38 protein-coding genes and 1 pseudogene (1 of these 39 running past the window's edge) are annotated in these 57,671 nt (G+C 43.2%); 16 read left to right on the top strand and 23 right to left on the bottom strand.

The window, feature by feature from the left end; translation table 11 throughout:
* The 8 genes from JZ787_RS06025 to JZ787_RS05990 all read left to right on the top strand — a co-directional run.
* Window positions 1-59, top strand: partial view of a DUF1328 domain-containing protein gene (locus JZ787_RS06025; protein WP_004647174.1) — the 3' end only. The gene continues 100 nt to the left of window position 1, outside the view; the window shows 59 of its 159 coding nt (coding positions 101-159); its start codon lies off the left edge, out of view; it ends in the stop codon at window positions 57-59.
* Between the two features lie 165 nt (window positions 60-224).
* A complete protein-coding gene (locus JZ787_RS06020) occupies window positions 225-965 on the top strand; it encodes a dienelactone hydrolase family protein (RefSeq protein ID WP_234950961.1) in 741 nt (246 codons plus the stop codon).
* Between the two features lie 74 nt (window positions 966-1,039).
* Window positions 1,040-1,402 (top strand): HIT family protein, encoded by a 363-nt coding sequence (locus JZ787_RS06015; protein WP_004691832.1) that lies wholly within the window; start codon window positions 1,040-1,042, stop codon window positions 1,400-1,402.
* Window positions 1,403-1,510: 108 nt separating this feature from the next.
* On the top strand, window positions 1,511-2,545 hold the full coding sequence (mutY, locus tag JZ787_RS06010; RefSeq protein WP_346311931.1) for an A/G-specific adenine glycosylase: 1,035 nt from the start codon (window positions 1,511-1,513) through the stop codon (window positions 2,543-2,545).
* Between the two features lie 84 nt (window positions 2,546-2,629).
* On the top strand, window positions 2,630-3,172 hold the full coding sequence (locus JZ787_RS06005; protein WP_346312065.1) for a M23 family metallopeptidase: 543 nt from the start codon (window positions 2,630-2,632) through the stop codon (window positions 3,170-3,172).
* Between the two features lie 15 nt (window positions 3,173-3,187).
* The gene (locus JZ787_RS06000) at window positions 3,188-3,433 is read left to right on the top strand and encodes a hypothetical protein (RefSeq protein WP_004691836.1); all 246 of its coding nucleotides are present in this window, start codon (window positions 3,188-3,190) and stop codon (window positions 3,431-3,433) included.
* Between the two features lie 19 nt (window positions 3,434-3,452).
* Window positions 3,453-4,007: a DNA-3-methyladenine glycosylase I gene (locus JZ787_RS05995; protein WP_346311930.1), complete on the top strand. Its 555-nt coding sequence runs from the start codon at window positions 3,453-3,455 to the stop codon at window positions 4,005-4,007.
* A 36-nt stretch (window positions 4,008-4,043) separates the two neighbouring features.
* Window positions 4,044-5,066: an NAD(P)-dependent alcohol dehydrogenase gene (locus JZ787_RS05990; RefSeq protein WP_346311929.1), complete on the top strand. Its 1,023-nt coding sequence runs from the start codon at window positions 4,044-4,046 to the stop codon at window positions 5,064-5,066.
* A gap of 28 nt (window positions 5,067-5,094) precedes the next feature.
* Here the strand turns inward: JZ787_RS05990 and JZ787_RS05985 are convergent, their stop codons facing one another.
* The gene (locus JZ787_RS05985; protein ID WP_346311928.1) at window positions 5,095-6,546 is read right to left on the bottom strand and encodes a PLP-dependent aminotransferase family protein; all 1,452 of its coding nucleotides are present in this window, start codon (window positions 6,544-6,546) and stop codon (window positions 5,095-5,097) included.
* Between the two features lie 99 nt (window positions 6,547-6,645).
* On the opposite strand from JZ787_RS05985, the gene JZ787_RS05980 reads away from it, so the two are divergent.
* The gene (locus tag JZ787_RS05980) at window positions 6,646-7,047 is read left to right on the top strand and encodes a hypothetical protein (protein WP_346311927.1); all 402 of its coding nucleotides are present in this window, start codon (window positions 6,646-6,648) and stop codon (window positions 7,045-7,047) included.
* A gap of 49 nt (window positions 7,048-7,096) precedes the next feature.
* Here JZ787_RS05980 and JZ787_RS05975 read toward each other — a convergent pair whose 3' ends face one another.
* Both JZ787_RS05975 and dapB read right to left on the bottom strand, forming a co-directional pair.
* Window positions 7,097-7,744: an START domain-containing protein gene (locus JZ787_RS05975; RefSeq protein ID WP_346311926.1), complete on the bottom strand. Its 648-nt coding sequence runs from the start codon at window positions 7,742-7,744 to the stop codon at window positions 7,097-7,099.
* A 59-nt stretch (window positions 7,745-7,803) separates the two neighbouring features.
* Entirely contained in the window at window positions 7,804-8,625 is an 822-nt protein-coding gene (gene dapB / locus JZ787_RS05970) for a 4-hydroxy-tetrahydrodipicolinate reductase (RefSeq protein ID WP_346311925.1), read from the bottom strand.
* A 197-nt stretch (window positions 8,626-8,822) separates the two neighbouring features.
* On the opposite strand from dapB, the gene JZ787_RS05965 reads away from it, so the two are divergent.
* A complete protein-coding gene (locus tag JZ787_RS05965) occupies window positions 8,823-9,062 on the top strand; it encodes a hypothetical protein (protein WP_218288663.1) in 240 nt (79 codons plus the stop codon).
* A gap of 63 nt (window positions 9,063-9,125) precedes the next feature.
* Here JZ787_RS05965 and dnaJ read toward each other — a convergent pair whose 3' ends face one another.
* The 4 genes from dnaJ to JZ787_RS05945 all read right to left on the bottom strand — a co-directional run bounded on the left by dnaJ (window position 9,126) and on the right by JZ787_RS05945 (window position 15,098).
* Complete coding sequence (gene dnaJ / locus JZ787_RS05960; protein WP_004978425.1) at window positions 9,126-10,244, bottom strand: molecular chaperone DnaJ; 1,119 nt, start codon at window positions 10,242-10,244, stop codon at window positions 9,126-9,128.
* Between the two features lie 104 nt (window positions 10,245-10,348).
* Window positions 10,349-10,726, bottom strand: coding sequence for a hypothetical protein (locus JZ787_RS05955; RefSeq protein ID WP_004691852.1), 378 nt, complete (start codon window positions 10,724-10,726; stop codon window positions 10,349-10,351).
* A 131-nt stretch (window positions 10,727-10,857) separates the two neighbouring features.
* Window positions 10,858-13,995 carry an efflux RND transporter permease subunit gene (locus JZ787_RS05950; RefSeq protein WP_346311924.1) on the bottom strand — a complete coding sequence of 1,046 codons (3,138 nt, stop codon included), beginning with the start codon at window positions 13,993-13,995 and terminating at the stop codon, window positions 10,858-10,860.
* Between the two features lie 2 nt (window positions 13,996-13,997).
* Window positions 13,998-15,098: an efflux RND transporter periplasmic adaptor subunit gene (locus JZ787_RS05945; RefSeq protein WP_346311923.1), complete on the bottom strand. Its 1,101-nt coding sequence runs from the start codon at window positions 15,096-15,098 to the stop codon at window positions 13,998-14,000.
* A 150-nt stretch (window positions 15,099-15,248) separates the two neighbouring features.
* Here JZ787_RS05945 and JZ787_RS05940 point away from each other — a divergent pair, with 150 nt between their 5' ends.
* From JZ787_RS05940 to JZ787_RS05925, 4 genes are all read left to right on the top strand, one after another.
* Window positions 15,249-15,875 (top strand): TetR/AcrR family transcriptional regulator, encoded by a 627-nt coding sequence (locus JZ787_RS05940; RefSeq protein WP_346311922.1) that lies wholly within the window; start codon window positions 15,249-15,251, stop codon window positions 15,873-15,875.
* A gap of 205 nt (window positions 15,876-16,080) precedes the next feature.
* On the top strand, window positions 16,081-18,765 hold the full coding sequence (ppc, locus tag JZ787_RS05935; protein ID WP_317455138.1) for a phosphoenolpyruvate carboxylase: 2,685 nt from the start codon (window positions 16,081-16,083) through the stop codon (window positions 18,763-18,765).
* A 301-nt stretch (window positions 18,766-19,066) separates the two neighbouring features.
* Window positions 19,067-20,368, top strand: coding sequence for a solute carrier family 23 protein (locus JZ787_RS05930; RefSeq protein WP_058951473.1), 1,302 nt, complete (start codon window positions 19,067-19,069; stop codon window positions 20,366-20,368).
* A gap of 160 nt (window positions 20,369-20,528) precedes the next feature.
* Window positions 20,529-21,434 carry a LysR family transcriptional regulator gene (locus JZ787_RS05925; RefSeq protein WP_346311921.1) on the top strand — a complete coding sequence of 302 codons (906 nt, stop codon included), beginning with the start codon at window positions 20,529-20,531 and terminating at the stop codon, window positions 21,432-21,434.
* On the opposite strand, the gene JZ787_RS05920 is transcribed toward JZ787_RS05925, so the two are convergent.
* The 5 genes and pseudogenes from JZ787_RS05920 to ilvD (JZ787_RS05900) all read right to left on the bottom strand — a co-directional run bounded on the left by JZ787_RS05920 (window position 21,431) and on the right by ilvD (JZ787_RS05900) (window position 29,894).
* Window positions 21,431-22,168 (bottom strand): sulfite exporter TauE/SafE family protein, encoded by a 738-nt coding sequence (locus JZ787_RS05920; protein WP_004691863.1) that lies wholly within the window; start codon window positions 22,166-22,168, stop codon window positions 21,431-21,433. The two genes, JZ787_RS05925 and JZ787_RS05920, sit on opposite strands and share 4 nt — an antisense overlap.
* Before the next feature lie 161 nt (window positions 22,169-22,329).
* A pseudogene (locus tag JZ787_RS05915) lies at window positions 22,330-24,437 on the bottom strand (TonB-dependent siderophore receptor).
* 205 nt (window positions 24,438-24,642) lie between these two features.
* Entirely contained in the window at window positions 24,643-25,941 is a 1,299-nt protein-coding gene (locus JZ787_RS05910; RefSeq protein WP_346311920.1) for a hypothetical protein, read from the bottom strand.
* 71 nt (window positions 25,942-26,012) lie between these two features.
* Window positions 26,013-27,698, bottom strand: a complete 1,686-nt coding sequence (gene ilvD / locus JZ787_RS05905; RefSeq protein WP_346311919.1) for a dihydroxy-acid dehydratase — start codon at window positions 27,696-27,698, stop codon at window positions 26,013-26,015.
* A gap of 366 nt (window positions 27,699-28,064) precedes the next feature.
* Window positions 28,065-29,894 carry a dihydroxy-acid dehydratase gene (gene ilvD, locus JZ787_RS05900; protein WP_346311918.1) on the bottom strand — a complete coding sequence of 610 codons (1,830 nt, stop codon included), beginning with the start codon at window positions 29,892-29,894 and terminating at the stop codon, window positions 28,065-28,067.
* A gap of 471 nt (window positions 29,895-30,365) precedes the next feature.
* Between ilvD (JZ787_RS05900) and fmt the strand changes: the two genes are divergently transcribed.
* Both fmt and rsmB read left to right on the top strand, forming a co-directional pair.
* Window positions 30,366-31,325 (top strand): methionyl-tRNA formyltransferase, encoded by a 960-nt coding sequence (gene fmt, locus JZ787_RS05895; RefSeq protein WP_168158778.1) that lies wholly within the window; start codon window positions 30,366-30,368, stop codon window positions 31,323-31,325.
* Window positions 31,325-32,629: a 16S rRNA (cytosine(967)-C(5))-methyltransferase RsmB gene (gene rsmB / locus JZ787_RS05890; protein ID WP_004691874.1), complete on the top strand. Its 1,305-nt coding sequence runs from the start codon at window positions 31,325-31,327 to the stop codon at window positions 32,627-32,629. Before fmt ends, rsmB begins: the two co-directional genes overlap by 1 nt.
* A gap of 86 nt (window positions 32,630-32,715) precedes the next feature.
* Here rsmB and JZ787_RS05885 read toward each other — a convergent pair whose 3' ends face one another.
* From JZ787_RS05885 to JZ787_RS05835, 11 genes are all read right to left on the bottom strand, one after another.
* Window positions 32,716-33,267 (bottom strand): hypothetical protein, encoded by a 552-nt coding sequence (locus JZ787_RS05885; RefSeq protein WP_346311917.1) that lies wholly within the window; start codon window positions 33,265-33,267, stop codon window positions 32,716-32,718.
* A complete protein-coding gene (locus tag JZ787_RS05880; RefSeq protein WP_346311916.1) occupies window positions 33,267-39,281 on the bottom strand; it encodes an SdrD B-like domain-containing protein in 6,015 nt (2,004 codons plus the stop codon). Before JZ787_RS05880 ends, JZ787_RS05885 begins: the two co-directional genes overlap by 1 nt.
* Window positions 39,282-39,373: 92 nt before the next feature.
* A complete protein-coding gene (locus tag JZ787_RS05875) occupies window positions 39,374-42,076 on the bottom strand; it encodes a DUF11 domain-containing protein (protein WP_218288673.1) in 2,703 nt (900 codons plus the stop codon).
* Between the two features lie 46 nt (window positions 42,077-42,122).
* Window positions 42,123-42,617, bottom strand: a complete 495-nt coding sequence (locus JZ787_RS05870) for a hypothetical protein (protein ID WP_004978444.1) — start codon at window positions 42,615-42,617, stop codon at window positions 42,123-42,125.
* Window positions 42,618-43,120: 503 nt separating this feature from the next.
* Entirely contained in the window at window positions 43,121-46,990 is a 3,870-nt protein-coding gene (locus JZ787_RS05865) for a hypothetical protein (RefSeq protein ID WP_346311915.1), read from the bottom strand.
* Entirely contained in the window at window positions 46,977-49,634 is a 2,658-nt protein-coding gene (locus JZ787_RS05860; protein ID WP_346311914.1) for a hypothetical protein, read from the bottom strand. The genes JZ787_RS05865 and JZ787_RS05860 overlap by 14 nt, the downstream gene beginning before the upstream one ends.
* A 15-nt stretch (window positions 49,635-49,649) precedes the next feature.
* Window positions 49,650-52,295, bottom strand: a complete 2,646-nt coding sequence (locus JZ787_RS05855; protein WP_168158783.1) for an isopeptide-forming domain-containing fimbrial protein — start codon at window positions 52,293-52,295, stop codon at window positions 49,650-49,652.
* 315 nt (window positions 52,296-52,610) lie between these two features.
* The gene (locus JZ787_RS05850) at window positions 52,611-52,754 is read right to left on the bottom strand and encodes a methionine/alanine import family NSS transporter small subunit (protein ID WP_004691882.1); all 144 of its coding nucleotides are present in this window, start codon (window positions 52,752-52,754) and stop codon (window positions 52,611-52,613) included.
* 9 nt (window positions 52,755-52,763) lie between these two features.
* On the bottom strand, window positions 52,764-54,242 hold the full coding sequence (locus JZ787_RS05845) for a sodium-dependent transporter (RefSeq protein WP_004691884.1): 1,479 nt from the start codon (window positions 54,240-54,242) through the stop codon (window positions 52,764-52,766).
* A gap of 963 nt (window positions 54,243-55,205) precedes the next feature.
* Window positions 55,206-55,766: a DUF4256 domain-containing protein gene (locus JZ787_RS05840; RefSeq protein ID WP_234951833.1), complete on the bottom strand. Its 561-nt coding sequence runs from the start codon at window positions 55,764-55,766 to the stop codon at window positions 55,206-55,208.
* A gap of 143 nt (window positions 55,767-55,909) precedes the next feature.
* Complete coding sequence (locus tag JZ787_RS05835) at window positions 55,910-57,268, bottom strand: MFS transporter (RefSeq protein WP_004691886.1); 1,359 nt, start codon at window positions 57,266-57,268, stop codon at window positions 55,910-55,912.
* Between the last annotated feature and the right edge of the window lie 403 nt (window positions 57,269-57,671).

Below are 57,671 nucleotides of genomic sequence, written 5' to 3'. Positions count from 1 at the left end.
TATTGGTGATTGCTGTGATTCTTGCGATTGTCGGCTTTTTATCTCGTGGCAAAGTCTAAAGCACACCACTCTTAACGACAAAAAAGAAGGGTTCAGATCCTTCTTTTTTATGTGTGCCTTTAAAAATAATTTCTCACACTTCTCATGTACATCGGAATATTTTTCAAATCCTTATAAAAGTTTTTATGCTTTAATCAGAACAGATCATCTATCAGGATTTGAGCATGACAATCAGTATTCAAACTCGAGAAATTCAATATAACGCCGCCGATGGACAACGCTTAGTTGGTTATTTTGCAGCACCAAGCTCTCAAACACCGCATGCAGGTATCATCGTTGCACCCGAATGGTGGGGCCGAAATGAATATACTGAACAACGTGCTCGCGAACTGGCTGAACACGGTTATGCTGCACTGGCGATTGATATGTACGGCGACAAAAATGTCACCACAGATGCGAAACAAGCCTATGAATGGATGATGCAAACTTTTGCCGATGCAGACACCATCGTCAACCGTGCGCAAGCCGGTTTAGATACGCTTGCAGCCCAGCCTGAAGTGAATCCCACTCAACTGGCGGCGATTGGTTTTTGTTATGGCGGTAAAGTGGTTTTAGACTTAGCTCGCTCAGGTGCACCGCTTAAAGCAGTGGCGACTTTCCACGCGACATTGGCACCGAAAGCCCCCGCGGTCGAAGGTCAAATTCAGGGTGAAATTTTAGTTTTACATGGTGAGTTAGACAGCATGGTCACTTTGGATGATGTTGCCAGCTTCCGTGAAGAAATGCATGCTGCAAAAGTGGACCATGAAGTCATCATTTTTGAAGATGCGAAGCACGGTTTTAGCAACCCATTGGCCGATGAGCGTGCCAAAGCCAATGGCGTAGACTTGGGCTATAACCCAGAAGCAGAAAGACAAGGGCTAGATGCAATGTATGACTTGCTAGAACGCAATCTCAGTGCTTAACTAGAGCTGAAAAATCAAATATTTGATTTTTCAGATCCAACAGGATACATAATTAGATTTTAGAGGAGATAACAATGACTGAGACCCACTGCCAATATTGTAATTTTGATGAATATGACGTGCTTGATAAAAATGACTTTGGGGTAATTTTGCCCGAACCCAATGCATTGTCTAAAGGTCACTGTGTCATTATCCCTCTACGTCATGTGAGCTCATTTTTTGACATTACCGACAAAGAACGTAAAAGTTTAATGTCTTTACTGGAACTGGCACGCAATGAACTCCAATTGCGTCATCAACCTTCAGGCTTTCATATTGGTTTTAATGACGGTGAAATATTTGGGAATGTGTCTGAACACTTACATATTCACATTATTCCACGCTACAAAGACCAAGAGCTCAAACTCGATGCACGTTGGGGCATGACGAAAGACTAAGTTTTTATGGTTTTAAATGGCGCATAAGCGCCATTTTTTATGCGCAAAAACTCGGGCTCAGAAAAGACATTCAGTTATACTAAGCCGAATTTTTTGCTTGTGCCTCAGATGTCTCCTTTCTCTTTTTCAGATGCGTTACTGACTTGGTTCGATGTTCATGGTCGACATGACCTGCCATGGCAAGTAGCCGATGATCCCTACAAAGTCTGGGTGTCTGAAATTATGCTGCAACAGACCCAAGTCAAAACCGTGCTGCAATACTTCGAGCGTTTTATCGAACGCTTCCCAACGGTTGCAGCTTTAGCGACAGCATCATGGGATGAGGTCGCACCCTACTGGGCAGGCCTAGGCTACTATGCCCGTGCACGTAATCTACATAAAGCCGCAGGGGTTGTGGCACGTCAGGGGCACTTTCCTCAAACTTTAGAGGACTGGATTGAACTGCCAGGCATTGGTCCATCTACCGCAGGGGCGCTGATGTCTTTGGGTTTACGTCAGTACGGTGTCATTATGGATGGCAATGTAAAACGCGTGCTCGCGCGTTTTTTTGCCATTGAGGATGATCTAAGCAAACCTGTGCATGAACGCAGCATGTGGCAACTGGCCACTGAACTCTGTCCAACTGAACGTAACCACGACTATACCCAAGCCATCATGGATTTGGGAGCAACCGTCTGTACCCCTAAAAAACCGCTGTGTTTATACTGCCCAATGCAGCAACACTGTAAGGCCCATGCACAAGGTCTAGAAACTGAATTGCCGTTTAAAAAGCCCAAGAAAGCTGTACCTGTAAAGTCTGCCCAAGTTTTGGTGCTGCGTCATCACAATCAATGGCTGTGGCAGCAGCGTCCCAATAGTGGACTGTGGGGCGGTTTATGGTGTTTACCTATTTTTGAAAATCGTGATGAGTTCTCGCAACTGTGCCAAAGTCTAGGACTGAAACAAGTCTCGCAACGCGCTGACATTTCGCATAGTTTCACCCATTTCACTTGGCAACTAGAAGCGCTTTGCTTTGAAGTCGATGCCGACCAGCTCGAACATTTAAGTATAGAATTGGCCAGCACATGGCTAGACATACAAAACGTCACAGAAATGGGCATCCCAACTGCGATGAAAAAATTGATCTCGGCAATTCAACTGTGACATAGTTGGGTGATCCATTGGGTTCACCCTGACACTTTAAAATTAGATCACTGAAATAATAAAGGATTGTTCGTGCGTAATTGTTTGCCCAGCCTTTCTGCGCTTGCCAGTTTAAGTTTTGTGATTCTGTTACTTGCAGCTTGCCGCACCACGCCGCCTGCACCGAGTGGAAGCCATTTCCCTGCCTCACAAGTCCAACAGCTGAAAAACATGCGTTTAGCTCAGCAACTGCCTGTACCCGTTCAAGGTATTAAACGTCATGGACTCACAGATACTTGGGGTGCATCCCGCAGTAGCGGACGGACGCATGAAGGCATCGACATTCTGGCTCCACGTGGAACAAAAGTTTTTTCTGCCACAGAAGGTCTCGTTGCAGACTTACGCAATAACAATTTGGGTGGTAAAGTGGTTTGGATTATGGGGCCAGCAGGCACTTGGCATTACTATGCTCATCTTGATGACCATAAACGCGGCTTAAGTGTCGGCGACTATGTCAAAAAAGGCGACCTGATCGGCTATGTCGGCAATACAGGCAATGCACGGCACACAGCCCCACATTTGCATTATGGACTTTATTTACAAGGTAAAGGCCGTGGTGCAGTAAATCCCTATCCTTATTTACGTTAACTTTAGGAATTTTTCATGTCAGAAGCGTTGATCAACCGTCTGGTCGAATTTGCTGAATCAGGCAATCAACAAAAAATCATCTTGGCTGGACAAAACCACCAAGGTTGGATCATGGAAATTACTGAAGATGCGCTTTTAATCAGTACTGGATTTGCTGAAAAAACAGGAAAAGATGTTTGGATTAACTTTTCCGACCTCGAACACGCCCAATTATTTTATTGGGACAATCAACACGACCAATGGGCACCCTTTACCCTATAAAAAGATCAGGAGCATGTTCATGACCACTCAACGCTGCGGATGGTGCTCCTCAGACCCACTTTACATCGACTACCATGATCATGAGTGGGGTAAACCACTACATGATGAAAGCCAATTATTTGCGATGCTCTGCCTCGAAGGTCAACAAGCGGGGCTGTCATGGATTACCGTTTTGAAAAAGCGTGAACATTATCACCGCCAGTTTTTCCAACATTCCATCGAGCAGATTGCGGCTTTAAGTGATACCGACTTAGCCGAAAAAGTCCAAGATATCGGCTTAATTCGCCATATCGGGAAGCTGACCGCCATTCGTGACAATGCGATTGCATGGCAAGCCCTGAAACAACAAGGCATTAACCCCGTTGAGTGGCTCTGGAACTTTGTCGAGCAACACGCCATCAACAATGATGTCCCTGACTACCGTACAGCACCTGCACAGACATCTCAAAGCCAAAATATGTCTAAAACCCTAAAAAAACAGGGCTTTAAATTTGTCGGACCCACCACCTGCTATGCCTTTATGCAAGCGGTTGGCATGGTCAATGATCACGAAAACAGCTGTCATTTTAAGTAAAAGTACATAAAAAACAGGAAAATAAGGATATAGAATATGACGAATAATACCATTCGTGCCTATGCGGCAATGCAAGCAGGCGCAGCGTTACAACCCTATCAATTCGATGCGGGTGAACTGCAACCACATCAGGTCGAAGTCCAAGTCGAATATTGTGGATTGTGCCATTCCGATGTTTCGGTCATTAACAATGAATGGAACTCTTCGGTCTATCCCGTTGTCGCTGGTCATGAAATTATTGGCACCATCAGTCGCCTAGGCTCCGAAGCCAAAGGGCTTAAACTTGGACAGCGCGTCGGTATTGGCTGGACGGCAGAAAGCTGCCAACACTGTGACCCCTGTGTATCGGGTCAACAAGTACTCTGTACAGGTGGGTCAACAGCAACCATCGTCGGTCATGCAGGTGGCTTTGCCGATAAAGTTCGCGCCGGTTGGCAGTGGATTATTCCTTTACCTGAAGAGCTAGATCCTGAGTCAGCGGGTCCTTTATTGTGTGGCGGTATTACCGTTTTTGATCCAATTTTAAAACACCAAATTCAAGCCATTCACCATGTTGGCGTGATTGGCATCGGTGGTTTAGGGCATATGGCTATTAAGTTACTTCGAGGATGGGGCTGTGAAATTACGGCGTTTACCTCGAACCTCGACAAAACGGAAGAACTCAAGGCCATGGGTGCAGATCATGTGGTGAATAGCCGTGATGTGGATGCGCTTAAAACCCAGCGAGGCAAATTCGATCTATTGCTCAGTACGGTGAATGTCACGCTCAATTGGCCTGCCTATATCAGTACGTTGGCACCGAATGGCACGATCCATCTTCTAGGCTTGCCCCTTGAGCCCATCAAGTTAAATGCAGGTAGTCTAATTGGTGGAGCAAAGTCTATCACGGGTTCACCCACTGGCTCACCTGCGGCATTACGTCAGCTACTCAAATTCGCTGCACGTAAAAACATTGCGCCACAAATTGAACTGTATCCTATGTCGCAGTTGAATGAAGCACTGGAACGGTTACATTCTGGAAAAGCCCGTTATCGTATCGTTCTCAAAGCCGATTTTTAATCCATAAGCGCCTCAAAACAGGCGCTTTTTATACCGCTTGTTTGACCAACGTCGAACTACTGAGTTGCGCTTTCACCCAATCGGCCAACAAGGTGACTGCCGCGCGAATATCTGTTGAAATTTCATGACCTGCATTGAGGCGGATACAGTTTTTATAACGCTGCCCTTCACCAAAGACTTCTCCTGGCACTATATTGATGCCATGCTGCTGAGCAAAATAGTACATATCTAAACCGTCAATACACTCTGGCAGCTGTAACCACAGTGCATAGCCGCCTAAGGGCTGGTTGATACGTAACTCAACTCCGATAAAGGCATGCTGAATCATGTGTCGGTATTGCTCAACTTGCTGTTTCAAAATCGGCTTTAACTGCTGTAGATGCTCCCGATAAGCACGACTATAAATGAGATCGGCCAGTGCCAACTGTAAAGGTGTATTCACTGTAATATTTTGCATCAATAACGTAGCCTTCAAATGCGCTAAGCGCTGCGGAATACAGAACCAACCTACCCGATACGCAGTTGAAAGGGACTTGGAAACTGAACCACAGAAAATCACATAACCCTGCTGATCCCAATATTTAATCGGCAGCGGACGACTCGAGCTGAAACTACATTCACCATAAATATCATCTTCAATCACATAGCACTGATAGCGCGCCGCCAGTTGTGCAATTTTTTCTTTTTCTGCATTACTTAAGCAAAACCCCAATGGATTTTGATAATTGGCCGTGAGTAAGCACGCTTTTGCGCCTGAACTTTGCATGACCTGCTCTAAACGTTCAAGATCAAAGCCTTGAGTATCGGCTGGAATTTCAATAATTTTTCGCTTTAACCCCGCCAGCATTTGCAACTGACCATTAAAATTTGGGGTAGGTACAATTACGCTGTCGCCTTCCTTGCTGAGGTGTTGGATCATCACCGACAACGCAGGCATACAGCCATTGCTGATGTAGATATCATCCTGCGAAATATAGAAGCCATCTTCAGCCCAATGCTCAGACAAAGCCTGCCGCAAGCGAATATGACCTTGCTTATCGCTATATAAAAAATCTTCAGGTTGACTGTGTTTTAAAGCACGTTGAATGGAGCGGCGGAGTGCTTCTACAGGCACATGTTTTGGAGAAAGCTGAATCGCTCCCAAATGGATGAGACGGCTATTAATGGAAGACTGTTGAATTTCCAGCTGTAGCTCTAAGTTAGAAATATCACGGGCTTGAGACTGAAAATCAGGATGCTGCGGTACGGGAATAGATGGACTGGTATTTTTTTGATAACTGACAAAATAGCCCGACTTATTTTTCACATGAATATACCCCTGCGACTCGAGTAGCTCATAACAGCTCTTGGCCGTATTCAAGCTGACCTTTTGTAAGTTGGCAAACTGGCGTAACGACAACAGCTTTTGCCCTGCGGGTAATTCAGCATTTTGAATTTTTTCAAGCAACTGTGCAGCCAAGCTTTGATACTGAAATGCCATTCATCTGTACCTATTTTTTTAACTTTTATGTATCTGTATCCATTATGCCAACAGAATTATGCTTCTGTCATTCGTTCACAACCATAAATAGGCACTTTTATGAAAAAAATAATCATATCTCTCTTTTGCTTATTGAGCTTATCGGCTTGCCAACCGCCACATATTTCGCAGCAGGTACAGCAGCAGAATTTTATTTGTAAAGCACTGATTGAAGGGTTTCTGAAAACGCAAAATTTAACTGATTATCAATTTTTAAGTTTAGCGCCGAGCTTGACTGAAACCTCGACCCAACGAACCTATCAATATCGGTTGAACAATGAACGTGAAATGCAGATGAACTTGCCCCGCCAGAAAAATTTACAGTTTCAATGTGACCAAAGTAGTGCTGAAAACTTCAAGATCTCGCTCGCTGGTGAAGGACATGCCATGCTTAGTTTAATCCAGTTAGACCTGCCTAAGGCTTCAACCTTAGAGCTGCTGAACGCTTATCAACAGCCTTAAGTTTTAAAACATAAAAAAGCCTGCATTACAGGCTTCTTCGTCTTTAAAATTAACGTAAGGCAGCTGGTAAATGGGCAGGAGTATCTTCTTGTTCCAGCAATTGATTTTTCATTTTTTGCAGCATTTGATAGGGTTGTTGTTGGACAAACATATTCACAAACTTCAGTGGTATCGATCCCTCAGGGTTGGCATAACCTGAGGTCGAAACCTTGACTTTATTTGGTCCCAGTTTCTGAAAGGTCCAATCGCCCTCATAATGATTGAGGCGCACATAATCTGGGTTTTTAAGAATGTTTTTATCAATCGCTTTATTTTTAATGCTAATGATGCCCTGATTGTCCTTGGTCATTTTCCCCTGCACCACCAAGTCGCGGTCTTTTAAAGGAAAAGGAAAATCGAGAACCATATACAGTTGAAACTCGCCTTTTTTATCATCGCGCGACAAGACTTTCACACTACCCATATACGGCACCCATTTCACCGCATGGTCAACATCTAAGATCAGTGATACTGCTTTTTCAATCGGCACATCAAACGTGGTTTCTGCCTTATATAAAAAGACTGGGTTTTGCGCATTTTGATAGGTCCAAACTTTAATATTATTTTTATGAATACTGAGTTTGGCTTGATCCATAGGTTTGGCCTGTGCTGTTGTCATCACGGCAACAACACAAGCCATATACATGACTTTTTTCATTCTATTCTTCGTCTTATTTTAGTTTTTTATCTTGTTTTTATGGCGAATGAAACAGGTTTTTAAACTTGAATGTCGTTAAAACCCAGTACATCTTTCATGTCATATTTACGTGCTTCACGTCCTACCACCCAAGCCGCAGCACGTACCGCACCCGAGGCAAAGTTCATACGGTTAGTCGCTTTATGAGTAATTTCAACACGCTCACCATCGGCAATAAACATAGCCGTATGTTCACCGACAATATCGCCGCCACGAATGGTTTGGAAACCAATACTTTGACGCTCACGAGGTCCTGTATGACCTTCACGGCAATACACTGCATCAGTTTTCAAGTCACGCCCTAAAGCACCCGCAATAGCCTCACCCATCATCAATGCGGTGCCTGATGGTGCATCGACTTTATGACGGTGATGCGCTTCAATCACTTCAATATCCACTGTGTCACCAAAGACTTTAGAAGCCAATTCCAACAGTTTAATCGAAACATTAACCCCCACAGAATAGTTCGCTGCATAGACCACAGGAGTCTGTGTAGCCGAGTCATCCAAATAAGCTTTTTGTTCGTCATTCATACCCGTGGTCCCAATGACAATGGCAACCCCAGATTCACGACAAATTTTTAAATGCTGAACGGTCGCTACTGGTGCAGTGAAATCAATGATCACATCACAATCTTTCACTACCGCTTCCAGACTACCCACCACCTTCACGCCGAGGCTGCCAATACCTGCAAGCTCACCTGCATCTGTACCAACCAGTGAGCTTTCAGGGCGTTCCACTGCCGCAGCCAGTTGATAGCCTGCTTCGTGTACCGCTTGAATAAGGATGCGACCCATACGACCGCCGGCACCTAAGACACCAATGCGTGGAGCTGCTGACATAACATATTCCTAATCTAGCTTCAAAATTGCTCTTACTATAGCAAAACTGATTGCCCAGACTAAGGTTTGTTGGCCATTTTCATCGAAAAAATCGCTTTATTTTCAAACATGATTTCTCAAGCTTTTCACAAATTTGCAATCAATCTTACGCAGACTAGGTTCGCGTTTAAAAACAACTTTAAAATGAGGAAAGTAGAATGAAAGCAAAGGTACTTTTTCTAGCGATGGCGTTTGGGGGCAGTTGGGCACAGGTTCAGGCTGAACCCGCTGTTCAAGCAGGCGACACCTTAGAAAGTTTGTCACAGGTCAAGATCACTACTAGCACACATCCCAAAGCACAGGCCGAGCAACAAGTACCAACTGCTGCACCTATGGCTGAAGAAATGGTGTCGGTTGAAGAGATCGATCAACCTGAGCTGCCAACAGAAGCGCAATAACATAAAAAGAGCGGGAAAATATTCCCGCTCTTTTCAACACCAATTCAGACGTGCCGTATTCAATTAATCAAACAGTCGGTCAAAGAAAGACTTCTTCTTCGGTGAAGATTTGTGATCATCTCCATCTAAAGTTTCTTGCAACTCTTTTAACAGTTCACGTTGACGTGCTGTTAAGTTGACTGGCGTTTCAATCACGATACGGCAGAGTAAGTCACCTTGCATACTGGTACGTACAGGTTTAACCCCTTTGCCACGTAAACGGAACATTTTACCCGTTTGTGTGCCTTCAGGAATTTTCAAACTCACACGACCTTCGAGTGTCGGGATTTCAATTTCTTTACCCAAAGCAGCATCGGCAATGCTCACAGGGACATCCATATACAGGTCTGCACCATCACGTTGGAAGATTTCGTGCTCACGCACTACTACTTCTACGTACAAGTCGCCTGACTGACCATCACGAATCGCTTCGCCTTTGCCCGTTAAACGAACGCGGTCACCGTTGTCGACGCCCGCAGGAATCGTCACTTCTAAGGTTTGTTGACGGTCTTTAACACCTGAACCATGACAGGTATTACATGGGTTCTTAATGATCTTACCTTGACCACGACAGGTACTACAGGTCTGCTGTACAGAGAAGAAACCTTGCTGCATGCGAACCTGACCTGCTCCATGACAAGTTTTACAGGTTTCAACATCGTTCGGGTTTTTAGAGCCTTTACCGTCACAGGTTTCACACGGTGCTGGTGCAGTAAAGGTAATGGTTTTTTTCACCCCTCTTACTGCTTCTTCCAATGTCAGTTCCATTACATAACGTAAGTCAGAACCACGACGTGCACGCTGTTGACCACGACCACCGCCGCCACCAAAAGCGCCACCGAAAATGTCACCGAATTGACTGAAAATGTCTTCTGCGCTGAAACCACCACCGAAGCCGCCTCCGCCGCCCATACCACCTTCAAAGGCTTGATGCCCCATACGGTCATACATGCTGCGCTTTTCGCTATCCGATAAAATTTCATAAGCTTCAGCCGCTTCTTTAAATTTCTCTTCAGCTTCAGCATTGTCAGGGTTGCGGTCCGGATGATATTTCATCGCCAACTTACGGTAGGCTTTTTTAATTTCATCATCACTAGCGGTTTTAGCAACACCTAAAACCTCATAATAATCACGTTTAGCCATGTCTGGCGATGCTCCTCACGGAATTTATTTAATACTCAACTGTGGTCTGAAATTGGGTTCAAACCAAGTTTTACAAGGGGGTGTTTGAAAAAAAATCAGTAGAATTAGAAAACTGCTTTATTTTTCAAAAATTTAGACAGGCCTTTAAACCATGCATTTAGAAGGAAGAGAAATGCAATACAGCTAAAAACCACACCTGCAACCGTGCATCCAGTCACCCACAATGCACTGTCCCAAGTGAAGAAAATAAGAGGAATAAACCACAACGCTGCAAATAACGCCAAAATGCTATAAATTACAATATTGCGCATGACCCAAAGTGCTTGCGCTTGTAACCATACTTCAGCATGATCAATTTGCGTGACTTTTCGGGCATACCAGTAGGAAAATGCGCCGCTAATCACAGTAAACAAAGCCAAAAACATGAAGACATAAGAAATCGCGATAGAGCGGCGATACTTGGTTACATTGTCTTGCATCATGCGTTTAACCCCATTTGCTACATCGTTTATTTTTTAATGTGTAGCAAAAAACTGCTTTATAAAAATGCCATAAATTTCAGGTGCTACTATATTGAAATTTTCAACGTTTCGCACCTGATATTGGCATAAATTTACAGCTTATGGCTAATTTTTTTTACTTTAAACCACTGCGCGTACAAGGCCGGTAAAAAGAACAGGGTTAATAGCGTCGCCACAATCAGTCCGCCCATGATCGCAACGGCCATAGGTCCAAAGAAAATACTTCTAGACAATGGGATCATCGCCAGAACTGCTGCCAATGCGGTCAGCACAATTGGACGACAACGTCGCACTGTCGCATCGATGATCGCATCCCATGATTCATGCCCCGCTTGAATGTCTTGCTCAATCTGATCAATCAAGATCAGCGAATTACGCATGATCATGCCCGACAAGGCAATGGTACCCAACATTGCAACAAAGCCAAAAGGTTTATTGAACAGTAGTAGGAACAACACCACGCCAATCAAACCTAAAGGCGCGGTGAGCAAGACAATCGTAGCACGAGACATACTGCGCAGTTGAATCATCAGCAAAGTCATGACCACGGCCAAGAATAAAGGCATGCCTGCTGCAACCGATTTACCCCCACGTGCAGACTCTTCCACTGTACCGCCGACTTCAACCAAATAGCCATTCGGCAGTTCCGCACGCAGCTGATTCATCTGTTCGGCCATTTCATCCACCACAGTGGCCGGCTGTAACTTGGTCCGTATATCTGCACGTACCGTAATAGTCGGTAGGCGGTTACGATGCCAAATCAAACCTTCTTCGAAGCTATACTCAATTTTTGCAATTTGTGCCAACGGTACTGTTCCGCCATTTGAAGTTGGAACGGCAAGACTCACCAGTGATGCTACTTCAACCCGCTCGGTTTGATCGCCACGTAAACGGATTTCAATCAGCTCACGTTTCTCACGGTACTGGTTAATGGTGGCACCCGAAATTGAGCTGTTCAAGAAATTGGCCAAATCTAAACTCGATACCCCCATTTGGCGGGCACGGTCTTGGTCAATCTCTAAATTGATCATCTTGCTTGGTTCACCCCAGTCCAAATGCACATTGGTGGTGTTGGGGTTAGCACTCAGCATCGCTGCGACTTTATCCGCCCAAGCACGCACTTGAGTTAAGTCTTCACCCGACACGCGATATTGAAGTGGATAACCGACAGGGGGACCGTTTTCAAGTAAAGAGACGCGAGTACGCACATCGGGCAATAACTGGCGGATTTGGGTGTCTAAGGATTTACGAATTTCATTGCGATCATCCAGTGAAGAGGCCAAGACCACAAACTGAGCAAAGCTGGCTTGCGGTAGCTGCTGATCGAGCGGTAAATAAAAACGTGGCGAGCCTGTGCCCACATATGCCACATAATTATCTATGCCTTCTTGCTTCGATAGGAACTGTTCAACTTTTTTCACTGCATTTTCAGTTGCCGTTAAAGATGCACCTTCTTCAAGTTTTAGGTCGACCAAAATCTCGGCACGATTTGAAGGCGGGAAAAACTGCTGTGGTACTAACTTAAACAGCAACACCGAGAGCACAAAAATAGCCACCGTCGTTGCAATGACCGTTTTGCGATAGGTCACACACAGATCGACCCAACGGCGAAAACCTTGATAGAACTTGGTTTGATAAGGATCGTGATGCTCACCTGCATGATGTACCATCGGCTGAGGTTCTGTCTGTTTGCGCAAACGTGCCCACAGATGACTATACCACGGCGCTTTTTGAATCAGCTCTTTATTAAAATCGGGTAAGAGTTTGTCACCCAAATAAGGGACAAAAAGCACCGCTGCAAACCATGACACAATTAAGGCAATGGTCACCACTTGGAAAATAGAGCGAGTGTATTCACCTGTACTGGACGCTGCTGTAGCAATCGGTAAAAAGCCCGCAGCGGTAATCAAAGTGCCCGTCAACATTGGGAAAGCCGTCGTTCGCCATGCATGCCCTGCTGCTTGTAGTCGGCTGTAGCCTTGTTCCATTTTGATTGCCATCATTTCCACAGCAATAATGGCGTCATCGACCAAGAGTCCGAGCGCCAGAATCAGCGCACCCAAAGAAATTTTATGCAGTCCAACATCAAAAATGTTCATGCCCGCAAAGGTCATGGCCAAAACCAGTGGAATAGATAATGCCACCACCAGTCCAGTACGGAAACCCAGCGAGAAAAAACTGACCAGCAAGACAATAATCACCGCTTCAGCCAAAACTTTCATGAACTCGTTGACACTACGCTTTACAGCAACAGGCTGATCTGAAACTTTTTTCAGCTCCATACCTAAAGGTAAGGTTTTTTGCAGCTTGGAAAACTCAGTTTCTAAGTTTTTACCCAAAGCCAAGATGTCGCCACCTTTACGCATCGACACCGCAATCCCAATGCCATTTTCCCCCATAAAGCGCATACGGGGTTGCGCGGGTTCACTAAAGCCACGATAGACGTCGGCAACATCGCTGAGCTGGATGGTTTTCCCATTGACCAATAAAGGCATACGTTGCAGTTCTTCAACGCTCTTAATTTGCCCTGTGACTCGGAGTTGAATACGATCCGATTCTGTTTCAAAAAAGCCTGCACTGGCCATGGTATTTTGCTGTTGCAAAGCTTGTTGTACCGCTGTCACAGGAATGCCTAACTGCGCCGACTTGGTGTTGGAAATTTCAATCCAAATCTTTTGATCTTGCAGCCCAACCAAGTTGACCTTAGCGACATCTTTGACGCGTTGCAGTTGTAACTGTAGACGGTCGGCATATTCTTTCATCACCGCATAATCGAAGTCTTTACCCGTCAGCACATAAATGTTGCCGAAAGTATCGCCGAATTCATCATTAAAGAATGGCCCTTGCACCCCATTGGGCAGCTGATGTTTGATGTCTCCAACCTTCTTGCGTACGTCATACCACACATCCGGTATCTCACTGGAGCGCATGGCATCTCGTGCCACAAAAGTCACCATCGACTCGCCGGGTCTGGAGTAGGCCATAATGCGCTCATACTTACCCGTGGTCATCAGCTCTTTTTCAATACGGTCGGTAACTTGTTCAGACACCTCACGCGCTGTTGCACCTGGCCAATAGGTCTGTACCACCATCACTTTAAAGGTAAAAGGTGGGTCTTCGCTTTGTGCAAGTTTGGAATAAGACACCACACCCACGATGCCCAGTAACAACATCAAATAAAGGACCAAGCCCTTATTCTTTAAGGCCCATTCCGACAGGTTATAGTTCATGCTTAACTCCCTGTCGCAATCTTGACCGTTTTGTTGTCACGGCTAATCGGTTGAATTTTTTGTTTTTCACGCAGTAAATGTACCCCACCCACCACGACATAGTCCTTTGGCTGTAAACCTGAACGAATGGTAACGCTGTCTCGACCATACTCCCCCACGCTGACAGGGACTTTACGAATGCTGTTATCAGTATTCACCACCCAGACATAGGCATTTTTACCCGTAGCGGAAACACTGGCTAACGGTACACTCAACACATTGCTTTCGGTTGAGCTGAAAAACACCCGAGCACTCTGTCCCAGTTGAATCGTATTTTGTCCTTCACGCAAAGCCACTTTGACACTAAAAGTACGTGACTGATCTGCGGCAGGCGAAATTTCCCGGACGTAGGCAGCAAAACGTTCATCGGGTTTGGACCACAAAGTGACTAGGGCATCTTGTCCAACTTTAATCTGAGCAATGGCTTGTTCAGGTACACCAATCACCACTTCACGATCACCTGAAATGGCCAACTGGAAAGCCGGTTGTCCTGCTGAAATCACCTGTCCAATTTCAATATTACGCTCGGTAATCACACCGTTTTTATTGGCAATCAGTTGGTTATAACTGGTTTGGTTTTGCATAACGTTATAATTGGCTTGTGCTTGTTTCAAGCTCGACAGCGCAGCTTTATATTGATTTTCAACGCTGTCGTACTGTGATCGACTCACCGCATTACTCGGTAACAATTGTTTAAAACGTTTGAGTTCATCCTGCGCATTTTTTTCAGCCGCTTGGGCACTTTCTAACTGTGCTTTGGCTGCATTTAATTGCAACTGGGCATCCTGTACATCTAAGCGCGCTAAAACTTGTCCGACTTTGACTTGGTCACCCACATCGACCAGACGCTCCGTAACTTGTCCCCCAACACGAAAGGACAGTGCCGTTTGTTGGCGGGCTTGCACTTCGCCTGCATAGCTTTTTTGTTCTAGATGCGTGGTATTCGGTTGGCTCACCATTACCAAAGGCACCGACTCTGGTTCGGTCGTGTCTTTGCTACATCCCCACAAGGTGATACTACACACCACCATCATACTTGCCACAAGGGTCTGAATTTTGCTCATGAAGTCTGCTCTTCTTCCATAACCACCAATTAATCAGGCACAATATCCAGACTTAACTTGGTTATTTTTTAATTAATATACTGCATAGTACACTAATTAAAGATATGCTCAGATGTAAATGACTTTTTGAACTTTTTTTTAGGAAAATGTGTGCAAGCTTCAGCAGGACGTCCCAAGGATTTAGAAAAACGGCAACGTATTTTGGAGGTGGCACGTCAGTTGTTTTTACAACATGGCTACCACGGCTCCAGCATGGACCATATTGCCAAGGAAGCGCACGTCACCAAACTCACGGTGTATAACCATTTTCAGGACAAAGCCAATCTGTTCAGTTGTGCAATTGAGGAAACCTGTGAAAAGCTGATGCTGGGTCGTTCATTTCAATTGCAACGTGCCGAAGACTTTGTGCCCATGCTCGAACAAATTTGTGCACTATCGATGCATATTATTAACCTGCCTGAGGCCATCAAGCTGGAGCACCTACTATTGCAGCTAGCCGCTGAACAAAACCCATTGCTAGAGAACTTCTATAAAGCCTCTCACCTCAAAATGCGGGCGATTTGGGAACAGTTCTTTGACCAAGCCCAAACCTTAGGCGTTCTTCAGTTTGAACAGGTCAACGAGGTCATCACCTTATTAATGTCTTTGCTGTTTGGATATCGTCACCAAGAAATGTTGTTGGGGATGAATGAAGTGCCCAATGCCGAACAACGCGAGCAACTGATTCAAGAAGCCATTGCGATTTTTTTATTAAAATACCCCTTACAAAAACCTTAAGATTCGGTTAATTAAATTTATATTTTTTATAGTTAATTCAAATGCTTGCAATTAAAAACTCTCTTTACTTTAAAACAATTTCTTGCCCTAAGTTGCTCATTTGATTCTAAATTCAGCAATTAATCCCCTACTTTTGTCTGCCCCTACTTGGATTGTCATCGAATCGGGGTATAGTCAAATTAAGAACAACGAGGGAATAATAATCATGATTCAACAAATTGATGCTCCACTACGTGAAGATGTCCGATTACTCGGCAACCTATTGGGTGAAACCCTCAAGGAGCATGCAGGACAAGATTTGTTTAATCAGGTCGAGCAAATTCGGGCCTTATCCAAAGGGGCGCGGGATGGTCAAGTTGAAGCCGAAAAGCAGCTGGAACAACTATTTTTCAGCCTTGAAGATGATGAAATTCTGCCGCTGACGCGTGCCTTTACCCACTTTTTGAACTTTGCCAATATTGCGGAGCAATACCATGTGGTCCGTAGCCGTCGTCAAAGTGAATTTGATGAGACCGCACCTTCTCCAAATCCGCTCGACCACCTCTTTGCTAAATTTAAAAATAACGACATTTCAACCGATACGCTGTTCCAGCAAATCTGTGATTTAAATATTGAACTGGTTCTGACCGCTCACCCCACTGAAGTTAGCCGCCGTACCCTGATCCAAAAATATGATGGTATTAACGATGCCTTATTTAAAATGGATCAGCAAAAACTGACCCCTCGTGAACGCCAAACAGTCCTTGAAGACTTAAAACAACTGATCTGTTCGGCGTGGCAGACCGATGAAATTCGTCAACACCGTCCAACCCCAGTCGATGAAGCAAAATGGGGTTTCACCACCATTGAGCAAACCTTATGGAATGCCGTGCCGAAGTTCATGCGTGAACTAGACGACATGGTAATTGAGCACTGTGGGCAACGTCTGCCTTTACATGTGGCACCTGTACGTTTCGCTTCATGGATGGGTGGTGACCGTGATGGCAACCCGAATGTGACACACAACATTACTCAAGAAGTCCTGTGGCTATCGCGTTGGAAAGCGGCTGATCTTTACTTACGTGACATTGAAGACTTGCGTTGGGAACTGTCGATTCAAAGCTGTAGCGATGAACTGCGTCAAGCCTTGGGTCAAGACCATCCTGAACCCTACCGCGAATATTTACGCGATACCCGCGAACGGCTAAAAGCTACGCGCCATTGGCTCGCAGAAAAACTGCGCGGTGCCGATGCCGATGACAGCTTGGTGATTAAAGCCAAAGAGGAACTGCTCCAGCCTTTATTGCTGTGTTATCGCTCTTTGATTGCCAGCAATCTGCCTGAAATTGCCAATGGCAAATTGCTGGACTTTATCCATCGGGTGAACTGTTTCGGGATTGAACTGCTAAAACTGGATATTCGCCAAGAGTCAGGACGTCATCGCCAAGCGATTTCCGCGATTACTGAATATTTGGGTCTGGGTAATTTTGAAACGTGGACCGAACAAGCGCGTCAAAACTTCTTATTGCAAGAGCTACAAAGCAAACGTCCGCTGTTGCCCAAGCATTTAAATGAACCTGCGCAAAGTTTAATTGAACAACCTGAAGTGCAAGAAGTGTTTGCCACCATGCGTACTTTGGCAGCGCAGCCTCAAGAAAGTTTAGGTGCCTACATTATTTCGATGGCTGAATATCCTAGTGATGTGCTGGCGGTACTGCTTTTGCAAAAAGAAGCAGGCATCCAACATCCACTACGTGTGGTGCCATTGTTTGAAACATTGAAAGACTTAGATGGCGCTGCAACCACCATGAATACCCTATTCAATATGCATTGGTATAAACAGCATATTCAGGGCAAGCATGAAGTCATGATTGGCTATTCTGACTCAGCAAAAGATGCAGGTTTTATGTCAGCCAATTGGGCACAGTACCGTGCGCAAGAAGAATTAACCGCGATTGCAAAAACGCATGGCATACAACTCACACTATTTCATGGTCGTGGCGGTTCCATCAGCCGTGGCGGTGCGCCAACGCAACAAGCCCTGTTTTCACAGCCACCTGGTTCGATTTCAGGTGCAATTCGAGTCACTGAACAAGGTGAAATGATTCGCTTCAAGTTTGGCTTAGAAGGCATTGCGCTGCAAAACTTAGAGATTTATACCGCTGCCACTTTAGAAGCCACTTTACTTCCACCGCCCGTCCCAAAACCTGAGTGGCGCGAGTTAATGCACAGCATGACCGATTTGTCGGTACAGGTGTATCGTCAGACTGTGCGAGAAAACCCGCACTTCGTCAAATATTTACGTACCGTCACGCCAGAGCTTGAACTGCAAATGTTACCGCTTGGCTCACGTCCAGCAAAACGTAAAGTCACTGGCGGCATTGAATCCTTACGTGCTATTCCTTGGGTATTTGCGTGGACACAGATTCGTTTGATGCTACCCGCTTGGTTGGGTACTGGTGCGGCAATTAACCAAGTGATTGATCAAGGACATAAGGCTACCTTAGATGAAATGCTGGTGGCATGGCCGTATTTCCAAACCCTGATTGATATGTTGGAAATGGTGCTTTCGAAATCTGATGCTCATGTGGCGCTGTATTATGAGTCGCATCTGACCGATGATGAAGACTTGAAAGTGCTCGGTGAACATCTGCGTCAGCGCTTAAAGTATGCGGTGCAAACCCTGTTAGCGCTTAAAGGTGAGTCTAAACTCCTCAGCAGTAACGAAGTTTTAGATCAGTCGATGAGAGTGCGCAAACCGTATTTATTGCCCCTGCATTTACTCCAAGCAGAGTTAATGAAACGTCGCCGCCGTTACCTAGAAGAGCGTCAGGAAACAAATACACCTGTAGATCATGCACTTATGGTAAGTATCGCAGGCATTGCAGCGGGTCTTCGTAACACGGGGTAAAGTTTTAAGCCCGCTCCATTTAAAGCACATCAGCATGATGTGCTTTTTTATTGAACGCATGGTCAAACCTTTTATAATTTTTTTTATCAATCCAATCATAAATATTTATGAATGTGCGATTGGCTAAATTTACCAATTAAACCTTGATTTATCATTATTTTTAAAAATATAAAGTTTTACCATGCGGTAAAAAGTTCTGAAAAGTCATAAGATTAGTTTGAACAATTTTTTGTATCACTGATTAAATCTTCTAAAAAACAAGAGTATGATGTGCACAATTTATCTTTAGAGTGCTCAAAAAATGTCCAATTGGTTTCCCAAATGGCGCCCGTACGAAGGCAATATCGATGCACGTCCTGTTGGCACAAGTGAATACCTCCCTGCTTCACAAAGTGCAATTTTAGGTGTGCAGCATGCCTTTGCCATGTTTGGAGCAACGGTTCTTGCACCTTTCTTGATGGGCTTCGATCCCAACCTTGCTATTTTAATGTCCGGGATTTGTACCATCTTGTTCTTTATTATGACGGGTGGACGTGTTCCGAGCTATTTAGGTTCAAGTTTTGCCTTTATTGGGGTCGTGATTGCAGCAACGGGCTATACCGCATCGGGCACAGGCGCACTCAATCCAAATTTAGCTATGGCGGGCGGCGGTATTATTGCCTGCGGCGTGCTCTATACTTTGTTTGGTTTTATGGTCATGGCAACGGGCACTAAGTGGATTGAAAAACTGATGCCGCCTGTGGTGACAGGTGCTGTGGTGATGATTATTGGTCTCAACCTTGCCCCAGTGACGGTCAAAGGCGTTGCGGGCAATTCCTTTAATATGTGGATGGCACTGGTTACCGTGTTATGTATGGGCTCAATTGCAGTCTTTACCCGAGGTTTATTGCAACGTCTCTTATTATTAATTGGTCTGTTACTGTCTTACTTGGTCTATTTCATCGTGACCAATGTTATGGGCTATGGCACAGCGATTAATTTTGCCCCGATTCAACAAGCCGCTTGGTTTGGTTTACCGACTTTCCATGCGCCTGAATTTAATGCCAATGCCATGATGATTATTGCACCAATCGCGTTAATTTTGGTGGCAGAAAACCTCGGTCACATCAAAGCCGTGAGTGCGATGACTGGTGAAAACCTTGATCCGCACATTGGTAAAGCGTTTGTTGCCGATGGTGTCGCAACGACATTAGCGGGGGGTGTCGGTGCACCAGGCATGACCACCTATGGTGAAAACATTGGAGTCATGGCAGTCACACGAGTTTACTCGACCATCATTTTTGCCATTGCAGGTGTGTTTGCCATTTTCTTAGGCCTATCACCAAAGTTTGGTGCCATCATCCATACCATTCCGACCGCGATTTTAACCGGTGCATCGATTGTGGTCTTTGGTTTGATTACCATCGCAGGTGCAAAAATATGGATTGAAAACAAAGTCGATTTTTCACAGAACAAAAACCTGATGGTCGCTGCAGTCACCATCATTTTAGGTACAGGTGATTTTGCCTTACAAATTGGCAACTTTAACTTGGGTGGTATTGGTACTGCTACGTTTGCAGCGTTGTTCTTAAACTGGTTCTTCAGCTTAGGGCAAAAAGATTAATCTGCCTGATATTTTGATTATCCATTGTTGATCGCAGCCTTCGGGCTGCTTTTTTTGGTCTAATACTCTTGCTCCGATTTCACATACCACTATGCTAAAGGGATGTCTCAAAACGCAAAAAGGACTAAGATAAAGTAACCTTTTCCGCTTTGACCCTGCCATGCGCCTTGATTTTTTTGATCTGCAATTGTTTATCAATATCCTGAGTACAGGCAGTCTGACCAAAGGTGCAGAACGTTCCGCCATTTCTTTACAGGCCGCCAGTGAACGGATTAAAAAATTAGAACAGCATTTTGAAGTCAGTTTATTTACCCGCCATGTAACCGGGGTGAAAGCGACCCTTGCTGGACAAACCTTTGCGGAACATGCGCAGCACTTACTGCAACAACAGCAGCAATTAGAACAGGCCATGTTGCCCTTTGCCCACAGTGCAACGAGCAACATTATATTGTGGTGCAACTCATCGGCACAGAGTGAGTACTTACCGCACTTATTGCCGCAGTATTTAATAGAAAATCCGAAGATTCATATTGAATTGAAAGAAGCCGAAACCAATGACATCATTCAAGCCCTCAGTACAGGCACGGCGCAGTTAGGACTGATCTCTGGTTTTTTTGATGCGGGACAGCTTGAAACTCAAGAGTTTGCTGAAGACCCTTTGGTACTGATCTGCCCAAGCCAGCATCCACTTGCCACTGCGGCTCAACTAGAACTGGGTGAATTATTGCAACATCCGTTTGTAGGCCTCATGCCATATCACTCCTTACAACAGTCAATAGAAGCGCAAGCCAAACGCTTAGGCTGTGACATCCACTATCGTCTACGGGTGCCGAACTTTGCTGCAATCGCCCAAGTCGTTGCCAATGGCGTCGGCATTGCGATTATTCCCAAACGGGCAGCACTGCGTTTAAAAGCACAGTATGATTTTCAGCAAATTGAACTCTTAGGCAAATGGGCCAACCGCAAGTTGCTATTAGCAGCACGGTGTTTTGATCAGCTCCCAGTAGATTACCAACGCTTTAGTCAATTCCTCTTGAGCCAACATGACCAACTCATTGCTCATTAAAGCCAGCCCAGCTGATGTAAAACCATATAACTGCCAAATAAAACTAGGCCCACAAAAAACACCTTACGAAAGGCTTGCTCAGGGATGCGGTAGCGAATTTTAGTGCCCAACCACATTCCGAGCAATGCAGGCAGCAGAGCGATCAACGACAGTTGATAGTCAATTGGGGTGTCTTCAACAGGATTTAGATGTAAATACGTGGCCAGACACAAGGTTGAAACAGTAAAGGCAAGACCGAGCGATTGTACCAAATCATCCCGTTTCAAATGCAAGGACTGCAAATACGGCACCACGGGAATCACCACCACTCCTGTCGCCACCGTCAAAGCACCGCCCAAATAGCCCATGATCGGTGATAAATATTTTTCATACGGGGCTAAGTTGGGCATGTTTTTGGCAAACAAACCATATAGACCGTAAATGGCCAGCATCCCGCCCAACAGCGCTTCACTTTGAAATTCGCCATGTCCGAGCGTAGGAAAAACACTCCAAACTGAACCAATGATCATGCCCACCAGCAACGGCCAAAAGCGTTGTACCAGTCGCAGTACACGCCCTTCTGCAAACAATTGCCAGAAGTTTGTGACCATGGAAGGGATAATCAGCAAAGTTGCCGCTTGAAATGGGCTAATTACCAAAGATAAAAGTCCCATCGACACAGCGGGCAAACCCAGACCAATGGTACCCTTAATCATGCCTGCGACAGCAAAAACAAAAATAACAAAAGCAAGCATGACGCTTCTCTCTAAACACTTAGCGCCATGCTATAAAATTTAAATCTGGACTCATATCACTGTTTTTAGAAGTAAGCCTCAACCAAAAATTGAGGCTTACTGGGAAGAATGGACTGGACTCAACTGTTATTGAATCCAGATGTGATGCAGTGCGATTCTGCTTAGTATTTGAAATTTAGGCTGAAGCGGAAAGTACGTGGATCGCCCCAATTCACCAATTGCGCATTTGGTGTGGTTCCGACTAAATACTCTTTATCAAACAGGTTTTTTACACTGAACTTTGCGCCCCAATTTTTCGCTTCATAACCGGCACTGACGTCGTACAGCGTATAGCTCGATAGTGGCACATAATCAGTCCCACGTTGTGCTGTACGCTCGCCTTGATAATTCGCACTGGCACCAATATTCCAGCCCAATTGCTCATCTGCAAAGAAGTATTGGGTTGATAAAGAGGCGGCATTTTTAGGCACATGGTTAATTCGTTTGCCGATATCACTGCTGGTGGTACTTTCTGTCGTTTCCGCAGTAGGAATATAACTATAGGTTGCGGTCAAGTTCCATTGATCCGTCAACGCAGCAGATAACTCAGTCTCAAAACCTTTGGTTTTTTGTTCACCGATTTGCACAGAATAACCGAGGGTAGAATCCGACTCAGTCACGTTCTGACGGGTTAAATCATAATAAGCCACATAGCCTTGCAGTCTTGATTCAACCCTTGGAATTTAACCCCAACTTCAGCTTGTTTCCCTTCTTCTGGATCAAGCAACGAACCATTTTCACCAGAATCAGTCACCGGCATAAAAGAGGTTGCATAACTGATATATGGTGCAAACATATCATTGATACGGTACATCACCGATGCACTACCCGTAAAAGCATTATCTGAGTTTTTAGTTGTTGTATTTGTTAGGATATTGTCAATTTCAACTTGAGTCCAGTCATGGCGTCCAGAGAGCCCAATAATCCAGTCATCATCAATTTTAATGGTGTTTCTTAAATACAAACCTGCATATTGGCTATAGGTGATTTCTTCCGTTGGCACACCTACTTTTTTGATACTTATATTTCCATAGCTTGGATTATCTGCATCAAAGTCATTATTGATCGTATCGGTACGACGATAATAATCACTACGCTCACGCATCATATCTAAACCAACCATTACATCATAGTTTATATGCTCGAAATTGAAGTTTCGCTGTAAATTATTATCCAAAGTATAATTAATATCTTGTTTATCTTGATTGTTGATTGCTCGTTTAATTGTAGGTAATGTACTTCGACCAGATGCTAAAATCGAATCACCCAATGTCTCGGTTTTAGTCACAGCAAAGTTTTGTTTAAAAGTCCAAGCATTATCAAAATAATGTGCATAGTTCGAACCTAAACGATAAACATCGACGTCATAACCATAGTCAGGATCGCCAAAAAACAGACTATGTGAATATTTCTTATAATTTCCACCACTATATGGAATACCCTGTTGACGGACATATTCACGGCGCTGGTAACTGGCGATGACAGACAAATCATCTTTGTCGCCTAAATCAAAATTATAAGACGGCGCAATATAATAATTTTTAAAATAAACATGATCTGTTGGATCATCCTGATCAGACACTCTCCCAACAACACGAAACGCACCTTTATCAGTATTATTTGGTGCATAGTTAAGATCGAAAGTGCCTTCTTTTAAACCATAACTACCGTAGCTTAATGTGCCTTTATAAGCAGTTTCTGCTTGTGGCCGCTTTGTGGTTAAGTTAACTAAACCGCCCGGTAAAGCTAAACCAAAACCTACAGATGTAGGACCTTTCACCACTTCAATTGACTCAAGACCTGAGATATCTTCTGCTCTTAAAACATTATCCGATGCTTGTATGCGTAAACCATCAATATACGTTTGCGAACTCGAAATTTGCCCACGAATAATAAAATCATCCCAACCACGACGACCATACTGTCCTGCGGTGACCCCCGCTACACCCTGCAAGGCTTCAGACAGTGTTTTCGCTTGTTTCTGTTCGAGTTGTTTTTCACTAATCACGCTGATCGATTGCGCAGTTTCAAACAGCGGTACATCTGAACGCAAAACAGCTGATGCAGTTTTTGCTGCATATGCCGCTTTTTCATCTGCATCTTGGGCTTCAAATTGCAAAGTCGGTAAAACTTGGGATGATGCTGTTTCTTGTGTCTCTCCCTGAGCAAACGCTGCTGTAGTCATCACGGCCAGAATGGATAAACTCAAAGAAGAAATATGAAAACGCATAACATCGATCAACAGACAGAAAGAATGCCAATTATAATCATTTTCATTTGGAAGCCTATTTATTAATAAAATTTAACAATGAATTTAATTGTTAAACCTCATTAACATTATTAATAAGCACTTCAATGACTCAGCCTAAAAACACCATCGGCTTTAGGTTTCATGTGTCATTGGACTGTTTTGATCAATAAGAGGTATACAAAACTCAGCCTTCGCTTTCATCCACAGGGTCGGTTTTATATTGATCTTCCAGCACATTACTGAAAATACTTTCAATCATCCAGACGCGATACAGACTATTAAAGACATAGCTCTGCCCATCCACACGCAGTTCAATCACGGGGAAATCAGGCTGGGACTTCATTTCACAGAGCATGTCATTTTCTTGAAGCTTGGCTTCCACATCTTCGGTGATCAATGCTGTGATTTCCAATTCTTGCATCAGTTGATCAAAATGCGATTTAAAGGATAAATCTTTGCCTTGGGTCCAAACGGCTTTCAAAATCCGATACATGGCATCAACGCGTTGCTCTTCAGGCACGCTATAAAATAACTGTGCCATCGCCAAAGTGGCTGCTTGCGTCGGACGGCAAAACGGTGTGAATTTGATTTCTGTCCGTTTGGATAAACGCGTTGCCAAACTCCAATCAAACCCGTCTCGACCGTGATAGCTGAGCGGATAGACATTGAGCTGAATATTATAATAATCGGCCAGTTCTTCTTTAATATAAGCCAATAACAACCATGAAATTGGATCTTCCAGCGCAACGTATAGGTCTAACTCTGGATCGAGCGCCTGAATTTCATTTAACTCTTCAGCATCACTAATCAAATGCTCACGCCAATCAATATGATTGATCAAGAAAATTGGGTTATCGGTAAATAATTTTTGTTGTTTTAAACGGCGCGTTAAACGCAGCAGATCATCGACGGCATGATACTGACGGTCACCGAGCTGGAAGTAACTGGCCAGTACCGCATCATCATTAAAAATACGTTCTAGAAAATGTTGCTCTTGATGGTGACGGCTGGCCATCGCATATAAGGTGCGCAGCTTACCTTCTTGTTTTTGCCACAGCATGTGAAACACATCTTCCAGCAAATACAAAAAGTCCTGTCCACGCAGCGGCGTATGCCGCAAGATAGTTTCCGCTTGGCTCAACGCCTCAGGACTGGGTTGTTCTGGCGTTTCATGAAAGCTAAAACGGTGCTGGCGCGACAGAATTTTGGCATCATTTAAACAATAAGTTTGCCACTCCAAAGCCGACATTTGATTCGGGGGTTCAGCAGCCTGACTGGAAATGACCACCTTCAATGGTTTCAGTTCGTCCGCTAAAATTTCTTCAATTTGTGGTAACTGCTGAACCGCTAAATAGCTATATACATCGTCGAGGCGTAAATGAATACTCAAGCCTTGTTCAGTAGATACGACCGTTTGACGAATCGGTTTTTGGTAAAACCAACGCGATCGAATCGGATCGAACCATCGACGCAACAGTGACATGAGCAAAGCCTCTAAATTAAACCCTTGAAAGTACTACAAGGGTTTATATCAATTCACAGCAAAATGATCAATTAGACATCTAAATTTAGATCAGTTACCGCGCCTTTTTCCGCACCAGTGGTCAGTTTTGCAAACTTGGCCAAAGCCCCATAACGATAATTCGGCTGCGGTTTCACCCACGCAGCTTGACGCGCTGTGATCTCTTCTGCCGAAACATGCCACGTCATTTCGCGGGTTTCTGCATTAATCGATATTTTATCGCCATTTTGCACTAAACCAATTGGCCCCCCTTCATAGGCTTCTGGGGTGACATGACCAATGACAAAACCGTGACTACCTCCTGAGAAACGACCATCGGTGATCAGCGCCACAGATTTACCGAGACCTTTACCAATAATCGCAGAGGTCGGTTTCAGCATTTCTGGCATGCCCGGTCCACCTTTAGGCCCTTCACCACGAATCACCACCACTTCACCCGCTTGAACTTCGCCATCTAAAATACCACGCATTGCACCAATTTCACCTTCAAAGACACGTGCTGGTCCTTCAAAGTACAGGCCTTCTTTGCCAGTAATTTTAGCCACCGCACCTGTTGGAGACAGGTTACCTTTAAGCACCACCAAGTGAGAGTCTTTTTTAATTGGCGCGTCGAATGGTAAAATAATCTGCTGACCTTCTGGATAGTCTTCAACCTCAGCCAAATTTTCCGCCAAGGTCTTTCCAGTGACCGTTAAACATGAACCATCGAGCATGCCAGCATCCAACATGCGCTTCATCAGCGGTTGAATACCCCCAATCGCGATCAACTCAGACATCAAATATTTGCCAGATGGACGCACATCGGCCACCACGGGAATATCTTGCCCGATACGGACAAAATCATCCAAACTCAGTTCAACCCCAGCGGTATGTGCCATCGCCAGTAAGTGCAGCACACCATTGGTCGAACCACCCAAGGCAATCAGCACTTTAATTGAGTTTTCAAATGCAGCTTTGGTCATAATGTCGCGTGGTTTCAGGTCTAAGCGCAGTAAATTCATCACCGCTTCACCTGCTTTTTGACAGTCGATCCGCTTGTCATCCGAAACCGCTTCTTGTGCAGAGGAGCCCGGCAAACTCATGCCCAAAGCTTCAATCGCAGAAGCCATCGAGTTTGCAGTGTACATACCGCCACATGAACCCGGCCCTGGCAGCGCCACTTCTTCAATCTGTTTGACTTGAATGGCACTGATTTCACCTTTGGCGTGCTGACCCACGGCTTCAAAGACAGAAATCATGTCGGTATGCCCTGCGCCCGGCTTAATAGTTCCGCCATAGACAAACAAACCCGGACGGTTTAAACGCGCTAAGCCCATGATGCAACCCGGCATATTTTTGTCACAACCACCGATCGCGATCACGCCATCATAAGCTTGGCATCCCACCACGGCTTCTATCGAATCTGCAATAATTTCACGGCTCAGCAATGAATACTTCATGCCTTCGGTGCCGTTAGAAATACCATCTGAAATGGTGATGGTATTAAAAATAATGCCTTTACCGCCAGCTTGATTGACCCCTTTTTCGGCCTCGCGTGCCAGTTCATTAATATGCATATTACACGGCGTGACATTGGCCCAAGTAGACGCAATACCGACAAAGGGACGAGTAAAGTCTGAATCTTTAAAGCCTGTGGCGCGCATCATGGAACGTGCAGGCGCATTTTCAATGCCTTCATAAACAGGAGCTGAATGTTCGCGGATATTGTCTTTACTCATTGTATTTGTCCTTAGCGATGGCTGCGTATTGCTCTACAGTCTTGGCAATTTTTTCTGTTTTTATTGTATAGAAAGCAGGCTAGACATGAAAGCGACTCACTAGGAATTACATGAACCCATTTATTGTGGTTCTACCCAAATCAGGTCAAATAATGAAGCGACATGGATGTCGCTGTTTCACTGTATGGCAGGGATGCCATATCAGGGGAACAAAGGCATTTTGTTACTTTTGTGCCGTCAAAAGTAAAACCTCGTCTACGCAATAACAGTACAAACCGTACTGTAAAATGTGACTGTGCTATTTTCATTAATCCATAAAAAAGCACCCCCAAAGGAGTGCTCTTTCTTATCCGTAAAACCTACCGATTAAATTTCACGTACTGCGCCTTTAGACGCACTGGTGGTATGCATTGCATAAGCCTTTAAGGCTTTAGACACTTTACGTGGACGCTGTTCAGCAGGTTGCCAGCCTTTGGCTTCTTGTGCTTCACGGCGCGCAGCCATGGTTGCTTCATCCACCGCTAAGTGAATACTACGGTTTGGAATATCGATTTCGATACGGTCGCCATCTTCCACCAAACCAATTGCACCGCCTTCAGCCGCTTCAGGAGACACGTGACCAATCGATAGACCTGATGAACCGCCCGAGAAACGACCATCGGTGAGTAAAGCACAGTCTTTACCAAGGCCTTTCGATTTTAAGTAACTGGTTGGATACAACATTTCTTGCATACCCGGACCACCACGCGGACCTTCGTAACGAATCACCACCACATCGCCAGCAGTGATTTTGCCACCTAGAATCGCTTCTACTGCAGTATCTTGGCTTTCAAACACACGTGCCGTGCCGTTGAATTTCAAGATGGAGTCATCCACACCAGCTGTTTTCACAATACAGCCTTCAAGTGCAATGTTACCGTACAGGACAGCCAAACCACCATCTTGAGAGAAGGCATGCGCAGCATTACGAATGACGCCATTGTCACGGTCACCATCTAAACGAGAGTAGTAACGGTCTTGTGAAAATGCGGTTTGCGTCGGTACACCGCCCGGTGCTGAACGGAAGAATTGATACACTTCTTCGTCTTCAGTACGGATGATGTCCCATTTATCTAAAGCGTCTTTTAAGGTTTTTTCATGCACAGTGGGTACAGACGTATCCAACAACCCTGCACGGTCTAATTCACCCAAGATCGACATGATGCCACCTGCACGGTGTACATCTTCCATGTGCACATCTTGTTTTGCAGGTGCAACTTTACACAGCACAGGCACTTTACGTGACAAACGGTCAATATCGGTCATCGTAAAGTCAACTTCAGCTTCATGCGCCGCTGCCAACAAGTGCAAAACGGTATTGGTTGAACCGCCCATTGAAATATCAAGCGTCATGGCATTTTCAAAGGCTGCTTTAGTGGCAATTGAACGTGGCAACAAGCTGTAATCGTTTTGTTCGTAATGACGTTTGGTAATTTCAACGATCAAATGACCAGCGCGTTCGAATAATTTTTTACGATTCGCATGGGTCGCTAAGGTTGAACCATTGCCCGGAAGGGATAGGCCCAAAGCTTCGGTTAAACAGTTCATTGAGTTTGCAGTAAACATACCTGAACATGAACCACACGTTGGACAAGCTGAACGTTCGTATTCCGCCACTTCTTCATCGGTGAAACTATCATCTGCTGCGACAATCATGGCATCAACAAGGTCAATCGCGTGTTCATTTCCACGGATTTTTACTTTACCCGCTTCCATCGGCCCACCAGAAACGAACACCACAGGAATATTCAGGCGCATAGATGCCATCAACATGCCCGGGGTAATTTTGTCACAGTTCGAAATACACACCATCGCATCAGCACAGTGTGCATTGACCATGTATTCCACCGAGTCCGCAATCAAGTCACGTGAAGGCAATGAATACAGCATGCCATCGTGGCCCATCGCGATCCCATCATCAACGGCAATGGTATTAAATTCTTTAGCTACGCCACCTGCCGCCTCAATTTGGCGTGCTACAAGTTGACCTAAGTCTTTTAAATGAACGTGACCCGGTACAAATTGAGTGAATGAGTTGACTACCGCAATAATCGGCTTACCAAAGTCTTCGTCTTTCATCCCCGTTGCGCGCCATAAGCCACGCGCACCCGCCATGTTTCTTCCGTGTGTTGATGTTTTTGAACGATAGTCAGGCATTGTACTTTTCCAACATAGTTGTGCTTGAGATGAATGTCCACATTCACTCTGGCTAAAATCTGAGTTCTGAGAGTGTCAAACTGTCAAAAATTTAAACATAGCATATTCGCATTCTGCGTAAATCTCGTTTTTAGGCATCTCGACCTAAATTACCGAAGGCAGTAAGTTTGCGCGCTACATTTTAACCGATGAGCTGACATTCAATTGCATATGGAAACTACTATAACGCGTTCAATCGCCTTGCAATACAAAACTTCTATGAATAATTTTTAAATTTTGCATGAGTTTTATTTATATGAAATACAGATTTTGAGCGATGTGCCAGCAAGGATCCTTGCGCTATTTTTTGAATAAAACTCTCGCACATCATCTAGTTAGAACTACTCTATCGGCTTTTTATGCAGGATAAATCTGTAGCTGCTCGAGTTTTGCTATAATTGTTTTAATCTTCTCCTTTTTTCCGAGTATTTCTTGAAAATCATCTTTGCAGGCACGCCCGAATTTGCGGCTGTGGCATTAGACGCTCTCCTAAAAACAGAACATGAAATTGTAGCCGTCTATACGCAACCTGACCGTAAAGCAGGTCGTGGGCAGAAACTTACCGCTTCAGCCGTGAAGCAGTTGGCTTTAGCGCATGATATTCCTGTCTATCAACCACTGCATTTTAAGTCTTCAACCGAAGAAGGTCTGGCTGCTCAAGCTGAACTCAAGGCCTTAAATGCAGATGTCATGGTGGTGGCTGCTTATGGCCTGATTTTGCCGCAAGTGGTTTTGGATACGCCTAAATATGGCTGTTTGAACATTCACGGTTCACTGTTGCCGCGCTGGCGGGGTGCAGCGCCTATTCAACGCGCAATTTCTACTGGAGATACCGAAACTGGGGTCACCATTATGAAAATGGCCGCAGGTTTGGATACGGGCGATATGATGTATAAAACCTACTGCCCCATTGAAGCCACAGATACCTCCGCAAGCTTGCATGACAAATTGGCACAACAAGGGGCCGAGGCGACGGTCAAAGTTTTAGCCTCTGAAAGCACATTGCAGCACTATTTAGACAACCGCGAAGTGCAAGATGAAGCTTTGACAGTCTATGCACACAAACTCTCTAAGGCTGAAGCGAAAATTGATTGGACTTCAACAGCGGTACAAATCGACCGTAATATTCGTGCATTTAACCCATGGCCTGTCGCATTTATCGCACTGGATGAAAGCAATAATCTGCGCGTTTGGGGTTCGATGTTGTCTCAAGAAAATGCCCAAGCTCAAGCTGCAGGCACCATTTTAGCCATTGATAAACACGGTGTTCATGTGGCTTGTGGCGATGAACACGCGGTGTGTTTAAGCTCTCTGCAATGGCCGGGTGGTAAACCCCTAAATGCCGTACAAATTTTACAAACCCAAAAACTGAATATTGGACAAATTTTATAATGAAACAATCTCCCCACGCCTCAGGTAAGACTCTAAACTTACGTGCTCAGGTTGTTAAAACGTTATTGGCTGTCCAAAATGGTCAATCACTGGCATCGGTGCTTCAGCAACACATGGCGATTGTGTCTGACAAAGACCGTGCCTTGTACCATGAATTAGTTCTTGGCTGCTTACGTCAATGGCATGCACTTAAACAAGTGACTTTACCGTTGTTGACTAAGCCACTGGAAAACCAAGTCGTTGAAACCTGTTTATATGTAGGTTTATACCAATTGCTATGTACCCGCGTTGCAGCGCATGCCGCGATTTCTGAAACGGTAGAAGCAGCCAAACAATTGGGGATGGAAAGCTTAAGTGGTGTGGTGAATGCCATTTTACGCCGTGCAACACGTGAAACAGAACAATTCTACGATGTTTTGGAACAAGCCTCGAATCTGCCAAGTTGGTTATCCAAACGTTTGAAAAAAGACTGGGGCGAGCAACTGGCTGAAATTAGCTATGAGCTGAAACAAGTTGCACCCTTAACCTTGCGCGTAAACACCTTACAAGTCAGCCGTGACGAATATCTTGAAATTTTAGAAGATGAAGGCATTGAAGCCCATGCCTGTGAACTTTCAAATGTTGGCATTGTGCTGGATGACAGTCTTCATATCCCAAGCCTGCCGGGTTTTGAAGTAGGTGGCTTTTCAGTCCAAGATGAACATGCCCAACTCTGTGCAACTTTGTTACCCGACTTGAATGGCAAATTTGTAATTGATGCTTGTGCAGCACCTGGCGGCAAGACAGCGCATATTTTAGAGATGTATCAGCCGAAAAAACTGATTGCACTCGACCAAGATGAAAAACGCTTAAAACGTGTCTCTGAAAACTTAGAGCGTTTGGCTTTAAATGAAAAGTATGTCGACATTATCACTGCCGATGCAGTGAAATGGACATCGCCTGAACTGGCGGATTGTATCGTTCTCGATGCACCCTGTTCTGCCATTGGAGTAATCCGTCGCCATCCCGATATTCGTTTACTGCGTCAGTCAGGCGATATTGCTAAAACAGTACAACTCCAAAAGCAAATTCTTGAAAATATGTGGCAACAACTCAAAGTCGGCGGCACATTGCTATACATCACCTGCTCGATTTTGAAAGCCGAAAATGAACAGCAAATGGTCGACTTCTTTGCTGAGCATACGGATGCGAAAGAAATTAAAATTGATGCCGATTGGGGTGTTGAGCAGATTCATGGTCGCCAACTACTCCCACAAGTAGGGCGTGGCGATGGTTTTTATTATTGTCGCATTGAAAAAATTTAAAAATAAAAGGAGCTGAAAGGCTCCTTTTTTCATGTGTGTACTGATTGCAGTTACTGCAATTTTTCTAAAAAGCGAACTGCTTTAAGTTAAAGTGTGCCACAGTTTTCAGATAAATATGTGGCTTGATCCATCAACCGTTCTGCAGAAGCAAAAATCTCACGCGAATGATGCCAACCTAATTCACGGTACTCAGCAGCCGCCCAAACCAAATTCACTTCAGCTTGTGCAAGTTCTTTATAAGCACACTGAAATCCAGTCTGTGTTTTTATGGTTGTGGCACGCGTCCATAAATCACGGCGCATCAGTTGGGAAAATGGTAGCATTGGTGTTTCTATACTTAACGTTGCACGCTGATCTGCATATACAATGTCTAAGACCTGCTGATAGATCAGATCAATATTTTGACGCTTCGCTTTTTCACTATATTCATGGTCAGCATAACTCAGCCATGTTCGTGCTTTTTCTAACTGGTACTTGTCTCGTACGTCCATCGCTTGCTCAATTGCAGTGTGCAATTGCTCATGCACCTGCTGCTGCGAAACTGGATAATTTGAGCTGACAGGGACCTCTGCAGCATGCGCCACCACCGTACCCAAAGCCAGAAGCCACAATACATGTTTAGCATAGTGTTTCAACATTATTTAGGCTCCAAGGCTTTATTGACTGAAGGCTTATTTTTGTTAAATAGGTTTTCGTCAAATTTGAAGCGGAAACGGAAATATGCACCATCCATCGTTGTATCACTATCGATCAGATCTTTATCTTGATAGCCCACAAAGTTATATCCACCTGAAACCCAAAGGTTCGACGCTAGTAGATAACCCACTTCAACCCCTGCCATCAACTTGGTTCCATCCGAAACACTGTTCCACATCACGCCAGCATTCACACCTGCATCCCAACGCTCATTAATGTCATACATAAACCGGCTGTTGAGCATTTGAGTCATACCACTGGTTTGCAGTAGATCATAAGTTTCATCCAAATATTTAACCGCATATTGCCCAGATACATGCACCGAACGTGTTGGATGATAATTCATATGATGAGACATGATATAAACATTGCGCTCATATGGATCATTCAGCGTTGTTTCATTTTTCTCGTAGCGATATTCAATTTTGCTCAATGAGTCAAAACGATTGGTTGCCAAATCACGATATGCAGCACCGACCTGAACACGGTCAATCACGCGATCGCCAGAATCTGCAGACTTATTGTCGGTAATATTCAAAACATTTTTAGCCAATAAAGTCACTTCGTCTGAATACTTGTATGCTGTACCTAAAGTATTTAAATAGCTATCACTTTGATTAGACCAGCGCCCTTCTATACGTGCCACATTTTTCCAGCGTGGATTGGAAAGGTGTTCAAAGCCCAAAGTCGCCGCAGTGGACTCTAGTGAATCTTTATTTTCACCTTCAAAGACTTTTACTTTTTCAAAACTGGTATTAAAGAATAGACCTTCTTTAAGCTGCCAACGATTACGCACACCCATCGCGGCTTCAGCTTCACGTGCGCTCATACCATCACGTACACGATATTCACTAAACACAGAGCCATCACGCATATATTCACTGTCTAAACCAAAAACGGTGGTATTACGTTTTTGCGTGTCATTGAGTTCGTATAATCCGCCTATACTTGAAATGAACTCATGGCGCGCATAGGCATGAATATTTTTATAAACTTGTGCATCACCGCCCACAGCAAATACACGGCGGTCACTATCCGCGATGTCTTGCTCATATTCTAGGAAAGCACTTGAACCATCAAAAGGGAGTGCTGTTTTTAATTTGGCGCGCACAGTGGTGCCGTCATATGGCGTTTCAACACTTTGGGTTGAAGCACTGGCTGCATTGGCTGACTCATTATAATAACGTGCACCCAGCTCTAAACTTACAATACGGTTAATCGCTTTCTCAATCGAAGCGCTCACGCCATGGCGAACACCTTCATTCACGCTATCTTCAGTTCTTACCGCTTCAACACGTAAAATACCAAACTGATCTAAACGTGCATTGAGTTTGACTGCACTTTCTTTGCGCCCTGAACTGATTGAAGACGCCGCATTACGGAAACCTTCATCTGCTTGTTGATGGTAAGCACGTAAATCGACCTTGTCATTTTTGTATTCCAATTCAACGCGTGCCGCTGTGCCATCACCAGATGTGTCTGTACTATTTGACGCATTCACATCTGTCAATTGGTCAAGGTTTAGGGCATCGTGGTCAGAATATGCATATTCCGCAATCAGTTTGGTCTTATCATTCCAATGAATGACGGTATTGACACTGGCAATTTTCTCTTGATCCATAGGATCATCATTTTGAATATAAGAGCCACCCACCGTCACTTTGTCATTGAGTTTATAATGGCCATTCACGCCAGCAACGGTATATTCCTGCCCCCCTTGATCCGACTCTACCGTAATCCGTAGATAAACAGGATTCAGGTTTTCATCAATACTGCTCAACGGTGAGGTCAGGTAAATACTGTTGGTATAGGTATCTACTTGGTAGTCGCTGAAGCGATTTAAAGTACGCTGCGCAATAATCAAACCTGGATTGTTACGATCACGAACAATCACTTCCACCTTTTCACTATTTTCTAAAATATCGTCGGTATCAATACCTAAAGAATATGGGCCAGAAACCCCCATTGCACGTAATTCATTCACGATTTGCGTTGCATTGGTTCGTGCTGCGAAGCCCGAAACTTGGTAACGATCCCCTTCAACAGTTGACTTCAGACCTGTCAATGAACGGCTGTATTGCCCCAGTGAAAGCCCTTCGTCATTTTCAGTACGTGTAACATAGTCCCCATACATGGCATAAGAACGTCCCTTATCCACACGGACATACAGTTTACTGGTGGACTGCGCATCAAACCCTTTTGCCGATGCATCACCATACACGGGGTAATATTCATCTGGGCGAATATCACGGAATAGACGCTGATTATTTTCTTTGCTTGAGTCGTAAGCTAAAGTCAGTAAATAATCCCCACGTACCTTGCCTTTCAGGAACAAGGCTGCACGACCACGAATCGCAGTTTCACCATCGCCTGAACTGGATAAATCATTCAGTTCTTCTTCAAAGCCATCTTGAGTCGAACTCTGTGATAAATTTTTTGGGTCGAATTTGTTCATTGCAAATGAACCTTCGATAATCCCCGCAACCAACATTGGGCGTAATTCTGCTAAAAAGCGAACTGGAACAGTCTGCTCATAAATACCACTACGAATACGCAGCACACCTGAACCTGCTTCTAATGGCGCAAGGACTGGGATCACCAGTGAGCCACCTTCAGCAAAAACTTGAATACCCGGTTTATCTGGATCTAAATCTTTGAGTTGAACCGTTCCCACCGATGTTTCTATCGTAATTGGGGTACGTGTTGCAACAGCCGTGCCATTGCGGTCAAGCACCTTAACAACAACTTGATAAACGTCTTTGCCATTGGCATAAACCACTTGTTCTACAGGCTGTGCAGCCAGTTGACTCATTGCATCTGGTGCGATTACTGTCACTTGCTGTTGGTCACGTAAATTGCCAAAGCTGTCATACTGGCGAACTGCAACTGTGTTTTTGCCTGCAAGTAGCGGCACACCAATAAAGTCTAAACCAGCAACACCATGCTCCTGATAAGCTGCTTTTTTACCAATACGTTTTTCAGAAATTTGCTCATCATTCACAAATAAACGGATGTCGGTTCCTAAAGCACCTTTCACCTGAATGGTTGCTTGTTGTGAAGGTAGTACTTGCTGTTCATTTAAGTTCAAAATTGCAAGTTGGTTCGACTCAGAACGTTGTAGTTCTTGCTCTAAATCTAAAATCGTTGGTGTTTTAACGGGTTCAACTTGAACCGTTTTAACGTCTTTAATCTGTTCTTTTTTATATTCAATATTACAGTTTGCCGAAGCCCCTGAAGCACTAATACAACCACTTGCAGGCTGACCTTGAACATCAGTCACATAACTGCTCTGTGCATCTACGTTTAAATCTTGGCGTAAGGTTTGCTCAAGTGCATCAAGTTGTGCATCAATTTTGCTACGACGGACTTCAATTTGTGTTGCCAATGCCTGACTACATTCGCCTGCGGTATCTGCAATCGCGAAATCGGCACGGTGCAATTCACCACGTTTTAGGTCCACAAATCGGCTGGCTGGATCACCCGCTTGACGGTTACTAATCAGTACCAATTCGGCATTATTCGGTAAAGTGGTATTGTCGACTTTCAGGACATGCGTAATTGGTTTAATGCCATAGAAGTTATATTTCCCTTCACGGTCAGTGACCACAAAGTTACCATCTTCCATATAAATACGAACACCTGGAACACCAAGCTCGCCCGCATCTTGCACCCCATTGCGGTTACAGTCGGTAAAGACTTTTCCTACCACAAAACCATCTGGACTAAATACTCCCGGTGTCACTTTGACTGCCGCTTGCGCTTCATTTGAAGTCGTATTTTTATTGTCCTGCGCGTAAACACGGTTAATCCCATCGCCACTTAAAGCATTTGGCCCGACATACACACGGTATTGAACTTTCGCTTCTTGTTTCGGTGTCAGTGTCCCTAAACCTAAAGTTAAATAAGGACCTTTGCCACCCTGTGGGTCGTTACTCTTTTGACCATTAACACGCGTAGTGCCTGATACATACACAAAACCACGTGGCAAAGTATCTTTCATATTGACGTCATACAGAGTTGAGTCACCCATATTGGCAACCGTCACCATATAATCTTTAAAGTCACCAATCTCAGCTGTTTTATCGCCCACTACTTCTTTTTTAATGACCAATTTGTCATTAATTGGCGTCACAATATCAACTGGGTCGATTGGGATATCAATATTGAGTGCAGCATCACCTGTTTTTAAAGTGAAGTTTCCGCCATAAGACCATGAAGCATCGACCACACGCTGATCAAAATTATTATAAATGGTTTTGTCACTGGTAAATTTATAGCGGGTTCCACCCTCAATCGTCGACGTGTCGATATATAAGCTATAAGTACCATTTTCAACATAAGGGTAAATAAACTCACCATCACTATTGGTTACCTGCTTTGCAGGAATAGCAACTTTGTCCCCTGTGGTTTCATCTAGTTTATAAGCAACATTTTCAGCAGGTTTACCATTGGCATCCAATAAAGTAACGGTTGCACCCGCAACAGGTTGATTGGTTTTGGCATCAAAAACCACACCATATGGATCAATGAGTACATTGGTATCTACATCACTGATACTGGTTGTGGAGTTACCATTTTCATCCAAGCAATCCGTTAAGCTAACAACCACTTGATCGCGCTTAACCGTTTGTAGAGTTTGATCATTCTGCTGTGCTGTCGCAGACTCCTGCGTAGGTAATGAAAAACGGAATATGCCTGTGTTGATGCCTGTTTCAACACCCTGTACATATTCAACATCACCAGTTTTCGTCGATTGAACTTTGATTTTAACTTTGTCTACACTGCTGCGCGTGGCATTACACATGGCACTATTTGCAGCAATATACAACGGCTTAGTTAAACTGCCAGTCGCTAAAATATTAGAATAATCTTTGCTGTTATTAGTGATGGAAGAGCGTCCACCCACCGTGGTGACCACTTCATTCGACAGAGTCTTTTTAATATTTGAGACTAGGCCATGCTCAACACTAAAGATGTTGGAAATCGATGTACGACTAATATTAGGGTTCATCGTCACAACCAGTTCAACCGTTTCAGTCGCATTGGCTGCTAACGCTTGCGGATAAGCCACCACTAAAGTATTGATGAGTGATTTATCATTCGGGATCTGCTGGGTAAATTTATCTTGCCCTAATGGATATAGCACTAAAGCTTTTGAGTTATTTGCTTTTGCTGATTTAAACGTGGTGTTGGCTGGTAACTCGTCCAATAGCACCACAGCATTAATGGTTTGCCCATCGACCTCAATCGGCTTAGTACCCGAGTTGCGCGTAGAGGTATTTTTTACGTTTAAGGTATAAGTTAAATCGTAAGACTGACCCGCTTTGGGTTCGAAACTACTTTTATCGACAGCCTTGGTTGCCGTTAACTGAGGTAAAAAACTAATTAAGCCGTTAACAGCATCTGCAATAGCTGTTGGATCCTGAATGACATATGCACGCAGTGGTAAATCAACTTGTTGACTATCATTCAAAGAGCTCGATGAATCAGCGATGACCCATAGGTCAACTTTTTGACCGCTTTCTAAACTCAAATGCCCTGTCACCAATAAGTCTGAACGATCAAACTCACCATTTTGATTACTGTCGACATAAATTTTTATATTGGATAATTCTGGAACCGAATTTTTATCAATTGAAATATCGGCTTGTGTATTACTGTGATTAGTTAAAGTGTTTAACCAAATAACTTTTGCACCCGCATTGATTTCCTGACGAGCTGGTGAAGTCAGACTAATGACATATTGGGGATTAATCGTCACTTGAACAGTATTGGAAACGGCCTGACCAATCAAACCGTCCTTTTGTACAAAACTGGCATACGCAGTATTGGTGATATTTTGCCCAGCAGCAGGCATCACAGCATAAGCATGATTTACCAAAGCCATAGCGGTTGCTAAGCTTGAGAAAATGAGCTTGATCTTATGATTATATAGCGGCTGAACTCGTTTAATCACGAAAATACCCCAATACCAAGTAAAACAAGGTTAAGGGATAGGCATTTTGACAATGCCTATCCACAAAAATAGTTATTAATGTTATGTCTTAATTATTGTCCATCGACCTTAACGCTGAACTTCATTGTGACCGTTTCAGAAGGTGCTAAAGCAAACTCTGTTGATTTCAAATTGTTTGCTGTATTCGATACCGTACCTTTTGATGCAGGATCTAGTGCAGCTGCTGGTGTTGTACCTAAAGTGGTATAACTTGGCACAGCATCCGTGATCACAACTTTAGTTACTGCTTGGTTACCATCATTCACCGCCTTAATTTGGTAAATGATACAAGCACCTGGTTTTGCTTGAAGCGTCGATGTTCCGAAATTGCCTTCTTCAGCGCCATTACAATCAGCGTCTAGCGCTTGTAATTTTTCCAAACGGACTTGACCAATGTTCACTGTAGTTTTATCAGTTACAGTGACAGCAGCTGGGGCAGCAATACTGTTCAACTCACCTGTCGGAGTGATGGTTACAATAGATAGATCGGCCTGACCCGCAGTTGCATTACTTGGTGCTTCAACTTTCACCAAAATACTGACGCTTTCATTTGGCGAAAGACCATCTGCACCATTCGTCGCTGTTAGCCACGCATTAAGATCAGCACCAGTAACCAACTCACTCGCGTCGGCAACACCATTATTGTTTTTGTCCACATAAACTGAGGTTACAAAGCCACTATTTGATGGGTCATGCGTGATTGCAAATGGAAGTGTACTTCCCCCTGTCACCCCTTCTACAACGTTACCGTTGTTGGTCAAAGTATGCTTATAAACAATCGTACCGCCTGGAGCGACCTGACCTTGTTGATCAGCTAAGAACGACAGTCCACGAACAGCTTCTACAACAAGACGATCTTTCATCTTGTCAGTTAAGCCAGTTGCAGGAGAGTTAATCGTGAAGACAATATCTTGGCTATTTGCAGGTGTTGCATCGGTTGATGGCGTCACTTTGGCACAGAAATAAGCCGTTGCATTTGGCTGAATTGCACCTGTGTTGGTCACTTTAGTTGAAGAACATACACCAGTTGAGTCAGCAACAAAGTACTCAACAGTCCAACCTGATGGTAATGGTTGATCAGTACCAAAGTTATAATTGTCTGCAGTTGAACCACCATTGGTCACAGCTATCGGGAATGTTCCTGCAACACCAGGTTTAGTCGTTACTGTCGTTACAATATTAGCCGCAACATATGCACCTTCACCTGTAAGTGCAGTATCATTTTCTATATAGTCTTTATTACCCTTACCATTACTCAAATCGACTTTAGAAGTAGTGATGTCAGTAATACGTAAAGTGATCTTATCTGATAGAGTTCCATGTACAGGTGTAATGGTTAAGATTGTATCTAGGCCAGGAGCTGTAATCGGCCCTGTATACCCATTAGGCAAAGTAATACGTGCAGAAATTTCAAGATGGCCACCAGAAGCCAATGGACCACTATCTACACTTGCATCACCATTGGTATCCGTTAATGGTGTATTACCATCCGACTTTAACAATTCAACGATAGAACCTGCTGGTAGCTTAGATTTATCGACTTTAATGTTATATGTCTCAGTCACATTACCTAGGTTATGAATCCAAATATCTTCAGTTGAGCTTGAAGCACCAAATAAGATAGGTGAACCTTGAACAGCAGTGGTAGAGATTAAGTCATCTTTAGAACCCGCGACTTCAGCATCTGAGTAAGGGTCTGTTGCTAAATCATTGATCGTACCAATATAAGTCGACTGAACTGTGACATCATACGGGTTAGTAGGTTGAGGACTTTCTGTACCTGGTCCATCTGGGTCAAATGTTGCAATGTTGGTAATTTTACCCGCTGGTGCGCTTGCGTTGACTGTTACTTGGAATGTTAATTTTCCTGTGCTGTTACGTGGTACTGATGCCAATACCAATTGCGCTTTACCATTGGTAAATTCGTACTTCGCTGCTGTTTCGTCACCAGTAGCATCTGTCAATGCCGCTGTTTGACCACTCCAACGCGCAGACCCAGCAACGTACGTCACACCTGCTGGCAGGATATCTTCAATGGTTAAATTTGTTGCGTCAGCATTACCTGTGTTTTTATAGGTCAACTCATAAGTCACCGTATCACCACGAGTTACAGCAGTAACATTGGCAGATTTTGTGACTTGAATCACCGCGCCGCCCACGATTTTCACTGTATCCGTGTTAACTTTGATATCACTTGAACCGATGAACGTACTTTCTGCTGATAAAGTCAATTTACCCAAGTCATTTGCCTGAGCTGTTGATGCCGTTGTACCCACAACCACTAAACCTGCAGACTCACCCGCATTTAAGGTAATAACCTGCCCCATTAAATTGGTGTTGTTATCAGGCACGCCGTCTTTGTTCGCATCTAAATAAATCGCAATATTTGAGAAATCAAATGCATCACCAGCGATGTTTGCCAAACTTAATGTGAACTTATCTGTTCCATTACCAGTGTTGGTCAAGACGTGTGATAGAGTCACCACACCGTTCGGATTCGCAGTCGCACTACGGTCTTGTTCAAGTGTGAAACTACCCACTTGTAAAACAGTCGTTTTGACTTCATTCGAAGTGACAGTGCGTGTGGTCGACGTACCATCCACATACGACGCAGTTGCAATGTTACTAATGTTCGTACCCGCAGCTGGTGCAGCTGCATATGTGGTGCCTGTAGCAAAGAAAGCAAACCCACCTAAGACTGTCGCAATTGACAAATAAAGGTTATTTCGCTTTGTTGTTTTCAAATTCATAGACATGAAAGTCCCCCGACTCCATCGGAATGATGTGTGTAAAATTTAGAAATTAATCGTTTGAAGTATTTACTTTGGCTTGTGCACTAACCGTTACGGACTTTTTTGCTGGTAACTCTGCAATCTGCCACTGTAAAGCACGGTATTCTTTCAATGGAATATTGACCAACTTGCCATCTACTTTTTTCTTTAATGGCATTGCTGCAAAGTTGACACCATCCGTGCTTCCCAATGCACCAGAAGGCAAACTTGCACCCAAATATTGGGTATCGGCTGGAATCGGTAATGTCGCCTTTAAGCTTTTGATATTACCTGTCGTGTTGTTGGTATAAGTCGCACGATACTCAATCACATCCTGCGGTTTAATTGAGTCTGCAGCTTTAAATTGTGCATTCCCCTTATTGTCTACAACTTTTTTAAACGCTTTAAGCTGAACAGAGACAGGCTCATTATTGGTCGCTGCAGTTGCCACCATCGCACTGGCAGCAACCCCAACAAACATCAAACTAATTGTCATTTTTTTCAGCATAGAATTTTTGTTTAACATGATTTTATCCACTGCGAACCAATGCGAACTTTTTGTGACACTAATCACTTTTTTATAAATTAATGCAACAAATCTCAAAGCAATATTAAACAAAAATCACACAAACAACCATACATTATTTAAAAAAAATGTTAACTAGTTCACCTTGTATTATTTTTACTGGATACAAAAAATCACACAACAACAATCAAGTTACTGATATTTATTATATTTTTATTTTAAAACCAAATTACATAGTGAAACATTTGTAAAAGATACAAAAAATAACAGCTGCTAGTAAAAATTTTAATGCTCTGTAAGAGTCCTAAATGTTATTTTTCTGAGAGAACCATCTGGACAAAATAGACGCTATAACTGTCTTTAAATTATTCAACCCACGCTTATTATTTAATATATTTTTCAAGTAAATACATAAAAAAAACTACATCTCCCTTTTATAAAAATGAGCAATAAAAAGCCCCTTCATGTAGATCCCAGAAGGGGCTTGCCATATCAAAAATTAATTAATCGGGAATGCGTACACAGAAGCCCACTTGCCCCTTTTGTTTCGGTGCCAAGACACCAGGAATTGTCCATTTCAACTGCCCTGCATTTGCCTCAGTTTGACAACCTGTAGCTGTACACGACATTGCTCCATAAACCGTACCCACGGGAACACTATCTTTTAAAACAACATCAACTAAGTTTTTGTTCGAATTGTTGGTATAGGTGATTTGATATTCCAAATAATCCCCTTTCGCAGCTTGGTTTGACACAGTAAACGGCGTCGTATTATTGCTAGGTGCGGGACATGTAGATGTTTTTCGAACCAACTTACCGATGTTTAAACCTGCTGTCCCAATAGTCGTAATGTCATTCACACTATTACTTTCTTTCACAGTGGCAGCGCTATAAGTTCCTTTTCCATTGACCTTAAAGCTCGTAATAAACCGATCACCACCTTGCGCTGTGGTTGGTGAAATTACTCGCTGAATCAAACAAACTTTTTCATTGGCTTTGATGGTGCGACTCGTCAGTAAACTCTCACCTTGATCTAACTGTGCATTACAGTTGCTGTCCACGTAAACTAAACTCTGCCAAGGCTGATTATTTGCAGGTTGCTGTTCTTTACTTTCCGTTAGATTGAGCACATTCATCACACTTTTAGCCGTCAATTCATGCGGATAATCCACGACATCCCCAGCCACAATAGTTTTTTGTCCATTTTGGCTTAAGATCAATTTTAACTCGGCATCACCAAACAAAAAGCCTTCATAACTGGTGACATTATTTGCTTTTGGAATCGTAAACTGATCATTTGTGCTATCTGCTGTCGCTGTGACATTACTTACTTTTGCAGAACTTACTGAATCATAGCCTGTCACATTATGTTGCATGAGACAGACATTACTGCGTCCTACGAATACATCTTGCAATGTTTGAATTCTAAACTCACCATTGGCATTGCTTGTAGCAGAGGCCAAAACGGCTTTACTGTTACAATCTTGTAATTCAACAATGCTGCCTGCTATTCCCAACTCACCCACATCTACGACACCATTATAGGCCTTTGATGTATCTGAAGTTGTGCCACTGTTATCATTAAAAACTCGGCCAGAAAATACATAGCCTGCATTCTTACTGTTTGTCACGCGGCAAATAAACTTAGACGCAAATTTCACGTTTGCTGCTGGAATAGTTTGAGTCAGTCCACTTAAGCTTCCCAAATTACCTGAGCTATTCCCTGAAACAGAGGCATTGCTATCGATACACTCCACACTCTTCAGTGCATATAAAGTTAAAGCAGACTCAGTAAAACTAATTGCGGTGTTTGGGATTGCATAGGCTACAGTTGAACCTTGCTCAACAGGTGATGTACTGGTTTTTAAGCGTACAGACTGAGCTGTTCCAATTACAGTTGTAACCACTTCACCGCTAGTAATGATTTCAGCATTGTTATTTGTCAAATTTGAGAACGCGTTGAAGTTAAAGCTATCGGTGCCATTTTCAGATACTTTGTTCATTTGGAAGGTCGGCTTTAAACACGCATTCACGTCATTTAAACCAATACTAATATCATCACCTGCTACACCCGAACCTGCATAACTCTGGAACTCGGAACGTACAACTTTAATATTCGTCACAGATGTAGGGAGTGTAATCGTAAAGTTAATACTTCCCGGATCTGTTTGATATGAAGTTAATGAATAGTCTGATTGTGAAACTTGCGCACCATTTAAGGCATTGAACGACGCTGTTGTATTTGCACTTTTACCTGGTGTTACCAGAACAGCATAAGCTACTCCATCTACCAAGACTCGAATGGTCACCCCTGTTGTGTTACTGCGTGGGTAGCCATATGACCAACTCAATCGCCCTCTCACTTGCAAAGCACCATTTGCTCCTGTGCCATACATGATGCTATTTGGAAGTACTGTTGGACTGCTCCCTGCTGTTTTTAAATTATTATCAAAAGCTGCCAAAGTATTGTCGGCATCATATTTTCTAAAAGTTGTATCAGAAACAAGATTTACTGCTTGACTGACTAAACACTGATTTTGCGAACTTCCCGTAGTAATTGGCGTATTCTGCGTAATCGTCATGTTTGTCGTAGCACTATTATTTACAGCATTTGAATCAAAAACACTGGTAGAAATAGATGCAGTATTGGCAACAGAACCGGCTTTATAAGCCAAGCCAGATATAGCGAACTCTAAATAATTGACATTTTTTCCATTTGCAGGAAGATTCAATCCTGTTGCACTTAGACTGTTACTGCTCTCTGAGCTGGTCATAGACGTTGGACACACTGCCGTCCCATATTTGGTACAAGTCCAAGTTAAACTCGAAATATTGGTAGGAACTGCATCTGTTAATGTTGCATCTGTAACTGCAACACCCCCATTATTCCAAGCCTTAATCGTATATTTCACGACATCACCTGTATTGTATGTCGTCTTATCGGAAGTTTTCGAGACTTCCAAATCTGCCGATGCCAATACCGTATCTTGATCTGTTGTTGTACAAGCACCTGTGTTCGAGTTAAATGAACGAGTAATACCGTTGGCATTTAAAGTTGTACAACTTGCCCCAGTTGAAGAACCTAATGTTGGCACTTCTACTGTAGCTGTGTTGGTTACCGTACTGCCCGCTGCCGCATCAACACGTGCAGTCACTAAAATTTCGTAAAATTCACCAGCAGCTAAGCTTCCTGTATCAATAGAAGCCAAACTGCTTAAAGCTGGAGCTGTGCTACATTTATTATTGGCAACTGTACTACACGCGACGGCGGTCGCGGTAAGCCCTGTGCCAACCACATCCTTAAGCAATGTTCCTGTATAGGTATCGGGTCCATTATTCGTGACACGAACTGTATAAGTCGTCGTACTACCTGCATAGACTTGAGTCGCATTGTTTGTTTTGGAAACCACCAAATCACCAACCATAGAGTCGACACTAGAACCACTAAAAACAAAGGCATCCTGTAATCCACGACCAGTTTGTGATCCTTCCTCAATAACCCCTCTCGTCCTATCTGTTCTAAAATAAACTTTAAATTTCAAAACAGTAATAGGAGCTGAGGTTAAAACTTGAATACTTCCTGATGCTCCTCCATCACGTGCATCTGGCCAAAGCGATGTAGAAGTATTTCGAATTTCACCATTGGGAGTCACAGAAAAGTTTGTACCAGATAAGGCATATGTACGGATAATATTTGTAGTGGTGGTTAACTTGAATTGTGCAGATATTCCTAAAATACTATTGCCAGATATGGTACGAACAGCACCCAAACCAGATATATTAATGACTGGATTTGTCACAGCTCGATCCCAAGTTAAAGTGACCTCTCCAACTTCATAACCTAATCCTCCATTTACATTCGTGGTATCTACTGAAGAACCAAGGTATTTAGTGGTATCCGCAGTCATACGTAAACCATAGTTTGAATTAATATCTATCCCTTGGTTTAGCAAAGTTCTGGTAGACGAAAAATGAGAACTCTCTGGTGCTCCTTGATCAGCTAGTTTTGGAAAAACCGTAAGATTGGTTCCACCAAAAAACAATGCTGGCACACCCGCCGCATCATACTGCTGATTGGTCAACGTATAATTTAGATTAACTTTGGGGAAATAATTCAATGTACCTGAATTATCATTCGGATTATTTGCATTAAATACATAAGTGTGCCTTTGTGCTGATGTCGTACCTCCCACATAAGGTGTTCCACTATACGAATTAGACATGATCTCAAGCGTCGGCGTTGCTGCATTCACACTTATCCAACAAAGCGTACTGGCAATAAACAGCAATACTGGGCGGCACACCTGCATATGTTGAAGCTTCTGAGTAATGGTCAAAAACAACTTTACTGGTTGTTGGTTAGTTCCCCACATATTTCACCCCAAACTCTAAGCTATGGCTTTCATTGCTTTTAATGGCTGCAACTGAACCTTTCACTGCACCTGTTTGTCCCAGTGCTGGCGCAGTTAATGAGCCCGATTCACAACTGGTACAACTTGGTGCTTTACTCATCACCATCGCCTCTGGCGTGTAATCATAAAAATTAAATCGCCCAATGGCCGAAGCCCCCAAATTTTTCACGGTTAATTGATACAGAACACATTGCCCCGAACCATCTGCATTACGTGTAATCGGCAACACATTTGAGGTATACGCGCCATCCGCTACGCCATCACAATTATTATCTTTGGCTTGTAACTTGGTTAAACGCACAGGCGCACTGGTAATGGTCGTAATGTCTGTTGCCGTATCCAATACCGCTGCTGCACTATTTTTTAGACTAATCACAGAAGTATTCACAATCCCTACTGTATTGTACGAGGTATTTTCAACTTTATTAAAAATACGGATTGGTGCTTTACTGGCTAAAATAGATGCGCTCACGATAGCTAAGTTTTGGATGATTGGATCAGAAGCATCAAGCTGCCCATCATTATTCGCATCATAATATAAGGTTGTCGTAAAACCAGTTCGATCATTGGCAACACTTAAACTATCCGTTGCTGACAATACAGACGTTCCCCACGGTTTTAAGGTGTGGGTATAAACAATACTGCCTCCTGGGGCAATTTGCCCACGTAAATCGGGTTCTAAGCTTACTCCACCTTGACTCGCATTCGAGTTAATCGTAATGGCATTTTGAATCACATCATAGCCATTGTTTGGTGCTGAGGTCGGTAAAATAGAAGAAGCCACTTTAAAATAAATTGGAATCGGCTGGGTTGTACTTTTTGCATCTGCTCGAATTTCCACAACCGCACAATAGAGCTGAGATTCACCATTATTTAACAACCGCGTTGACGTAATTTCTGCTCCAAGCACCGAGCAGTCTGTGGTTGATGAAGCAAAATAACGCACCGAACTGACATCGCTTGGCAATGCAACCGTCGCAAAATTGTTATCAGCATCAGCACTAAAGTTATAACTCGTCGCTTGACCGGTATGGCGTACTGTAAGCGGGAACACCACCGTTTGGTTATTCACCCCAGCCAAAGTTTTCCACGGCGAACCGCCATTCGATACATTGCCATTTCCTGTCCCATTTGCTGTAGTTTCAGGGCTATTGATCAAGTCCACTAAGCGAGAAGCTGTACCTTGTATCAGTGAGGTTCGATCTTGTACCGTATCTGTTTTGCTATTGTCTGTTATCGACTGTGCTTTAGGCACAATGTTATATGTAGTATTGGCTGTATCAACATAGTCTGCTGGGAACGTAATTTTCACAATTATCGGAAGTTTAGCACCAGCATCTAGCGTTCCCGTATCAACAATCCCATCATTATTGCTATCAAACAGAGGGGTGACACCATCTGCACGATAGAACTCCAGCACACTCCCTGTGGGTAAATTATGGCTAGCAAAACTTAAATTGAACCGATCTGCCACTGTGCCAGTATTCCACACATAGTTCTCAAAACTAACTGTACCACCACTACTGACCGCAGATTTAGTCAGTAAGTCTGCGCCACTCACACTATTTACATCCGCATTAATCACCACCCCATAAATCGGTTTAATGTTTAATACTGCGGTGTTGGACTGCGTGGTTAAATTTGCTGTAGTAGACAAACCATCATGGTCATAGTTCATATTGGCAAAGTTGGGAATCTCACCGGGTGCAGTACGAGCAACCCGAACACGGAACTCAATATAGCCTTGCGCATTCGCAGGGACATTGGTGATTTGCGCACGAATAGTTTTACCATCCGTATCAAGGTAATAATTAATGCCTGTTGGATCATTACTGCCTGTCGCAGAATTCAGTGCTTGCCCATTCCAGTTTTCATTACCCGTGACATACGTCAACTGCGTGGTATCCAACAAGTCACTAATATTCACTACACCGCTGTTATTACCATTATTGAAATAGGTTAAACGGACGGTCGCGATATCCCCATTCACAACGGTTGTTTTATCAAAACTCTTGGTTAAATTTAAAACTGCCTGATCCGTGATGCGAGATGTATCAATGTTATTTTGAGTCAGACTAGGTTGTTGTGTAGAGGTCGCTGTGAGTTGAATCTGACTGGAGCTATTTACGGCTGCTGATGAAGGAATAATGGCTTTAATAATCAGTGCAACCGTCTCTCCAGCATTTAAGCTATATTGGCTCATTGGCGTATTATTGTCTGCAACACCATTGCGATCGGCATCTAAATAAATTTCAATATTGCTATGGGTAAAACTCCCCCCTGCAATTTGACTGCCCAACAAATTATAAAGATCGCGTTCGTTCCCAGTATTGGTTAGAACATGGTGATAATAGACCGCCTGCCCTGGGCGCACATATTCCGTTCGGTTATCTTTCAAACTGAGGTTATACACAGGAATAACAGTGGTTTGAACCAAATTGGAACGCGCCACTTGAACAACCGTAGAACCTTCTTCCTTGTATTCACCCACAGCCATGTTACTGATGACCAGAGCATCAGCAAAAACCCAAGTCGATGCTGTTGCCCCCAATAAGCTCAGCATGGCAATACGCATATTTCGAATCATTTTCTTTTCTGCAAACATTTTCCGAGCCTACTCTTAAGGGTTAACACGAATAACAAAGTAGAAATTGGCTTCTTGGCTTGGATCTAAACTACTCACCAAAGCAGAAACTTTGTCACCAGAAGATAAATTTGTACCTGACGGAACAATGACAGGCGTTCCTACTAGGCTGGTATAAGCTGGAACAACATCATTAAACTGCACATTCTTCACCACTGAACCACCATCATTTTTAAGTGTCAGCTTATACACCACACATTGATTTGGCTTGACTGAAACCAACTGGGTGGAATAGCTCAAAGATGCTAAATTAGTGGTGGTACAGCTACTATTCGCTGCTTGTGTTTTAACTAACTGTAAATGCCCTGTTGCAACCGTGGTCACATCTGTATTTTTTAAGTTATCTAAATGAATGCCATTAAAATCAGACACTTCAACCACGATATCCGCCTGACTCACCACACCTTCTGTTGCAGAAGGGGCCGCCTGCACTTTAAGTAAAAGTTGAATATCAGCCTGCGCCACTAAACCCGCACTACCCAAAAGCTGATTTAAACTGGTTGTTGCGCTAATAATTTGGTCTGCACTATCAATCTGACCATTTTTATTTGCATCATAATAAAGGGTATAAACAAAGCCATCATTTCTAAGTGGTACAACTTTCAAATTCACTTGAGAACCTGCGTTTGCCCCTTCTGCCATATTGCCCAAATTCTTTAAAGTATGCGCATAGACAATCGTGCCACCCACACTCACCTGACCTTGCTGATCATTGGTCAGGGTGAGTAAGCGTGCGACATTACTTTCAATTTGGTTCTTAATCGAGTCCGCTTGTTGATTAACCGGTGATTGAATCGCAAACCAAATCGGCGCTGTAAAATTCTGTTGGCTTACGTCAACATCAATCACTGCACAATATGCCTTGCTTGCTCCTGCACCTAAGGTTCCCGTATTGGTAATTTGCTTACCCACCGTTTGACAGCTGGCATCACCTTCATAAAATTTGACGCTAAAACCTGTTTTAGTGGTAGGCATAATATTGGCGACATCAATCGCGCTAAAGGATGCATACAAATTATAGTTATTGGCTTGGGTTGAATTATTCTTTGCTACCAAAGGAAAAACCGCTTTACCCGAAGTAACTTTAACCGTACGTAAGGGTTGACCGGCGTTATCCACGATCCCCACGCCTAAACCCGATTGGTCAGCATTATATAAATCACTACTGCTGGATGCAGCAGTTAAAGCTGTAATTTGGTTACGAATCGGGTCAGAGACTGTACTTGAAGCAATGGATGTCGCAACCACATCAATATTGATATTGCTGACACTGCTGCTACAGCCTGTAGAGGCCGATACTCCAACCTGAATTTGTTTTACCGCCGCATTTGAAATCGAACCTGTGTCGACTTTACCGTCACCATTGGTATCCGTAAGTAAAGTTTTTCCGTCCTGCGTGTAAAAATTAACTTTGGCACAGCTAGGCAAATTGTTTGAGCTATAACCTAAATTATAAGTATCTGTGGTATTACCAATGTTCCAAACATAGTTATTAAAGAAAACCTCTTGCCCTGGTTTCAAACTGGCTTGAATCACTAAGTTATCAGGACTGTTATTCGGGTTACCGACGTTCGTTGCTGAACTAGATTTATTATTTAAAACCACCCCATAGACAGCAGCCAAATTATAGATCACGGTATTGGAGAAACTGCTCAGTTTTACCGTGGTATTATCCATGTCATATTGTACAAAACCTGCCGTGTTTGGAATTTTATTGGCAGCACCTTGTTTCACTTTGGCTTTAAAAGCCAATGTGCCTGATGTGAGTGGTGCAACAGCCGTAATACTGGCTTCTAGACTCTTCCCATCAGGTTTAAGTTGATAGGCTATTCCTGTATTCGCAGATCCTTCTGTATCATTTGCATCGGTGAGTGCTGTGCTATTTTGATTCCAAACTGCCGACCCGGATACGTATTCTAAAGAATCATCCAACACATCTTGCAGCACGACACGACGTGTTGCTGTCCCTGTATTTCGATAGGTCAAAGTATAGGTGATCAGGTCACCAATATTGCCTTCACTTGCACTTTGCGCTTTAACGAGAGAAATCACAGCATCATCGACAACGCGAATCGTATCTGTGACTTGTGCAGAAAGCGTAGCACTTTGTTGGCTCACAGCTTTGAGGTCTAAACTACTGAGCTGATTAAAAGACACATTGGTCGGGATACTACCTACAATCACAACTGCTAAAGATTGACCCGCATTGAGCTCAATTGATCCCACCAATAAGTCTTCGGTATTATCTGCTAAACCATTTTGATCGCGGTCTGCATAGACCTTCACATTACTTAAATCAAAATTATCAGTGCTACTTTGTACTAGACCCAATGTATATCGATCAGCAGTATTACCTGTATTGGTTAACACATGTGGCAGATTTACCGCCCCACCAACCACACCATATTGGTTTTGATTTTGTACTAAAGTCAGTGAGTACGTTTTTTGCACTTCCAATGCCACGGGATTGGAATTGACCAATAAAACATTTCCCATCTCATCGGTATAGTCCCCAGATGCAACGTTAGAAATATAGCTTCCCGGTTGTGGAAATGCATGTGCTTCTAATGAAAAAAAAAATAAAAACGACAGAGCAGAAAATTTCTTTTTGTTAATTTTCATATGAATTAGCCAGCAAAAGTACAAACTGTGTCACAATTCTATACTATTTTGTATCATAGTTGTTATTGTGATTGCATATTTATTAGATAAAATTTGTACAGCATACTTTTTGTGCTTTCTGGTCGTTTAAATTCTTATTTATTTCGAGCCAAATGGACGTGAACAATAAGCTCCAAATCAACTCATCAAAAAAGGCTTATCGAAGCTGCCAACTCGCTTTACCTCCATAGAAAAAAATAACGCCCAATGAAGCTCATCGGGCGTTATTTTAAATAGGTAAATACCTATTTTCAGGGTTAAATTTTATATCAGGTATTACAACGTATGCTGGTCTTTCACTTCTTCAAGAACATCATCGAGCTCTTCTGGATTTTTCATCAAGTGGAGAATAGACAACACAAGTCCTCCCCAAACAAACAACATTGAAATCACCATCATTACGATTGCTGAAGTATTCATTTTTTTCTCCTAGCGATCTTTAACTTTGCTGAGTACGATTGCGACGACAGCACAGAAAATCACACTGCCCCAACCAAATAGCCCTTGCAGACTCATGCTATAGGTATCGTAACCATTTTTCACCAAATTAAATAACGTCATGCTCAACGTCGTTAATAACACGAGTGAAGTAATCACGGTCAAGGTAAATGCCCAACCCTTACCGAGTTGAATTGTGGAAATACGATTTACGTGATCACGCAACTCAATCAATGCTGAACGCTTAAACCAAGTAATACAAAGAATAGAAACAAGTGCGCCACCCACAATGCCAATGTTATTGATAAAGTGATCCACGATATCTACCAATTTAATCGCATTCACACTTGAGAATAAGATCACTGAAACCAGTGCACTACCACCACCGATAATGGTAACTGCTTTTTTACGGCTCCATTTTAACTTATCCTGCATCGCTGCAATCGGCACTTCCAAGATACTGACCATGGAAGAAATACCGGCAACAAATAATGATGAGAAGAACAATAGACCGAATAAATCAGCACCTGCACCAAGACTTGAAATGATTTTCGGGAAAGCAATAAATGCCAAACCGATACCACCACTCACCACATCTTGAACTTCTTTGCCTGCGGCATGCGCCATAAAGCCCAATGCAGCAAAAATACCAATACCCGCCAAGATTTCAGTTGAAGCGTTGGCAAAACCAACGATTAAACCTGAGCCTGTCAAATTGGTCTTTGGCTTTAAGTAAGATGCATAAGTCACCATGATCCCGAAACCCACAGAAAGCGAGAAGAAGGTATGACCATACGCCGCCAACCACACTTTATAGTCCATCATCGCAGACCAGTTCGGCGTAAAGAATGCATTTAAGCCTTCTGCTGCACCGGGTAAACGAAGTGATTGCACCACTAAAATGGTGAATAAAACGAATAGCAAAGGCATGAAAATCTTATTCGATAATTCAACACCTTTTTTAACCCCGCCAAACAGAATAATTAAGGTCAGTGCCCAAATTCCCACGATTGGCCAAAATAAATGGCTTACAAACTGTAAATCGAAACCTGTTGCTTTCGAAGTTTGTAAGTAGGTATTAAAGAAGAAACTTTCAGGATCACTGCCCCAAGTCTGACCAATCGAGAAGTAAACATAGCTTCCCGCCCACGTCAGTACGCTGGCATAGTACAAACCAATGATGATACACACACAGACTTGCCACCAACCCAGCGTTTCACCGCCTTTAAACAAAGCCCGATAGGCTTTAGGTGGTGACCCCGAACTACGATGCCCCGTTGCATAATCTAAAAATAACAGAGGTAAACCAGCGGTAATTAACGCCAATAAATAAGGAATAAGAAAGGCACCGCCACCATTTTCATAAGCAACATAAGGGAAACGCCAAATATTACCTAAACCTACAGCCGAACCTACAGCTGCAATAATAAAACCAGATCGTGATGTCCAGTTTTCACGAGTTCCTGACATAAAACACCTAAACCTAGGTCCCTTTTAATTGCTTTTTATTTGGTTATCTCGCAATAGAAAAGAACCATTTAATATTAATCTTGAGTGTTTGATTTAGCTTCGACCTTTTGGGTGCAAGGTTCTAAATGACAAACAGAGGAGTTTTCACAAAACCTTGGTTAAAGTGTGTCGATTAAACTTCCCTTTTATATGGTTCAACAATACTCACTTTTATAAAAATATTCTGTAATTTCTGCTTCAAATATTCCATTTTTATAATGTGTGCTGATTCAACCGTTCAATTAATCAGCTTATTTATTGTACAAAATTAGTTATAAATTAACAAACTTTTTGGAATGATTTATTCCACCTATTTCGCTGCATAAAATTTTAATATCCCTCAACGATGTTCAACCTACTAAAAAAATCAATCTAAAGGCTGCTCAAGCCATCAATTGTATGTATAAAACATTACTTTTCACATTTTTATTCAAATATCCACTCCATCGGAGAAGATTGATCATGTTTCTGATGAACATCACATGCATGCATACAACTTTTTAATATTGTTATGTACTTACAACGCAGTCGTATTTACAACCGCGCTATACCAGTGATGCTCTATATTTAAAAGAGAACCATCAAAGCCAGTCATTTCGTAGAACATCCTCAGTTTCACTAGACCAATCCAGTATTCATCAGCCTATTTAAACGATGCTGATTTAAAGCAGTAAGCAAAAATTATATAAGCCATTTACTTTTGTCAGCTTAGGCTTACAAATAGCGTGGTTAAAATGCTGTTTGAACAACAGCCATCACCATGTATATTTAAACCATCAGGAAACAGGACGTTTCCCAAACTTAAAACAACAATAATCAGTTTGAGCATCAGGATGTGAGATATGACAGGAGTTGTATCTAAACACTGAAATACAAAGAAACCTCGACAGGATGTCGGGGTTTCTTTTTATCTCTATCCCACAGTTAAAGCTGAATATAAGTCCGAAATCCTCGACTCGCATAGTACGAAGCAGCGCCATTATGATAGGTAAACGTACGACCATAGCGCTGATCACAAAAAATTGCCCCGCCTTGTTGACGTAATTCAGCTGGAGTCTCAACCCAACTGGATGTTTTCAAGTCAAAATTAAAGATCTGCTGTAAAAGATAATACTGTTGTTCCGTCACTAAGCTTAAGCCATACGCCTGTACCCAATCTAGCACTGTATTTTCAGGCGGATGATCCTTACGACTCAATAATGCCTCTCGGTCATAACACATGCTCCGTCGCCCCTTCGGTGACTCAATTGAACAATCAAAAAAATACACATCTTGTGTATTCGGTAAAGCCACGACATCGGGCTCACCACCACTTATTTCCATTTGTTGTAACGCATATAGTTTTTCAGGAGAGTGCAAAAGTTGTTCTCGGACAAATGCCCAACTAATTTGCATATGACGTTCAGTATGCTGTTGAAACCGTTGTTCTAAGGTATTGAATAAATGTTCACTTTGCTCAGGTTCGAGTTTTTTCTGCTGCTTAATCATTGTTATTGTACTGCCCTATTTAATGCTACCTTTAGCATAGCACTCTCCTTCAAACACGACCAAATATCACCCAACGGTACACCCATTTTGCAAAAATAAAGGCCCTCAAAATGAGAGCCTTTTATCTTTTTGGGATTTGATTAAGAAGATGCTTTGATTGAACTCGAAACTTTCACCTGAGTTTTAACTGCTTCTTCAGCACTATTTAAACGGATAAAAGAAACCGCTATCGCAGCAAGCACCGCAGGAATCGCCACAGCAATAAAATTCAACTTATGTGGTAATTCCATGCCCAACAATACACCAATGACAATTGGCCCCACGATTGCACCCACACGGCCAATCCCTGATGCCCAACCCAACCCGGTTGAACGAACAGCCAATGGATAATATTGCGCCACATAACTATATAGCAAAATACTACAACCAATCGAAGCCGCTCCTGCAAGTGCAACCAATAAATAAATTACAGGTTGTGGTGAATTAAAGCCTAAACCCACCAGTGCAAATGCCCCGACAGTCAACATGCTAATAATGACAGGTTTCAAGTGGAATCGATCCGCGAGCACACCACCACCAGCAGTGCCGATCACCGCGCCAATATTTAAAGAAAGGAGGAACATTAAACTGCTGCCCATCGAATAACCCGCAGCCATCATCAGTTTTGGTAACCAGCTTCCTAAGGCATAAACCATCAATAAGCACATGAAAAAGCAGCACCAAAATAAAACTGTACCCATACCACGGCCATTTTTAAACAAGGCAGCGACAGACGCATCAGGTACTTTCGCTTCGTTCAGCACTAGAACAGTATCTGAAGTTACAGTCTCTTCAGGTACCAGTCGTTGAATAATGCTGCGTGCCTTTTCTGTCTGCTGGTCTTTCACTAAAAAAGTAACTGATTCAGGTAAGAATTTCCATAAAATAGGAATAAACAGTAATGGAATACCCGCAATGAAAAACATGATCTTCCAGCCAAAGGTTGGCGTAAACGCAACACCCAGAAGTGCTGCCATAATCCCACCCATTGCATAGCCACTAAACATCGCAGTCACCAAAGTACTACGAAACTTCTGCGGCGCATATTCCGAAGTTAAAGCGACCAAGTTCGGTAATACACCACCAATTCCAAGACCCGCGATAAAGCGTAAAATACCAAATTCAGTCGGGTTTGAAGCAAAGCCACCCGCAAAAGTGAACCCACTGAATAACGTAACACAGATAATAATGACTTTTTTACGGCCAATTTTATCAGCCAGCATCCCAAATAGCATTGCACCAAACATCATGCCTGCTAAGGCAGTACTGGCTAGCATTCCCGCTTGAACAGCCGTCATGCCCCACTCTTTCATTAAAAGTGGTAAAGCCACACCGTTAATTGCTAAATCATAGCCATCAAACAAGACGACGAATAAGCACCACAAAACAACCGTTAAATGAAAAGGCTTAAACTTAGCCTGATCGATTACAGCATTTACATTCATTGTTGTCGCTGTCATTTTTCCCTCACCTCCAATTGTGAGCTTTATTATAAAAAGTGAATCCAAATTCACTTTTATATAAAATGAATCATAATTCAGTTTTTGTCTATAAATAAAACAATTGAAAGGGCTTTTTTTGGAAAAACTAGACCAAAGTTGTATAAAAATCACACAAAATAATTTGCATTTTTCGAATTCTTTGATAAATAATAGATATTTCACATAATTTTAATTTATATAAATGCATTTTTTTATAATTTAACACGCATTCTCCGCTCTACTCTTTTTATTTTTAATATTTTCAGCATAAAAAAATCCCCCTCTGCATTAAGCGGAGGGGGATTTTGAATTAATGAGCTGGCGATGACTTACTCTCACATGGATAACTCCACACTACCATCAGCGCTAAGAGGTTTCACTT

Origin of the sequence: Acinetobacter sp. BWR-L5, assembly GCF_039655985.1 — a bacterium.
Taxonomy (GTDB): domain Bacteria; phylum Pseudomonadota; class Gammaproteobacteria; order Pseudomonadales; family Moraxellaceae; genus Acinetobacter; species Acinetobacter johnsonii.
Note: the sequence above shows the minus strand (reverse complement) of the source record. Positions and strands in the feature narration are given on the sequence as shown.

Bases quoted from the DNA above. Each gene is read 5' to 3' on its own strand.
- JZ787_RS06020 (WP_234950961.1), top strand. From the start codon at position 225: ATGACAATCAGTATTCAAACTCGAGAAATTCAATATAACGCCGCCGAT.
- JZ787_RS06015 (WP_004691832.1), top strand. From the start codon at position 1,040: ATGACTGAGACCCACTGCCAATATTGTAATTTTGATGAATATGACGTG.
- mutY (WP_346311931.1), top strand. From the start codon at position 1,511: ATGTCTCCTTTCTCTTTTTCAGATGCGTTACTGACTTGGTTCGATGTT.
- JZ787_RS06000 (WP_004691836.1), top strand. From the start codon at position 3,188: ATGTCAGAAGCGTTGATCAACCGTCTGGTCGAATTTGCTGAATCAGGC.
- JZ787_RS05995 (WP_346311930.1), top strand. From the start codon at position 3,453: ATGACCACTCAACGCTGCGGATGGTGCTCCTCAGACCCACTTTACATC.
- JZ787_RS05990 (WP_346311929.1), top strand. From the start codon at position 4,044: ATGACGAATAATACCATTCGTGCCTATGCGGCAATGCAAGCAGGCGCA.
- JZ787_RS05985 (WP_346311928.1), bottom strand. From the start codon at position 6,546: ATGGCATTTCAGTATCAAAGCTTGGCTGCACAGTTGCTTGAAAAAATT.
- JZ787_RS05980 (WP_346311927.1), top strand. From the start codon at position 6,646: ATGAAAAAAATAATCATATCTCTCTTTTGCTTATTGAGCTTATCGGCT.
- JZ787_RS05975 (WP_346311926.1), bottom strand. From the start codon at position 7,744: ATGAAAAAAGTCATGTATATGGCTTGTGTTGTTGCCGTGATGACAACA.
- dapB (WP_346311925.1), bottom strand. From the start codon at position 8,625: ATGTCAGCAGCTCCACGCATTGGTGTCTTAGGTGCCGGCGGTCGTATG.
- JZ787_RS05965 (WP_218288663.1), top strand. From the start codon at position 8,823: ATGAAAGCAAAGGTACTTTTTCTAGCGATGGCGTTTGGGGGCAGTTGG.
- dnaJ (WP_004978425.1), bottom strand. From the start codon at position 10,244: ATGGCTAAACGTGATTATTATGAGGTTTTAGGTGTTGCTAAAACCGCT.
- JZ787_RS05955 (WP_004691852.1), bottom strand. From the start codon at position 10,726: ATGATGCAAGACAATGTAACCAAGTATCGCCGCTCTATCGCGATTTCT.
- JZ787_RS05950 (WP_346311924.1), bottom strand. From the start codon at position 13,995: ATGAACTATAACCTGTCGGAATGGGCCTTAAAGAATAAGGGCTTGGTC.
- JZ787_RS05945 (WP_346311923.1), bottom strand. From the start codon at position 15,098: ATGAGCAAAATTCAGACCCTTGTGGCAAGTATGATGGTGGTGTGTAGT.
- ppc (WP_317455138.1), top strand. From the start codon at position 16,081: ATGATTCAACAAATTGATGCTCCACTACGTGAAGATGTCCGATTACTC.
- JZ787_RS05930 (WP_058951473.1), top strand. From the start codon at position 19,067: ATGTCCAATTGGTTTCCCAAATGGCGCCCGTACGAAGGCAATATCGAT.
- JZ787_RS05925 (WP_346311921.1), top strand. From the start codon at position 20,529: ATGCGCCTTGATTTTTTTGATCTGCAATTGTTTATCAATATCCTGAGT.
- JZ787_RS05920 (WP_004691863.1), bottom strand. From the start codon at position 22,168: ATGCTTGCTTTTGTTATTTTTGTTTTTGCTGTCGCAGGCATGATTAAG.
- JZ787_RS05910 (WP_346311920.1), bottom strand. From the start codon at position 25,941: ATGTCACTGTTGCGTCGATGGTTCGATCCGATTCGATCGCGTTGGTTT.
- ilvD (WP_346311919.1), bottom strand. From the start codon at position 27,698: ATGAGTAAAGACAATATCCGCGAACATTCAGCTCCTGTTTATGAAGGC.
- ilvD (WP_346311918.1), bottom strand. From the start codon at position 29,894: ATGCCTGACTATCGTTCAAAAACATCAACACACGGAAGAAACATGGCG.
- rsmB (WP_004691874.1), top strand. From the start codon at position 31,325: ATGAAACAATCTCCCCACGCCTCAGGTAAGACTCTAAACTTACGTGCT.
- JZ787_RS05885 (WP_346311917.1), bottom strand. From the start codon at position 33,267: ATGTTGAAACACTATGCTAAACATGTATTGTGGCTTCTGGCTTTGGGT.
- JZ787_RS05875 (WP_218288673.1), bottom strand. From the start codon at position 42,076: ATGTCTATGAATTTGAAAACAACAAAGCGAAATAACCTTTATTTGTCA.
- JZ787_RS05870 (WP_004978444.1), bottom strand. From the start codon at position 42,617: ATGTTAAACAAAAATTCTATGCTGAAAAAAATGACAATTAGTTTGATG.
- JZ787_RS05865 (WP_346311915.1), bottom strand. From the start codon at position 46,990: ATGTGGGGAACTAACCAACAACCAGTAAAGTTGTTTTTGACCATTACT.
- JZ787_RS05860 (WP_346311914.1), bottom strand. From the start codon at position 49,634: ATGTTTGCAGAAAAGAAAATGATTCGAAATATGCGTATTGCCATGCTG.
- JZ787_RS05855 (WP_168158783.1), bottom strand. From the start codon at position 52,295: ATGAAAATTAACAAAAAGAAATTTTCTGCTCTGTCGTTTTTATTTTTT.
- JZ787_RS05850 (WP_004691882.1), bottom strand. From the start codon at position 52,754: ATGAATACTTCAGCAATCGTAATGATGGTGATTTCAATGTTGTTTGTT.
- JZ787_RS05845 (WP_004691884.1), bottom strand. From the start codon at position 54,242: ATGTCAGGAACTCGTGAAAACTGGACATCACGATCTGGTTTTATTATT.
- JZ787_RS05835 (WP_004691886.1), bottom strand. From the start codon at position 57,268: ATGACAGCGACAACAATGAATGTAAATGCTGTAATCGATCAGGCTAAG.